A 42,975-nucleotide genomic window follows, 5' to 3' on the forward strand; every position below is an offset into this window, starting at 1 on the left:
ATAAAAAGTATCATACTCTTGCCTTTCAATTCTTAGATTTTAAAATTATTAACTTAAATGAAAAGTTTTACCTATATTTAAAAGATATAGATACAGAGAAAGTTTTACAGCTAGAAATCCCCTATCAAGAGAGAGAGGAACCTGAAAACATACCGAATCCCCCCAGAACTCTTATCAATATTCTTAGAAAATGCCCTGAAGATGAACAAAAAGGCTTTTTGCAGCTTAGGGAAAAGCTTCTTTGTTTTGATCGACGTGTAAAGGAAATTCCTGAATCTGGTTATATAAAATATGGAAGAGGAAAAACTAAGCCTATTGCTGAGGTACGATTTGACCCCCAGAGAAATAGCTTGGCTTTATTTATATGGTTACCTTTTGTAAGTGTACATGGTAATAAAAGATTTATTGCGAGGATGAGAGTTTGGACTAACTATGAAATTGTTACAGATGTTGGTTATGTCAAAGAGAGCTTAGGAAGAATTCTCACGGAAACTGAGTGGAAGTTAGGGACGGTAACTCCCTTAGCCAAGCTTCTACCTCCAAGTAATTCTTCTCGTAGAGACGCTTATTTAAAAGATGAAGCTTATAAAGAAATTTGGATAAGGATACATGGAGATGCAAAAAAATCGTATTGGTCAGGTTCATTAGCTATACCCATTGCAAAATATTATAAGATTACAGGTAGAGTAGAGGAATCCAATTCTTTATATACATTAGTCAATATAGCTTTAGAAAAGTGGGTTGAAAAACTTTAATGCCTTAAATCAGTTGCATAAAACAAATAATTAACGGGTAGTTACAATTTGACTCAGGCGCTTCAAAATACTGAGGACACTATACAAATCCTGCTTGTTACGGGTAGCGAATAACTTAGATGTAGCGTACTGAGGCGTTTCTTCTTTCACTAATTTAACAAAGATGAAACTTCCACCAGTTGTAATCATGCCATAGTTTGGTCGATCAGGATGAGGATTACCTAACAAATAAGCGAGAAGCTGTGCAAGTCCTTCCTCAATAGAGAATGAAGCTTGTTTTGACTCAATTGCCATTACCCAGAATTGGTTTCTTAAAACTAAGGTATCAATTCTTCCTTTGATAATTACTCCTTCATCTTCCTCAGCAATATCAATCGATTGTTCGGATTTGACATCAAAGGGAGAAAGATAAAAGTCACCGATGAAGAGAATGGGGTCTAGCACTGCCATTCTAACTATATCTTCTAGTAGGGGTGGGTAATTGAGAAGATTGAGATATCCTGCCCTTACTTTATCTAAAAGTTGTTTGTCTAACTCCGTAACTTCTGGTAAATCATCAACACACTCTCGGAAAAATTGCTCATCTTCTACAAGTTGAATACCGAAGTGGGTGATTAAGTACCGTAAATCTATCTGTTTAGCTTGAATTGTTTGTACCATAATTGTTTTGAAAAATGATTAGGTTATGAATTCAACCTGCTTTGATTATCGCTAACAAGTTAACTATAAGGCTTACGCACCGACGTGATATATGGTAAGGGCGCAAAGCCTTCATTGGTGTCAACTTAAGCCCTAGCGATTAGAAAGATACTGTTGGTCAAGTAGCGAGGGGTGTGACCCCTCCCCGAAGCGGAGAGGGGCTTCCGGACTCCCCCTTCCCTTGCGAGGGTTGCGGGGCTGGGGGGTTAGGTTTTCCGAATTCGCCAACAGCCTCTTGTAAATCGCGGCTATACCAACGATGTCCGCCTGCGCGGACTAACGGAAAATCAACAGTTTTGAAACCCGCGTAGGCGGGTTTTGTCTGTGTAGCTGCGGTTTCAACCGCCCAATCCTCTTAAGTTGACACCAATGAAGGCTTTGCGCCCCTACAGATGGCGATTCAAAGGTAGATAGCGTAAGTTCAGAACTAGTTAAATTTAGCTAAAGCGTCCCTCGAAGTTCTCTACTGCATATACGGCAACCGCGATCGCATTTTTAACAGCAACATCTTTTTGTTCTAAAATGACGTTTTCGCTCTTCATACGCTGGGCAACTACACCACAAATACAAGCTGCCGCAAACTTATACACTCCTGCCATTTTAAAGAGTGTGCCGCTTTCCATCTCGTAGTTGAGTACGTTCAAACGTCGGTATTCTTCTGTGATACCCTGAAGCGATCGCATTAAATAAGGATTAGCCGAATCAGTACGTGCTTGCCCTTCGTAGAATGTATCTACTGATGCTGTAATGCCAATGTAATGCTCAACGTCTAATTCTCGTGCTGCCTTAACCAAGGCGACTGTCAGAAAAGGGTCAGCGACAGCTGGATACTCAACAGGTGCAATATCATTCGCCGCACCCTGCCGACACAATGCCCCACTACTAATTACAATACTCCCAACTGGCACATGGTCTTGAATTGAACCGCAAGTCCCAATCCGAATAATCTGTCGAATTCCTACTTGTACCAACTCATTGACCACGATGCTAAGAGACGGCGCACCCATGCCACTCGTAGCTGATAAGATGGTGCGTCCATTGGGTAAGCGACCTAGATAGCTATTGAGTCCCCGACTCTGTGACAATAATTGCACATCCTGGAAATAATTCTGAGCAATTAGACGGGCGCGTTCTGGGTCACCGGATAATAAAGCAATTGTAGGAGGTTGCCAGCCTAGGTCATCTCGCCCAAAGCCAATGTGATACAAGCGTTTACTGGTCATACATTTGAGCTTATGCGATCGCATCCTTTCTCTATTGTGCGATCGCATCAGCCATCATCCTCCCAAATTATTTCGGGAATACTCAGCATACTTTAGAGACAATTGAACAGATGCGCTCCCTTGCCATCAATTTCCCTACGATTCAACTAGCGGCATGGTTTCATGATGCCATCTATGACTCTAAAGCTAAAGATAATGAGCAAAAGATGGCTGATTATGCCCTAGTGATTTTAACTAAACTGAATTATCCTGATTCTAAATAAGAGGCAGCGAATAATTTCTAAAAATCAATAACCTACCCTATCATTGCTGCTATACACCGAAATCCATGAGTCAAAAAACTTCCGGCGTTATTGCTGCTGGACATCCCAAAACTGCTGAAGCGGGTGTTGAAATATTGCGTAGTGGTGGAAATGCTTTTGATGCTGCTGTTGCCGCCCTTCTAGCTTCTTTCGTTGCTGAACCTGGATTGACTTCTGCGGCTGGAGGCGGTTTTCTACTAGCGCATACACAAGATAATCACAATATATTATTTGATTTTTTTACTCAAACACCTCGACGAAAAAGAAAACTGGATGAGCTTAACTTTTACTCAGTTGAAATGGATTTTGGTGGTGCAGTCCAAGAGTTTCATGTTGGGCTTGGATCTATGGCAGTTCCAGGAAATATTGCAGGGATATTTCATGTTCACAAAAGACTGGGCAGGCTACCGTTTGAAGTTGTTGCGGAGCCAGCGATACTTTATGCTAAAAATGGATTGCAACTTACTAAGTTTCAGTATTACTCTTTAGCCTCAGTTCTTAAGCCAATTGTTATTGATTACAAAGGAGGGAAGCAAATCTATAAACCGACTGGTGAGTTAATTGAGCCAGAAGGAATGTTAATTATGAAAGAATTTGCCGAGGCTTTAACTTACTTAGTTCAAGAAGGAGCCAGGGGATTTTATGAAGGAGAGATTGCTCATCGTTTAGTTAAAGATTGTGAGGATTTAGGTGGTCATTTAACCTTAGATGACCTAAAGGATTATCGTGTAGTTGAAAGAGAACCGTTACTGATAGATTACCGTGGTAATACTTTATTAACTAACCCCCCTCCTAGTTCTGGCGGTACATTAATCGCCTTTGCCTTAAAACTTTTATCAAACATAAACTTAGTTGATATTGGTTTTGGGACAGCACGTCATCTAGAAATCCTAGCTCAGGTAATGCAGTTGACAAATGAAGCGAGGAAAGATGGATATGACGATTATCTTTACCAAGAGAACGTAGCTGACAAGTTCTTGTCGGATGAACATCTAGCTAGTTACACGGCTAACTTAAAACAAAGTATCAACAAGTGGGGAAGTACCACGCATCTTAGTGTTGTAGATGGTGAAGGAAATGCTGCCAGTGTTACTACATCTAATGGAGAAGGCTCTGGTTATGTGATTCCCAAAACTAACATTATGGTTAATAATATGCTGGGAGAAGACGATTTAAATCCGCAAGGCTTCCATCAGTGGCAAGAAAATGTGCGAATTTCTTCGATGATGTCTCCAACAATAGTCCTCAAAAATAATCAACCCGAAATTGTTTTAGGTTCTGGTGGCTCTAAGCGGATTAGAACGGCTATATTACAGGTTATTTCTAATATTCTGGATTTTAAGATGCCCCTAAGTGAAGCGGTAGATAGTCCGAGAGTTCACTGGGAGAATGAGGTTTTTTATGTGGAACCTGGGTTTGTGGAGGAGGAAGTTAACAAGTTGGCAGCTTCCCCTCAGAGGCAGTTAGTGCGATGGCAAGAAAAAAATCTCTTTTTCGGCGGCGTTCATACTGTCCTAGAGACTTCAGAAGGATTGATTGAAGGTGCTAGTGATCAACGTCGGGACGGAGGAGTTGCAAGTTGTTGAAGCAGTATTGTCAGTTTCTTCGGCTCAGCTCAACCCAAATAATAAGCAATTTTTAGGGTTGACGTTTAGCGATCGCTTCACAGCGTCCCGTACTAGAATCCCAACTGCAAGAGATTTGGAACAACCTGGCTGTTGGGAGTTGCCCTGCCGAGGCTCAACGATTAGCCAACCCCATACCAAAGACTCCAAACTGTATCACCTAACTTCGGTCTAGACGCTGGGCAGTTCTCGCGCTATGATTAGAGGCTGTGAATTTTATTAAAAAACATGAAAGCTCAAGAGGTTATTCGCTCAATTGAAGCGGAACAACTTAAATCTGACTTGCCTGTTATCCATGTTGGTGACACGGTGAAGGTTGGTGTACGGATTCGAGAAGGTGGTAAAGAACGGGTACAGCCTTATGAAGGTACTGTAATAGCAATGCGGAACGGTAGCATCAATGAAACGATAACCGTGCGCCGTGTTTTCCAAGGGATTGGTGTTGAGCGGGTATTTTTAGTGCATTCTCCTCGGATTGAGAGCATTAAAATTATTCGTCGTGGTAAAGTGCGTCGAGCGAAGTTGTATTATCTACGCGATCGCGTTGGTAAAGCCACTCGCGTTAAACAACGCTTTGATCGTAGTCTGTAGATTGGTGTTGATGCACTGATTGCGCTAAACTTATTAGAGCGAGGAGTCGGGCTATTCCACTCCAGCCACCCTGTGCGCTCTTAGTTCAGTTGGTAGAACGCAGGTCTCCAAAACCTGATGTCGGGGGTTCAAGTCCTCCAGGGCGCGCTCAAAATTAATACAATAAAAAAGCCGAGGTGCAAGCGTCTGCCCGAAGAAATTGCCATTGCTGGCGCGACCTCATGAAAGTCAAAAATTTCGGGTAGACTTGTTGTGTGAGTGGCTGCCAAATGTCCCACCGGTAGACGCCTCACAGCTTCATAGAGGGGGGAGATAAAAATTTGTGGCAAAGAAGACTAAAGCAGAAGCAGAAGTTCAAGAAACAGAATCGGGCTTTAACCCGACAAAGTTCTTTCAGGAAACTAAAGATGAACTTAGCAAAGTAGTGTGGCCAAGTCGGCAGCAGCTAATTAGCGAATCAGCCGCTGTCTTACTAATGGTTATTCTCTCCGCCACCATGATTTACTTGGTGGATGGTTTCTTCTCTTGGGCATCCCAACAGGTATTTTGATGAGTTTTGCAACAGACGAACCTTACGATTCCGAACAACAGCCAGCCGATCCCCAAGCTGCCCATTGGTATGCGGTTCAGGTTGCGTCTGGCTGTGAAAAACGGGTCAAGACGAACCTAGAGCAGCGCATCCAAACTCTGGATGTAGCGGATCGAATATTAAGAGTGCAGATTCCGCAGACACCAACCGTGAAAATTCGGAAGGACGGTTCTCGACAGCACTCAGAAGAAAAAGTCTTCCCTGGCTATGTGTTAGTCCAAATGGTGATGGACGACGATGCTTGGCAGGTTGTCAAAAACACACCAAATGTGATTAACTTTGTCGGGGCAGAACAGAAACGCCGCTACGGACGCGGACGTGGACATGTCAAACCAATGCCACTAAGTCCTGGAGAAGTCGAACGAATCTTTAAACAAGCTCAGGAACAAGAGCCAGTTGTCAAAGTTGATATGGCAGCCGGAGATAAAATCCTCGTTCTATCGGGTCCGTTTAAAGATTTTGAAGGCGAAGTTATTGAAGTCAGCCCCGAAAGGAGCAAGCTCAAAGCACTACTCTCGATTTTTGGACGGGATACGCCAGTGGAATTGGAATTTAATCAGGTTGAAAAAACAGGCTAGAAATGGCAAAAAAAGTCGTTGCGATGATTAAGTTGGCTCTCCCGGCTGGGAAAGCCAACCCTGCACCGCCAGTAGGCCCGGCATTGGGTCAGCATGGGGTTAATATTATGGCGTTCTGCAAAGAGTACAACGCCAAGACCTCTGACCAAGCTGGTATGGTGGTGCCAGTAGAAATTTCTGTTTTTGAGGATCGTAGCTTTACCTTTATCCTCAAAACCCCACCTGCCTCCGTTTTAATTCGGAAGGCAGCAGGTGTTGAGAGAGGGTCGAGTCAACCGAATAAACAGAAAGTAGGTTCGATTACTCGTGCTCAATTGCAAGAAATTGCTCAGACAAAAATGCCTGACCTCAATGCCAATGATATTGAGGCAGCAATGAAGATTGTTGAAGGCACAGCTCGAAACATGGGTGTTGCGATCGCAGATTAGTAGAGAATTTCCCAAGAATGTCTTTACGGCTGGAAAATTCCTGATTTGCTCCACTAACCTAAAACACTGTAAACATAATTAGGGGGAGAAGCTATCGCTTCGTTAGACGACCCCAGGAGATACAAATGCCAAAAAAAAGATCGCGCCGACTACAAGAACTAGCTCTTAAAGTCGAAGAGCGACCCTACCAGCCCATAGAAGCCCTGACTCTCTTAAAAGAAACCGCTACAGCGAAGTTCCCGGAATCAGCAGAAGCCCATATCCGCTTGGGAATTGACCCAAAATATACTGACCAGCAGTTGCGGACAACAGTAGCGCTGCCAAAAGGAACGGGTCAGACCGTGCGGATTGCTGTGATTGCTAGGGGTGAAAAAGTTACGGAAGCGACCAACGCGGGTGCTGACGTAGTTGGTTCCGAAGATTTAATCGAAGAAATCCAAAAAGGAATGATGGATTTTGATCGGTTAATTGCAACGCCAGACATGATGCCACAGGTCGCAAAACTGGGGCGTCTTTTAGGCCCACGGGGTCTAATGCCCTCTCCCAAAGGTGGAACAGTTACCTTCGACTTAGTGCAAGCGATTGAAGAAGTCAAAGCGGGTCGATTAGAGTTTCGTGCTGACCGCACAGGTATCGTTCATATTTTGTTTGGCAAGGCATCCTTCTCAGCCGAAGACCTGCTAGTGAACCTCAAAGCCTTGCAGGAAACAATCGATCGTAACCGACCTGCAGGCGCAAAAGGTCGTTATTGGCGTAGTATGTTTGTATCGGCGACAATGGGACCATCAATTGAAGTCGAGATTAATGCCCTACGTGACCTAAAATTTGGTGACGCGGCATAAGAAGAACGTCTAGATTTTCAACCAATCCAAAATCCTCGCGTCAAAAAACTGAATCGGCTTGTGCCATAGACAGCAGGAGCGAATCGCTTAATAACCTGCCGAGGTCAATGCCCTGAGTATCCGCCGTGCCACCGGCATTTGTAAATGTGAGTGGCAGGGTCTAAAAGATACAAAGTGCAACCCCGGCATAGTGTCCGGGGTTTTGTTATTGGTTGTGCGTTGTTGGTCTAACCATCAACAAAAAACAAACCACAAAGGAGGTGAGATAAAGGATGGGTAGAACACTTGAAAATAAACAGGACGTTGTGGCTGATCTCAAGCAAACCTTGAGTGAGTCTCAACTTGCTGTAGTCATCGAATACCAAGGGCTGACTGTTGCTGAAATCACAGACTTACGCAATCGTCTACGTCCGTCAGGTACCGTATGCAAGGTGACCAAAAACACGCTAATGCGGCGTGCAATTGATGGTGATGACAATTGGCAACCGATGTCAGAATTTCTTTCTGGTTCATCTGCCGTCATGCTGGTCAAAGATGATGTGGGTGGGGCAATCAAGGCTTACCAAGACTTCCAGAAAGCCACCAAGAAGACAGAACTTCGTGGCGGTGTCATGGAAGGACGGGCATTAAATGAAGCCCAAGTCAAAGCCATTGGTGACTTGCCCTCGAAGGAACAACTTATTGCCCAAATTGCTGGTGCAATTAATGCCTTGGCAACCAAAATTGCTGTGGGTATTAATGAAGTTCCTGCTTCTCTGGGTCGAAGCATCCAAGCTATCTCTGAGAAGGAAGAAGGTGCTTCCGGAAGTGATGCGGCTTAAAAATCTTCATCCCTTAGGGATTGGGATTTTGCTTAATAATCAGTGGCAACAAATCTGCTGAGCAAAACAACTGACAACTAACAACTGACCGAATTATTAATCTCAAGGAGTTTATCCATGTCTGCTGCAACTGATGAAATTCTCGAAAAGCTAAAAACACTGTCTTTGCTGGAAGCTGCCGATCTCGTCAAGCAAATTGAAGAAGCCTTCGGCGTAAGTGCTGCTGCCCCGGCTGGTGGCATGATGATGATGGCTCCTGGTGCGGCTGCTGCCCCGGCGGAAGAAGCTGAAGAGCAAACTGAGTTTGATGTCGTTCTGGAAGACGTTCCGGCTGATAAGAAGATTGCCATCTTGAAGGTAGTCCGGACGCTAACTGGCTTAGGTCTGAAGGAAGCTAAAGACTTGGTGGAATCTGCTCCAAAGCCTGTTAAAGAAGCGATCGCAAAAGATGCCGCTGAGGATGCCAAGAAGCAGTTGGAAGAAGCTGGCGCAAAAGTAACTGTCAAGTAAGGGTAAGTGGTAAGTTATAGGGCGAGTTAGTTGCCTTAACTATCAAACCTAACTCTCACTTAGGAGTAGGCATCTTGCTTGCTCTTTTGGGAACTGCCAGAAAAATTCCATGAACCTTTTTAGGGGCGCAAAACCTTGCGCCCCTAAAGTTATTGTGAGAAAAATTTATTCTTGCCCCTATTCCTCTTCTATTCCTCTGAGCGATACGCTAAAAGTATAGTGTTCAAACTGTGCAAGCTAGCTAGTGCGATCGCATAACTAGACAGGATTTGTAAAAGCACCCATGTCAAACCCTCTCTCGAAGACAATGCAACTGGGTTTCATCACGGCTAGCTTGATTTTGGTGCTGGCAAATAGTACCGATGCAACAGAAGTTTTAGAAACCCAGACACACCTCCTTAGCCAAACACAAGTCTCCAAACACATGGAAAACCTACCCGGTTGGACAATTGAGAATCAGCAACTTTGCCGCACTTATCAATTTAAAGACTTTGTTGAAGCCATTAATTTTGTGAATCGCCTGGTTGAGCCAGCAGAAACCGCAGGACACCACCCAGACATTGCTATTTCCTACAATAAAGTTAGTATTAGCCTGACAACTCATGATGCGGGAGGATTGACACAGAAAGACTTCGATCTAGCCAAAATTATCTCCCAGTTATCCACCCAACCTTAGTAGACTTTCTTACCTCAACCTCTTTAATAAAATGTTTAAACCTTTAGGAGTGCTTGGAGTCATCTTCGCACTTGTGCTACTGACTCTTTTGCAAAGAAGTTTTACCCCAGTGTCAGCGTCATCTGCACTGGAATCACGCATTTCCAGACTAGAATCAGACAACTCTCAATTGCGATCGCAAGTTAGTCGTTTAGAGTCTGAAGTTTATAGACTAGCGGGAACACGGCCTCAACCTGAGCGAGTCAATCAGCCAGCACCAAGAATCACACCAAATCCTTCCCTATCTCCCCTTTCTACGTTGGGAGACGATCCAATGTTTAAGCGCCTAGCTACGTTGGTGGTTGAACTTAAGGAACGAATTGTTGCACTAGAAACTCAAGTTGCTGGGTCCAGACGATAAGGCTAGATGTAAAGCTTACATCACTTAACCTTGTAACACTTCTCAAAAGCTTTCTCCTCCGCCTCTTGGAGACTTTGTAAGTTTGCAGCAATACTTTTAGATGTGTTTTTATCTTTAGCTTGGGATAAAACTTGAATCGCCTCGTCAGATTGTTGCTGAGCATTCTGTACAGCTTTTTCTGCATCTCTACATGCCTGGAGACTGCTTCCTTGCCTAATCGGAACACGGCATCCACTCAGCAAAATCGTGAGAAGTAAAATTCCGACAATTAGCTTAGCCTTTTTGGTTGACCTGGCAACAATGGTAAATTCCATAAACAAAGATGTAGCTTGAGAGTAGGGCTATTACAAACTTCTTAAGGAGATATCGCTTTCAGGAAACTAATCAAAGTCTTTAAGGAGATGAGCAGAAATAAAGGGAACTATCAAAGCTCTCACTAGCAATACATTAAGGGCGCTCTTGGTGTGCGCCCCGACAAGAAAGGTGTACCTTGATGGAGTTAGTCATCTTTATCGGTCTACAAGCGTCTGGCAAAAGTACATTCTTTCGGACACACTTTGCGACAACACACGAACACGTCAGCAAAGACCTGATGCGTAACAATAAAAATCGGGCAAGAAGACAAGCACAGCTCATCGAAGCCGCACTACAAGCCGGACGTTCTGTTGTTGTTGACAACACCAATCCGACACTCGAAGATCGAGCATCACTGATTCATCTAGGTAATACCTATGGTGCCAAGATTATTGGTTATTACTTTGAATCACACGTAAGTTTGTGTCGTAAGCGCAACGAGCAACGTGTGGGGAAAGACCAAGTGCCAGATGTCGCCATCTACTCAACAATCAAGAAGTTAGTGCGACCAACTTACGCCGAAGGATTTCACCAACTATTTTACGTGCGTATTGCTCGCCAGTCGGCTTTTGAGGTTCGTCCCTGGCTGTAAGCCAATCGGCTTTTAGGCTACAGGGTGGAGAGCCAGGGGGAGAAAATTATGCGATGTTTTAGGCATCTCAGCTTAGGATGAATACAGAAAAGAGGAATACAATCCTCTACAAATAAAATAAATCGTCGTGAAACGGCATTAATTAAGGTGAATGAGGAGTTGCCGATGCAGGATGCTTAGGAACAATTTGTTCTTGACATCCTCAATGCAGCTTATCTGGAAGCGTAGGGTTTGGTAAAAATCCTTTCACGATGACTGAAGTCTGTGTAAATCTTGTGTGCATCTGCGGTTTCAATCTTTACAACCCGCTTGTCAGATCAGCTTAATTTTTTGCAAATCCCGAACGGCGTGCCGTTACAGGACAGATGCATACGTGTCTGTTAACACACGGAATGCTGTAAATGTTTTCCTCTATTTTTCAGGGTAGCAAGGGGAAAACTTCGTACTAAAGCTGTAGGTTATCTGTGAACTAACCTACCAATAACTTATTTGGCTTGTGCTACATCAGTGGCAGGGCAAACGTTGAACAATCGTGCAGGGGCGCATCACTACAGTATCAAACCTCAACACTACTACCTTGCCGTTGAATGCTAACTACTTTGAATAGTTTAAATATCAACTTGCTAGAGCAGCTAATCGATTTACTCCAAGCCTGTTTTTCTGTTGAAGAGGCGTACACAGCGATTAAACCGTTGGTTCAACGACTCTTTCCCAATGAAGTTGGTGCCATTTATGTTGTAAGTCCATCAAAAAATCAACTGGAAGCGATCGCAACTTGGGGTTCAGCACCTTTAACAAGTGATCCAATCTTTACTCCCTGTGACTGTTTAGCCTTACGACGGGGACAGGCTCACCTAGCTGAAGATACACACTATGGTTTAACTTGTCAACATATTCGACCAAATTCTCTCCCTGTTGAAACGTTTTGTGTACCCATGACTGTACACGGAGAACCCTTAGGAGTGTTGTACATTGGTTCATTACATCGAGGACGGATTACCGAAACGAAGCAACTGGCAGTGAGTGTCGCAAAACAGATTGGACTCGCTTTAGCTAACTTAAAACTTCGAGAAACCCTCAACAACCATAGTCTTCGTGACCCACTCACTAAGCTGTACAATCGGCATTACCTGGAAGAATCACTGGAGCGTGAGATCCGAAAAGCTGAGCGTCATCCCCAGAGTTTAGGAATTATCCTACTCAATGTCGATCACGTTGAGCGCATCAATGAGCAGTTCGGGTATGAAGCGGGTGATTTCCTACTCAGAGAAATCGGTAAGTTTTTGCCCAAGCAAATTCGTGCGTCAGATATTGCTTGCCGTTACCGGAGTAAACAGTTCCTGCTGCTGTTGTCGGAAGCATCTTTGAAGAATACCCAACAACGAGCTAAACAACTGCGGGAGAGTATTAAGCAGCTAAATCTTGCCTATAAAAATCAATCGCTTGGCACTCTTTCGATTTCTTGTGGAGTCGCAAGTTTTGCAGAGCATGGCGTAACAGGAAAAGCCATTATTCAGGCAGCAAGTGCGGCGTTAAACCGTGCAAAGAGGCAAGGACGCGATCGCGTTGTGATGGCATCTTTTACCCATTCTCTTTGAGATTGCCTTGAATTTTGGGTAGTTAGTCTATAAAACAAAACGTGTCTCACGAGCAACAACAACCAGCCAAGCGCCTGATATCACTCGATGTATTTCGAGGAATTGCGATCGCTGGGATGATTCTTGTGAATATGGCAGGGCTGGCAGAGCAAGTTTATCCACCCTTGCTTCATGCTGACTGGAACGGCTGCACCCCAGCCGATTTAGTTTTTCCCTTCTTTCTGTTTATTGTTGGTGTAGCGATCGCATTTTCTCTATCGAACACCAAGGAAAATCAGCCCATTCCAACGGTTTATTGGCGGATTGTCCGTCGCAGTTTGATTTTATTTGCCTTGGGGTTATTCCTCAATGGCTTCTGGAACTACGACTGGGAGACAATCCGCGTAATGGGTGTATTGCAGCGCATCAGTTTAGCTTACCTAGCCGCTGCCTTAATTGTTCTCAAGGTGCCGCGAAAGGGGCAGTGGGCGATTGCAATACTCTTACTAATTGGCTACTGGCTGGCGATGTCGTTTATTCCTGTTCCAAGTTATGGGATAGGTAACTTATCGCGGGAAGGGAATTTAGGTGCTTATATTGATCGCTTAGTTATCGGTACAGCACATTTGTACAAGGGGGATAACTTCAACTCACAAGGAGATCCAGAGGGATTATTTAGCACAATTCCTGCTGTCGTGAGCGTCTTGTTTGGCTACTTCACAGGAGACTGGTTACGCCAACAGCCAATTAAGTCGCGCACGAGTTTGAATTTGGTACTGTTGAGCCTTAGTTGTATGGGAATGGGGCAACTTTGGGGCTTTTGGTTTCCAATTAACAAGAAGCTGTGGACGAGTTCTTATGTTGTTTTTACAACAGGTTGGGCGTTACTTTTATTAGCAGCTTGTTATGAACTGATAGAGGTGCGTAAGCAACGCCGTTGGGGAAAGCCGTTCGAGATTATCGGGTTAAATGCGATTTTCCTCTTTGTCGCTTCCGTTTTGCTGATTAAAATCTTGGTCAAAACCCACATCGGAACTGGTCAAAACGCACCCACAACTTCCACCTGGATTTACGAGCATCTTTTTGTTCCTTGGGCAGGGGCGATGAACGGTTCGTTGTTATTTGCCCTGCTAACGTTGGCATTTTGGTGGGTGGTTGGGTACGGAATGTATCGACGCTGCTGGTTTGTTAAAGTGTAGGCGATCGCTTTTTCTCAAGAAGTAGAAACGCTGACTATCCGGAGCTTCGAGTTTTGAACAGAAAATAGAGTTAAGTAAGTAGGTGCAAAGATTTAGTGGTTAGCGATCGCCATCTTGCACTTACACTATTACCCATCAGGGCTGAACGAGGATGCTACTGCGAATTCTTAAGATCTAGCCTCCCAACTCCTCGTAGCTCAGAAAATCATCATTAAACCCGTTTCGGGGGAGTAAGTAGGAGCAAAATCTCAGTAATAGAAAATTTCATCCTCTAAGTACTATTGACTGATAGCTATTACTAATAGGTTTATTTCTGCTGACCTGCTAACGTTACAACCGATAGTTAAAACCTTTTGTATCTGACTTATGTCTAAAGAATTTACCGTTGGCGATCGCGTCCGGGTGATTGAATTACCTCGCTACGTTAAAACAGCCGAACCCATCCCGATGCTGCGACCTCCCAATGTCATTCAACTTGGAGAAGAGGGTATCGTTCTTGATCGGCGTCCAGGAGGATACTGGGGCATTCGCTTTTCTCAAGGGGCGTTTTTGCTGGATAGCCAATATATTGAGGCTGTTCCGGTTACCTCTCAAAGTCCTCCAGAAACTGAAAATTCACCAGAATCATCCTCTCCGACCTAAGGTAAACTTCAAGCGTGTACTTTTCTCGGATTCAATGCCTCCAATTCTTTTCCTGGAAAGCCACGAGGGGCAAAACATAAGACCACTTTGACGAGTTTATTCGTGTACTGTTGAGGCTAATGTTCATTATTGGCAGTCTGGGCGGGAATTGGGAGATGAATTTTTATGACTTCCTTGAGTCTCTCGGTATTGCCAACCCCACTGGTACTGGTTGGCTAGCGGTGATATTCACCTTTGGGTTTGCCTGCGGAGTGACTTGGCGTTTTATTCCAGAGGTACGCTCTTTTGCTTTACGAGTGGGTTGGGCTGACCAACCTAATGCACGGCGGCTTAATCGAGAACCTTTACCGAATGCAGGCGGTTTGGCAATTTATGCCGGGGTAGTCGCCGCACTGATACTGGCGACACTTTTAAGACCGATTGTCATTGAAGGCGTTTTAGCAGAAGTGCTGACGATTCTGCTCGGAAGTTCCATTTTAGTGCTAGTGGGCTTTATTGACGACCAATTTGGTCTGCCTCCTTATATTCGCTTGTTTACTCAGGTTCTCACAGCACTTTTGCTGATTGCTAGCGATATCCGCATCGAAACTCCATTTGGTTCCCCAATCGACTCACTTTTATCAATTTTGATTACAGTGTTATGGGTCGTGGGGGTTACAAATGCGATTAATCTGATGGATGGGATGGACGGATTGGCTGGTGGAATCAGCTTCATCACGGCGATGAGCCTTTTAGCCGTTTCCGCCCAGTTTCCAACTCGTGCAGCGGCGACATTGCTCTTAGCAGCTTTGGGTGGGGCAGCGCTGGGCTTTTTGCGGCATAATTTCCATCCGTCTCACATCATTATGGGTGATGCTGGAGCTTACTTTTTTGGCTACGTGCTGGCGGCGACCAGTATCATCGGCAATCTTAAAGTAACCACTGTGTTTGCCTTAGTACCTCCGGTATTCTTTTTACTTTTGCCTGTGCTAGATACTACGCAGGTTTTTGTCCGACGGTTGATGGCTGGAAAAAATCCACTGAGTACGCCAGGAAAAGACCACTTGCATCATCGCTTGCTAGCTTGGGGTTTCTCCCAGCGTCGTGCGGCGCTCACGCTTTGGGGAATTACCTTAGTGTCCAACTGGCTAGCGATGATGCTGCAAGGCATGACACCGATAGTGATTTATGCAACGGTTATTAGTATTGTTGTTCTTTTAGGGTTTACCGTTTGGCAAAGGATGCGGGCAATTGAAGTGAGAAGCGATCGCTAATTACTTCCGCTCATGTTTTTTAAGGAAGCGATCGCCATTACCAACTCATCCGACTCGACTGGCTTAGAAAGGTGCATTTGGAAACCCTCTTGCAGAGCGCGATCCCGGTCTAAATCACTGGCATACGCTGTCAACGCGATCGCAGGGATTTTACTTAAGGAGGCTTCGGGCATTGCCCTAACCTGGCGAATTAAGGTATAGCCGTCTAACCCTGGCATCCCAATATCGCTAACGAGTACATCCGGCACAAACCCTTTAAGCACTTCAATGGCTTCCCTAACCGAAGCGGCTTCCTTCACTTCGGCTTCATACTGCTCAAGGACGAACATTAGCAACTCTCGTGTATCGGGTTCATCGTCTACGAGAAGGATTCGTAACCCCTTGAATGAGACTGCACTTGACTCAACTGTTGCAGGTTCCACCTCAGCCGTTGTTAGTTGAGTCTGACGGCGTTGAGTCGGAAATTGTACGGTAAAGGTTGTACCTTGTGCGGAACCTGGACTTTCTACAGTGACAGTACCACCCTGAAGTTCAACTAAGTGTCGCACAACTGCCAACCCCAAACCTAAGCCTCCTTGAAGCCGAGTCGAGCTGCTATCTGCCTGACGGAAGCGGTCAAAGACAAAGGGCAGAAACTCAGGCTTAATCCCTTGTCCTGTATCGCTCACGACGATCAATACACTATCGTCCAGTTGCTTCAATCGAATTTCTACTTGTCCACCAGATGGCGTAAACTTGACCGCGTTTGACAAGAGATTCCATATCACCTGTTGCAAGCGAATCGCATCACCTAAGACGGGAGCGACTTCTCGATCACTGAGAAAAGAAATCGCGATCGCTTTTGCTTCAGCCGCCGGACGCACAACACTCAGAGCCACTTCGATGACAGAGGCAAGTTCAACAGGTTGCACATTCAGAGAAAGATTACCTGTAATGATGCGTGAAACATCGAGCAGGTCTTCAATCAAGCGTGTCAAAGACTTCGTGTTACGCTCAATACTCTCAACTGCTCGATCGTAGTCAGTTTCATTCAGTCTCTTGAGGCGTAACATCTGTGCCCAGCCCAACATACTATTGAGTGGTGTCCGTAGTTCGTGGGAAAGAGTCGCCAAAAATTCATCTTTCAGACGGTTAGCTGCCTCTGCCTCCTGACGTGCTGCCCGTTCTTTTTCCAGAAGTTGCGATCGCTCTTTCTCTAAACGAGCGGCTCGACTCCGAACTTCAGCTCGCTCCATTGCCAAGCGTAGAGCAACAGGCACCCGTTTGTAGCGGTTGGGAACCTTGATGATGTAATCATCCAGTCCCGATTTCATCGCTTCTACCGCAAGCTCTTCGTTCCCACTATTGGTGAACATAATCACGGGACAGTTGGGATAGCGAGATTTTACTTTCTTAAGAACAACAAGACCATCGCTCCAGCCAAGTTGATAGTCTGTAACGACAACATCGAAACTTCCTTCGGTAATTACTTCTTCCAAAGCTTTAGCATCTGTAATCTCTTTTACCTCAAGTGAGGTAAATTCTCGCTCCAATTCCCGAATCACAAGGAGGCGATCGGTAGGATTATCATCAATGACCAAGACATGTAGCATTAGTAAGATAACGAGTCTTTAGATACTGGTACATCAGGATGTACAAATAAAACTGTCTTCTAAAAATTCACCTAATCGCTCTTCAATTTGGCTGAACTTCCGGCTTGACATTAGTAACCAGCCAATACAAATTAACTGCTTTCATCATTTCTAATAAAGCCGTCAAACCAGACGATTTAGCTAAATAGGAATTAACACCTAAATCATAAGCTTGGTTAACATCTCTTGCTTCTCTAGAAGAGGTCAAAATAACTACAGGAATGCGTTTCAGTTCAGGTTGCTGTCGCAACCAAGCAAGGACTTCATGACCCGATCGCCGAGGTAGTCTCAGATCTAGCAAAATCAGCACAGGTAAGGGATAAAGTTCGCGATCCGAGTATTCCCCTTCCCCACTTAGGTAGAAAACGGCAGCATCTCCATCTCTAACGACTTGTAGTGTGATTTTAGATAAGTTTTCATGGCGGAATACACGTTGCATCAAAAGAATGTCAGTTGGGTCATCTTCTACCAGCAAAATAGTATGATTCATAGTGACTCTGATCTTACATATCTCCTTAATTTGATCCAAAATCGGCTGCCCTTTCCTAGCTCGGACTCAATGCCCACCTGACCACCCATGCGCTCTATCCCTTTTTGAACAATGGCTAAACCAATGCCCGTGCCAGCGTAGGTTTCAATTCCATGCAAACGTTCAAAAACGCGAAAGATGCGTTGCTGATGCTCTAGTGCAATGCCAATGCCATTATCGGCTATCCATAGCTGTACCCAGTCATCGTGTGTTTCAACCCAAATTTGCACTTGGGGTTGGGCATTCTCAACAAACTTGATCGCATTGGACAGCAGATTGGTAAGTACCTGAACTAAGGTACCGTAATGAGCCATTACTTTCGGGAGTACTGATCGAATAGTTACTACCGCCTGCTGTTGTTTCAAGTCAGCTTCAATCTGGCTCATCGCCCTCGACATAACCAAGTTCAAATCAACAATAGAAACTGTTAATTCACTGCGGCTGAGGCGGCTGTAAGCCAGTAAATCATTGATTAAATCATCCAAGCGTTGAGCGGAAGTAACAATGTGATGGGTATACTGCTGACCGAGTGCGTCTAAAGCATCTCCATAGTCTTCTAGTAAAGCTTCTGCTAGTCCTTGCATTCCTCTCAAAGGTGCCCTCAAATCGTGAGCAATCGAGTAAGCAAACGCCTCTAGTTCTTGGTTCGCTTCTTCCAGTTGAGCGGTACGTTCGATTACCCGTTGTTCCAGAGTTTCGTTGAGTTGGCGGATTTCGGCTTCAGTCTTCTTTCGCTCTGTAATATCAATGGCTGTACTAATAACCAAACGTCTCCCATCAGGTAACCTCCCCAAGGGAGCAGAATAGAACTCCCAGATTCGCACCTCACCGTTACGGGTAGTAATTTTATATTCTCCCTCCGAGATTCGTCCATTAAGGTTGTATAAGCGTTCAATATCTGCTTGAACTAATTCTTTTCGACGCCCATAGGCTTTTTCACTCCAATTCGCGATTGTCGGAATGTCTGAATGAGTGTAGCCTGTCAGTTGCGTCCAAGTTCGGTTAATTTGCACCACTTCGCCATCTTCCGCATGAAGCATCATGGGCAAGGGAGCATCAAGGATAGCGCGACGGAACCGTTCTTCAGACGATTGCAAGCGTTGCTCGGCGTGCTTGCGATCGCTAATGTCACGAGTTATAAGCACGACTTCCTGTACATTTTCAGCCTCGTCTTTGACTGAATAGAGATGAACTTCAATCCAACGAGAAGCCCCTTGATTATTGCTTAAAGCGGGCTCGTAATAGACAGGTGGGAGACTGACAACTTCCCCGGCAAAGGCTTTGCGGAAATCAGGCAGATGACCCATGACTTCTGCCTGTGGATCGTGCAGCAGATTGTACCCTACTACGCTATCTCGTGTTATCCCCCACATCTGTTCCCAAGTCTGGTTCGCTTGCTCCAGGAAGCCATCAGCGGTAAAGATCTGAATGGCAAATGGAGCCTGCTCAAACACACTACGGAAGCGGTGTTCTGAATCACGAAGTTTCTGCTCTGCCTGTTTGCGTTCAGTAATATCAGTAGAGATGCCACCCACTGCATATAGTGAATGAGTCCCATCATACAAGGGGAACTTAATCGAGAGGTAGGTGTGCGACCCGTCGTGCTGAGGAGCAACCTCCTCAATCGTCAGTACTTCTCCCGTATCAATTACTCTAGAGTCATTTACCTGGAAAGCATCAGCTAAATCTTTAGGAAAAACGTCATGGTCGGTTTTGCCGATCACTTGCTCACGGGTTACGTGAAACAAACTTTCAAACTGGCGATTGATGAGCATGAACCGCCCTTTTGAGTCTTTCAGGTAGATGACGGCTGTAGTGTTGTCAATAATCGCTTGCAGGTTCTGTTGGCTTTGTTGTAGTTCTTCATTGAGCCTTTGTAGTGCAGATAAAGTTTGCTGCCGCTCAGTGATATCCTCAGCGATACCTGCTAAGCGGTAAACTTGCCCAGAGCGGTTGTAGATTGGGAAGGCGCGATCGCGTATCCAGCGTACTTCTCCATCGGGTCGCACAATCCGATACTCTTGATTAAAGTCTCCCTCTCCCAAGATCTGTTTTTCAAAGGCAGTAATGACGCGATCTCGATCTTCTTGATGGATCGCCTCCGTCCAAGACATTGCTCCCTCATATACACTCTCGCAGCTTCTCCCCCAAACTTCTTCGTAAGCCGGACTGAGATAAATTACTTGGTCTATTTTCAGGGGTTTCAGCCAAAAGACTTCACGGATATTTTCCGTTAACTGGCGGAACTGCTCTTCACTTGCTCGTAGTGACGCTTCCGATTGCTGGAGCGCTCGTACACTACGACTGATAACGGCGTAAAGCATCCATCCCGTGACGATGACATAGAACCAACCTTTGATTGTTTGAAGGTATGTTAGGAGTTGCGAATTGTGGATTGAGGCAATCAGCAATTCGTCAGAAAAGAGAATCCATAGCCCACCAATGAGGACATAAAGAGCAGCGATATTGAAAGGAGTCAGTCGCCCTGTAAAGAGTTTTTGTACAACAGAAGTGCTAATCATGGCGACTCTCTCACTTATTACGCCTAGTATTTCTCTAGGAGAAGGAAAATTGTCATGATGACGCATTTTTCAATTCTCCCTAATGCTCTGTGGAGGCCCTGTCTCTAATTCCGATGAACTCATCTAGTACTGCTACGCCCAAGTCAAAAGTCAACAAGCTTTATTTCTAACGATTTGAGCAAGTTTTCAGATGGTAGGCTCATTTCGGCTGTGATGTACTAGGGTACATAGTCAAGAATCAGAGGGGAAATCTCTGTCATTGTCGTAGAAGTGCAGACGCCCAACACCGAGATACAATCCGTAGGGCTTCTCTCCCGCCGGAAAAGCTGTAACGCCAAAAAGGTATACTCCGCCAGTCCACGGGTTCCGCCTAGGACGAAGCCCAACGGTAATCGTTTTTCCGGGTGTTACAGGTGGGTCAAATGTTAATGAAATTGTTTGGGTTTCGTCATCCTTGGTTACTGCTGCCAGAGTTAACCGCTCACCTTTGTTCCGAGGTGTCCCTTCAAATGCACGACTATCATCGAGATCAAATCGAATATCATCAAATCCTTGACGTTGGTTAATTGTGACTTTCTGAAGGGGTTCGCCAGCATTTTCTGGTAATTCTATTGTGAAGTAGTAGGTCGCTCCCGATATATCAGCTTGGTTGTAGGTTGTTGTTGCCTTAACTAAGCGAGGAGGCTTCTCAAATGAAACTGTTCCATCGGCTAGTTGAATTGCCTGAATTGATGAAGTAGTAACGCCCAAAAGACTGGCGACTAATGTCATTACTCCGAATAAACTTGAAACGCGCATTGGTTTAGAGGGGCGAGGTGAATGACGAGAATCCCGACTTAGCCCTTACTTTAGTTTTAGAACACCACAGTACATCTGGCTGACCAGAGTGAGTGACATCAGATGTCTTTCTACGCGATCGCTTAACGTCTACTTCCTAAGCAAAAGTACTTATTAGTATTTATGGAGGTTAGAGGGTTTTCAAAGATTCTTAGCTAATGAAAAATTAGCTTGAATTTTGGAAATACTCTTTAGCTTTATTTCATATTTAATGAAAGATTACTTCATATTTTTTCTCAAAATAATTGGTTAAGCTAAAGATTAAGACACGATAGAGGAAATTCTATGAACGCTGATTTTGGCGTTAGTGTAAAGCGACCCACATGGCAGACGATCATAATGTTTGCCTTGGGCTTTTGGCTGAGTAGCAGTTTGATTTTGGACTTTGTGATCATGCCTGGTCTATCAGCGGCTGGTATGATGACCCAATCGAGTTTTGCAGCAGCAGGTTATTCAATTTTCTGGACTTTTAATCGTATCGAATTGCTGTGTGCGGCTCTTGTGTTAGCAAGTCTCTTAGCGCTGCGTGGTCCCTCCAATCTTTACCGTCAGGTAAGGCGCTGGTCAATCTTCTTAGCTGTCCTTCTGCTGGCAATTGCACTCATTTATACTTACATCATCACGCCGCAGATGAGCGCTCTGGCTCTCCAACTGAATCTTTTGGAGCCAACGACTGGGATGCCTGCGGGAATGCTTCAGATGCATGAGGGGTATTGGGTACTTGAAGCTATTAAGTTAGCAGCAGGTACTACTCTGCTTGGCTGGTGCTACGGCGATTTGCGTAAGCTTGCTTAGATAGAACATTATCCGGGTACAAGAAAGCTCCTCGCTGTTGTGAGGAGCTTTTTTCTTGAGCTAGTTCAATTGAAATCGCAAAACTTACTCTTGGGTGTCGTTTACTTCTGAGGGCCATAGCAGACGGATTGCCATCAGTGCAAAGCCAATAGCTGCGATCGCTTTTAGTATCCGATCGGGCAATAAGTGCGCGACTCCTTCCCCTGCCAGAACACCAATTAGGCTAGCCAAAAGCAGTGCAGCAACAGAGCCAAAAAACACAGCACGGGGAGACTTGAGGCTACCACCCAATGCGATCGCTGCCAGTTGGCTCTTGTCTCCAATTTCTGCTAGAAACACCGTTATGAAACTCAATCCGAGAAGTTGCCAGTCCATTGGTTGTTGGTTATTAGTTATTGGTTGTTGGTAGTTCGTTGTTAGACTTCTACGGGTGATTGCCTACACCGAAGGATGAAAATCCCTATCACCTATCACCTACCACCTAACACCTATTTTCAAAACAGTTGTTAGCCAGCGAATTGCACGACATCCCAGAGCAGCATGACGGAAATGAAGAGCAAAAGCGCTCCGGCTGACATTTCCAACGTTTTAGGAGAAAGCCGATTAGCTAGCCAACGACCAATAAGTACTCCAAGTAAGCTTGTTGCAATTAAGGCGATCGCAGCCCCCGCAAAAACAACCCACGGAGCATGAGATTCTGCACTCATTAGCAACGTCGCTAGCTGGGTTTTGTCTCCCATCTCTGCTAGAAAAATCGTTAAGAATGTGGAGCTAAAGATACGCCAAACACCTCGATTACGCTCCTGAGCCTGCTGTGGCTTGGCAAGAGCGGTTAGTGACAAATCTTTTGTTAGCTCAGCCTTAGACGGCGACTGAGAACGAAGTTTGTCATTTTTTGACGCTGGCTCAATCAAAGTTGGGGGTGCTGACAGGACAGGACTGGTCAAAGGCAGGGAAGAGAGTTTCACGGGAGCCTGTATCAATGTTAACTAGCTTTCATATTCTTTTCATCTTCTCAGAAATTTACATAAAATAGCAACCCTTAATGTTGCTTATCGGAACTATAAGCAGAGCATTTTCTAGCCTCTTTCCAATCAAATACCGACTTGCTGATCAAATCTGATCATCTCTAAAGAGCGATCGCCATAAACCCCCTCAATCTGCTGACGGCAGCAATCAATTGCAAAGTCATTTAACTCTGCTGGTTCCACACCAAACATCTCTTGAAAAGCATCTCCTTCTACACGACAGAAGCGAGGACGCTTGTCATAAATGCGGCATTCACGGGTTGAATGATCAAAATTCACACACCATCCCCCTTCACCCACCAGACTCAGATAAAGCGCTAACTCCTCTGGAGAAAGATACTCCTCTAAATCTGGACGCTCAGTTGGGTCAAGATGACAGCACGCACCACATTGCTTTACACAAAGCCAAGTTGCCATTACTTTAAACAGGAGCTACAAATTTAATGCCCTTCAAGCTTAGCGAGTTTTCACCTCTGGCAGATGCTGCATCGGATTTTGTTGCGTTTTATATAGTTTTGTAAACTTAATTAAAAGACTGAGAAAACTACCGGATAAGATCTAAACAAGAATTTTTTAGTTTCGCCATCAAATTCGTTGGGTCAATTGGGAGGATAAATGGATTTAAGCTTTTTAAACAACGTCAACTGGGAAGTCATTGCACAGTTGACCATGCTAGCGGCTGTCGTACTTTCGGGTCCAATCGTCATTTTTGCGTTGGCTGCTCTCAAAGGCGATCTTTAGAGAGAAGCATTGAGCTATCAGCTTTCAGCTTTTAAATTAAAGTCGTCAGCATCCGTTAACCTTGAGCGCATCTTTAGAAGGTGTTCGTCGTAGCAGTTAGCTAGTTTTTTTGCTGAAAGCTGATTGCTGATAGCTAAATTCCCAAATTATTCGCTCACTGCTAAAGCGTGAGTAGCGGCTTTAATCAACTGATAGTAGTGAGGTTTTGTAACATCAACCTCTTTCGCGTCTTCTCGCCTAGCGCCTAAAAGTCCGATTCGTTGTCCTTTCTGAATCGCTAGAACCTTCCCTTCAGCATTTCTAATTCTTAACTCACTTAAAGACTCATATAGGCTACAGGTGTAGTGACGCTCATTGTGATAGAACTCCGCTTTCTTGGGTGGCACAGTTGGGGTCAAGACAGAGGTGGGTAAGCGAATGCCAACTAACTCCAACTCAATGTTTGTGTTACCGTTCCAGGTATTTTCTTTGAGTTTGTAGGCAATATCCACTCGTGACGGGAGGGGGAAGTATTCGCCCCAGCGCCAAGCAACTGCTGTAATTTTTGTTGGTTGGTTGTCTTGGCTCAGGGTGAGCTTCAGGTGTCCTTTACCAACAATTTTTTGATCGACTACTTTAACATTAGGTGTCCAGAAAACTGGGTCAGGGTTACCAATACCGCAGGGGTGCAGCACGTCAATTTGTCGGTAGAGGTTGGAAGTAATTTGACTAAAGTCAGCCTGTACGTCAATCTCAACTAGCGGTTTGAGGTGTTCGGGTTGTAGGCACGTTCTAGCAAATTCACTAAGAGATTGCCGAAACACGTCCAAGTTATCGGTGGGTAAGGAGAAACCACCAGCAGCTTGGTGTCCGCCAAATTTTCCTAAGTATTCTTTGCAGAACTGTAGTGCTTCAAAGACATTAAATTCAGGAATTCCCCGTGCTGAACCCCGGATGTGATTGGCATCTTCCGCTTCGTAGGTGCCGATAAATACGGGGACACCGTAGCGTTCTACGAGTCGGGAGGCGACGATACCAATAACACCGTGATGCCAATTGGGTTGAACAATCACTAAGACACGCTGTTGTTGCAAATCTATCTGACTAGCTTCGATGAATGCGATCGCTTCTTGTTCAATTTGCTCACACAGTTGCTGGCGCTTTTGATTGATTTGCTCACACTGCATCGCACGTTCTAAAGCGATTCCTGGTTCAGTTGTCGTTAGCAGTTCAATGACAATCTGAGGGTCGGATAAACGACCGATCGCATTAATTCTTGGGCCTAGCTTAAAGCCGATGTCCTCTGGCTTCAAGGCTTTTTGGTCTTCACTCACCCCAGCCATCTGGATTAAGGCTTGAACACCTGCAAGTTTAGAGTGAGGTAGTAGCTTTAAGCCTCGCTTTAACCAACGTCGGTTAATCCCATTCAAGGGAGCTAAATCGGCAATCGTTCCTAGTGTAAAAAGTTCTAAGAGTTGACTCGTTAATCCCGGAAGCTTACCCAGTTCTTGCGCGAGAGACACTGCCAAAATATAAGCAACACCAACTCCGGCAAGACCTCGATAAGGCGAGAATTCGGGAATCAGTTTTGGGTTGAGAATAGCATCCGCTTCTGGAAGTTCCGGTGGTAGGTCGTGGTGGTCAGTTACAATCACCATCATTCCTAGTTCTAGCGCTCTTGCGATCGCGTCATGAGCAGAAATCCCGTTATCGACTGTCAGAATCAGCGCCACGCCTTCCGAGGCGAATTCCTCAACAATTCGGGTATTGATGCCGTAGCCATCTTTCATGCGGCTAGGAATCGCGTAGTCTACATCTGCACCTAACCAGCGTAGGGCACGAAGTAATAACGCGGTGCTAGTCATGCCATCCGCATCATAGTCACCACAAATCGCGATTTTTTCTTCAGAGGCGATCGCTTCTTTGAGCATTTCCACACTGATTGCCAAGTCAGGAAATTCATCCATCGGTGAAGGCATCGCCTGAGATTCTGGATACAAGTACACCTGTGCCTGTTCTGGTGTCTCAATTCCCCGATTAATCAGCACCTGACCCAGTAGCGGTAAAAGTCCTGTTGACGAAGCTAGTTGAGTTGCTTGTTCGGCTTTTGGAGACGCAATCTGCCACCGTTGATTAGGCAAACGTTGATGGCGTCTAGAGGGTTCAGAGTTACGTCTGTCTTGCACGCTTAGTTGAGGAGAGTGATGAGAGAGCTACGCAATAGTCTACAGCACTCTAGAGTAGCTTTCTTTTGCTTGCAATATTTTAGAAAACCGACATTGTCTGTAAATGCTCAGGTTCAAGTTACCGCAGAGTTTCGGTAAAAGCCTTAATAGTTTGTTGTCCGCGTTGTGCGTTTCCTGTCGTCAAAAAGTCCAAGATTGCGCCCTGAAATAAGTGAAATAGCGACAAAGCAGTAGTTTTGTCATTTGTGAGATTAAATAGAGAATCTACCCATTTTTGACTCTCTTGCTCTAAGAAACGTTGTGTTTCTGAGTCGCCTTGTATGGCACGTTGATTTAGTTCCATCGTCAGTTTCAGCAAGCCGTGCATCTCTGGTGAAGTCAAATGCCTCCACATTTCAAGCAGGGGTTGTGCTAGACAATCTGCCCCTTCAAGTGACACGCCTTGAAATGACCATAATCTTTCGCGCAAGCGAGTCTCCAAAAGACCGATGATTTGTCGCTCTAATTCCTGTTTAGAGCCAAAGTGGTAAACGAGCATTCGTCCACTAGTCCCTATTCTCTTAGCGATCGCGTTGATACTAGTGTCCAATGCTCCTACTTCGATGGCAACAGCTAGACATCGTTCTAAAAGCTCTTCCTTTTTCTGAGGCTCAGTGGGTCGGCTCATGGGTTGACAGTTAACGTAACGGCTATTACATTAATGATTAGCGTAACGGCTATTACGTTAACACCGTTCAATAGGGAAATCACCATGAACACAAAAGACAGAATTGGCTTCGTCTTACTCGGCTTCGTTATCTGGGCAGCAGGAACTTCCGTTTATCGCATGGCTGGTTCGTACTTCTTTGAAGGTTCTTCTGCTGCATACTGGCTCAACGTGATTGTCACAGGTATTTTGTATTCTGTTGTGTCTTTGGGGCTGATGAAGTGGCGGCGCATTGAGCAGAAAGATTGGTTGCAAGGTGCAATTTGTATGGCTTTGCCTGGGATGCTGGGTGAAATTCCGATTCTTGCTGGCTTTTCCGAGTTAATGAGCAATATGCAACCCGAAACAGCAGGGCGGTATGCAGCCTTTTTATTTGGGGGCTATTCGTCATTAATTGGCTTTGCTTGGTTGATGTCCACAAAAGCCAATTTGCGGCTTGCCTCTGACAAGCAGTTTATAGGCTAAAGAGCAATGAAGAGCGATCGCTAGTGACGCAACTTAACAAGTCCATGAAGCGGACGGTTGAGAGATTTATCTGTCGCCGCCGCTTATCTTGGTCGTAGGTTTTATGCCGACTCCTTAGACGGAATTGAAATGACTTTAATAAGATGGCTGCTTAAACGGAATTGAAATGACTTTAATAAGATGACTGTTTTCATTTTTTATTCATAGTTTGATGAGTTAAAGATAACAAAAACAACTAATCATCGTTGCGTTCAATGGTTCCTATAGATAGTTGCCAGTAGATTGTGGCTCAAAGCCTTGAGAACTAAGACACTAAAAGAATACTTATTGATACCATTTAATATTTTATTTAACTTTGACTAGTCCATAGGCGCAATTCAATCGTTAGGGATGGTAAGCTAATTTCAAGTTGCAAATCAATAAACAAAACGTCATCGCGAACGAAGCAAGCCAATCTTCAAGGTTGAGCGCTCCGCTCCTAATGGCGCATGAGAGGAACTCTGCACCAAAAACTAGGCTCCAATTAAATCCTGATTTAAGCAACTCTAATGTTAGCGAAATTGTCAAGAGGATAGCCGCTATTTTCTATAAACCTGAAGGTTGATTAATAATAGCGACCAACTTTAAGAGAGTTTAGTTAAGACTTTCAACTTCCAAGAACATAACCATTTGTTAGTAGCCCTACAGAACATAGGATTAGCTGCAAGGAGATTTTATGAGTAATTTTTCGCGACGGAGATTTTTATTAACGGCTGGTGCAACGGCGGCGAGTTCTGTATTCCTTAAAGGCTGTTTGGGAAACCCACCTTCTCCTGCGGCACTATCGCCGAAAGCAGAAGCCATTGAACTGAGTCCAGAACAGGTACCGGAAACGTCAACAGTCAAGCTTGGGTATATCCCCATTGTCGAGGCGGCAGCGCTGGTGATTGCTCAAGAAAAAGGCTTTTTTGCCAAGTACGGCATGACCGACGTTAAGTTGGCAAAGCAAGCAAGCTGGGCATCAGCACGGGACAATGTGACGATTGGTTCAGCAAATGGTGGTATTGATGGTGGTCAGTGGCAGATGCCGATGCCTCATCTAATTAGTGAAGGCATAATCACCAACGGGCGAAAAATTCCCATGTATGTTTTAGCTCAGTTGAATACGCAGGGGAATGGAATTGCGATCGCTCGTATGCACAAAGGCAAAGGACTGGGTTTAGACATTTCCGGTGCTGCCGACTACATCAAAGGGTTTCAACAAGCCAACGGTAGGAAATTTAAAGCCGCACACACCTTTCCCCAAGTGAACCAAGACCTCTGGATTCGCTATTGGTTCGCCGCAGGTGGTGTTGATCCAGATAATGATATCGACCTGTTGGCAGTGCCATCTGCTGAAACGGTGCAAGGGATGCGGAACGGTTCGATGGATGCCTTCAGTACAGGTGACCCCTGGCCCTATCGTATCGTTGCCGATGATATTGGTCACATGGCAGCAGTTTCTGGTCAAATCTGGAGATTCCACCCAGAGGAATATTTAAGCATCAGAGCTGACTGGGTAGACAAGAATCCCAAAGCAACCAAAGCCGTCTTAAAAGCATTAATGGAAGCGCAGCAGTGGTGCGATCAAGCCAAGAACCGAGAGGAGTTGGTTCAAATTGTCTCCCAGCGAAACTTTTTCAACGTGCCTATAAGGATTCTCCAACCCCCATATGCCGGGAAGTATGCGATGGGTGATGGCAAAGCAGACGTTGGTGACTTCAAGATGGGGCCGATGTATTGGAAAGACGATATCGGTAGCGTGTCCTACCCCTATAAGAGCCACGATTTATGGTTTTTAACCGAAAGTATGCGCTGGGGTTTCCACAAAGGAAAGATTAACGATATTGATCAAGCCAAGCAGATTATCGATCGCGTCAACCGCGAAGACTTATGGCGAGAAGCGGCGAAAGAGGCAGGTTTTAATTCTGAGATTCCCCAAAGTACATCACGAGGTGTTGAGAGATTTTTTGATGGAAAAGAATTTGACCCAGAAAATCCAGAGGCTTACCTCAATAGCCTTGCGATTAAGAGAGTTTAGGTAAAGTCACGCATTCACAGGTTCAAACGTCAAAACTAAAAGCAACATAGAGGAAAGGAAAATGACTGTCAACACAATCAACCGCAATTCAAGAGCTAGTTCAACCAACGCAATCCAGACTTTCTGGAAAAAGCAATCTAAGGATATTTTGCCTCCTGTATTGGGCGTTCTAGGGTTCTTAACTGTATGGCAAATATTTTCCTGGTCTGGATTGACAAGACTGCCAGGGCCACTCAGTGTTTGGACAGATCAACGGACAAGAGAACTACTTTTGTATCCCTTTTATGATAAAGGCGGTATTGACAAAGGTCTGTTTTGGCAGACTATGGCAAGCTTGGGTCGGGTTGCCCAAGGCTACTCATTAGCGGCAATTGTCGGGATTGCTACAGGCATTTTTGTGGGAACGAATCCACTGATTAATAAAGCTTTAGACCCAGTTTTTCAGTTCCTGCGAATGGTAGCGCCTTTAGCTTGGGTTCCGATTGCTCTGGTCGCCTTGCAACAAAACCAGCCCGCTGCTATTTTCGTAATTTTTATTACCTCAGTCTGGCCGATTTTAATCAACACGACTGAGGGCGTGAAGCAAATCCCCGACGATTACAACAACGTCGCCAAAGTTTTACAGCTTTCACGCAAGGAATACTACTTGAACATTCTATTTCCCTCTGCTCTTCCCTACATCTTTACAGGATTGAAAATCGCGATTGGATTGGCATGGTTGGCAATTATTGCAGCAGAAATCGTGATGTCAGGTATTGTCGGAATTGGTTTCTTCATCTGGGATGCCTATCAACAGAACTATGTCAGTGAAATTATCTTGGCTGTTGCCTATATCGGTGCAGTAGGCTTGCTTCTAGACCGAGCCATGGGGTACTTGCAGTCCAGGATTGTTCCACAGGAAAAGAAGTAGTGATTAGTTATGTGTTGTTAGTTATGTGTTGTTAGTTGTTTCTGATCACCAACAAATAACTAATAACTAATAACTAATAACTAATAACTAATAACTAATAACTAATAAAAACTAACCAATGACCAATGACTGATAAGGACTAAGGACTAATGAGTATTTTTGTTGCTGTTGACCAAGTTGATAAAGTTTTTTCGTTAGCTGGTGGTGGGGAATACGTTGCCTTAAAAGGGATTGACCTACACATTAAAAAAGGAGAGTTTATCTCGTTCATCGGTCACTCCGGCTGCGGTAAGTCAACCCTGTTGAACATGATTGCTGGTTTAGATTTGCCGAGTGATGGGATAGTTACCCTGGAAGGGCAAAAAGTTAAACAGCCAGGGCCAGACAAGATGGTGGTGTTCCAGAATTATTCTCTGTTGCCTTGGCGGACAGTACGGCAAAATATTGCCTTAGCTGTTGACTCGGTGATGAAGGATTTGCCTGCTGCTGAGCGCAAAGCAATTGTAGAGCGACACATTGATATGGTTGGGTTACGCCCTCATGCGGACAAACAGCCTACGATGCTATCGGGTGGACAAAAACAACGGGTTGCGATCGCACGCGCCCTTGCCATCCGTCCCAAATTGCTGCTCCTTGATGAACCCTTTGGCGCGTTGGATGCTCTCACACGAGGCAACCTCCAAGAGCAGTTAATGAAAATCTGCGAAGAAAACGAAGTCACGGCAATCATGGTTACCCATGATGTCGATGAAGCGGTGCTGCTGTCTGACCGAATTGTCATGCTTACCAACGGACCGGGTTCCAAAATTGGTCAGATTTTAGAGGTGGACATCCCCCGACCTCGCAAGCGGATGGAAGTGGTGGAACATCCTAGCTACTACAGCTTGCGGAGTGAGATGATTTACTTCCTCAACCAGCAGAAGCGGATTAAGAAAATTCGGGCGAGAAAAACAGCCGTGGTTGCGCGTCATGGTTTGGAAAAAGTCAACCTCGACATTGGTTTTGTCCCACTAACGGCTTGTGCTCCTCTAGCGGTTGCCAAAGAAAAAGGCTTCTTCCAGAAACACGGTTTAGATGAAGTCAACCTCGTGCGCGAAACGAGTTGGCGCGGCATTATGGATGGCATCAGTGGCGGGTATTTAGATGCGGCTCAAATGCCATCGGGGATGCCTCTGTGGATTACCCTAGGCGGAAATGACAACCGACCCTTGCCCGTTGTCAGTGCATTGACCATGACTCGCAACGGCAATGGCATCACCCTGGATAAACGCTTTTATGACCAAGGGGTACGCACCCTAGCAGATTTCAAGAAAATGCTGCTCGACTCCCCGGAACGCCAGCACCGGATGGGGTTAGTGCATCCTTCCTCAATGCACAATCTGCTGCTGCGTTACTGGTTAGCGAGTGGTGGCATCGACCCCGATTACGATTTGTCGCTTCAGAGCATCCCTCCAGCGCAAATGGTCGTCGATTTGCAAGGGGGAACCATTGATGGTTTCTGTGTTGGGGAACCCTGGAACACGCGGGCGGCAATGCAAGGGATTGGTTTTACTGTTGCCACAGACTTGGAGATTTGGCCCGGACATCCAGGAAAAGTGCTTGGTGTTCGCGAAGACTGGGCAAACGCTTATCCCAACACCCACATTGCCTTAGTCAAAGCGTTGCTAGAGGCATCTCAGTATTGTACTGACCGTGCTAACGAACTAGAGGTGCGTCAGATTGTTGCCCAGCGGGAGTACGTGAATACAGATATTGCTTACATCCACCTCGGCAACCCCGATGAAGCATTCTGTAGTCTCGATCAACCCATGCGAGAGTTTGCCCATCACCTGTTCTTTGGGGATGGCGTGAATCGTCCCAGTCGGACTGAACACCTTTGGCACATGACTCAGTTGGCACGTTGGGGCCACACGCCCTTCCCTCGAAACTGGGTGGAAATCATGGAACGGGTGTGCCGGGTAAGCGTGTTCAGCACCGCCGCACGAGAACTGGGTCTGTTGGATGTGAAATATACCAGTGGCGCGATCGCGATGTTTGATGGCACCACGTTCACTGCTGACGACCCGATTGGTTATCTCAACAATTTGAAGATTAAACGCGATTTCAGCATTGCGGAAGTCATCCTCGATTTACCACGTCCTACGGTCGCTGCTTAGTCATTAGTTTGTTGTTTGTTATAGCAGTAGCTACTTAGGTTAGGACATTAACGGGAGCTTGCGTTCCTTCGCTAGAGCCTAATTGACTGAAAGCTGACCGCTGAAAGCTGAGTGCTGATTGCTATATTTGCCCTTTACTAACAACCAACAACCAACAACCGATAATCAATAACCACCAACTAATAACCAACAACTAAACCAATGGTTAACCGTCTAGCCTTTACCAATAGCCAGACTTCCACTGCCCGACAGCCAATGACAACTACAGTTAAGCCCGAATCATTCCTAACAATCGAAAACGTTTCTAAGGTCTATCCAACGAAGAAGGGCCCGTACCCGGTACTCCAAGACGTTAACCTGACGGTAGAAGAAGGCGAGTTTATCTGCGTTATCGGTCACTCTGGCTGCGGCAAATCGACCCTGCTGAACATGGTGTCGGGTTTCGCCTTTCCTACCACCGGAGAAGTGCGCGTGCAAGGGAAGCCCATCACCAAGCCAGGGCCAGACCGCATGGTTGTGTTCCAAAACTACGCGCTACTGCCTTGGCGGACAGCGTTTGAAAATATCTACATAGCTGTTCACGCCGTTCACCCCAACAAGTCGCAGGCCCAAAAAAGAGCGATTGTGCGGGAACATCTCGCGATGGTGGGTTTGTCGGAGGCGGCTGATAAAAAGCCACCGCAAATGTCCGGTGGGATGAGACAGCGGGTTTCTATCGCCAGGGCTTTGGCGGTTCGTCCCCAAGTCTTGATTTTGGATGAACCTTTCGGTGCTTTGGATGCCATCACCAAGGAAGAGTTACAGGAAGAACTGCTGAAAATCTGGAACGACCACCGCTGCACGGTTCTAATGATTACCCACGATATTGATGAAGCACTATTTTTAGCCGATCGCTTGGTAATGATGACCAATGGTCCAGCAGCAAATATCGGTGAGATTATGGACATTCCTTTCCCGCGTCCCCGCGATCGCGCCCTCATTATGGAAGACCCAGAATACTACAGATTGCGTAATCACGCCCTAGACTACCTCTTCCACCGCTTCGCTCACGACGAGTAAATTAGGAATGGGTTTAGACCATCAAAACAGAAAATTTCTTTTGGTAGAGACGTTCCACCGGAACGTCTCTACATAGATGCAAGGTAATGATGACAAAGCATTCATTATTTGGCGATCGCGTGGGAGTACTCGCCACCATGCACCAAAAAGAGAGGGTAATTGCACCTCTCCTCGAACGGGAATTAGGAATTAAAGTAGTAGTCCCAGAAAACTTTGATACTGACACCTTCGGGACTTTCACGCGAGAAATCAAACGGACTGGCGACCAACTACAAGCCGCAAAACTCAAAGCACAAAAAGCTTTGGAACTCACAGGTGAAACCTTAGCCTTTGCCAGTGAAGGAACTTTTGCTCCTCATCCAGCTTTTCCTTATATTTCTCGCAATCGAGAAATTGTTGTTTTAATCGACACAATCAATGAAATAGAAATTGTTGGTCAAGAGTTTTCAACTGACACAAATTTTAGTCATAAAACCATACAAACCATTGAGGAAGTTTTTGAATTTGCCCAAAAGGTTGGCTTTCCCGAACATGGATTAGTCGTTATGGAGCCTTCAGATGAAGGCAAGCAGGAAATTATTAAAGGAATAATAACTGAAAAACAACTGATTGAAGCGGTTGAATTGATTTTAGCTCAATCACGCAATGGGAAAGTACAGATAGAAACTGATATGCGAGCGCTTTATAACCCTACTCGAATGAAAAATATTGAAAAAGCAACTCGCGATTTAATCCAAAAAATTAAGCAAATTTGTCCTAAATGTTCTTGTCCTGGTTTTGATGTAGTCCAGAGGAAAAAAGGCTTACCTTGTGAGTGGTGCAACTTGCCTAGCAGTATGACGCTGTTGGAAATTTATCAATGTAAAAAGTGTAGTTTTAACCAAGAAATCTTATTTCCAGACGGGATAGAGAAAGCCGACCCAGCTCAATGTATGTACTGTAATCCTTAGTTATAGCTGTCGTCATAAAGGTTAGGATCGTATGCTGACTGAACAAAACAAAGTGATCGTTCTCCAGTTCTACAAAGCCTTCGACGATCGCAAAATGGAGCAAGCCTTAGAACTTCTTGCTCCGAATTTTGTTGCTCATCTGGCAGGTATGCCTGAACCATTGGATGGAGAGGGATTCAAGCAGTTCGGGATGTCGTTTTATTTAGCCTTCAGCGAGGGTCAACACATTTTTGATGAGGTTGTGGTTGCAGGCGATAGAGTTGTGACGTGCGGAACGTTTACAGCCACGCACCTTGGAGAATTTCAAGGCTTGCCGCCAACGGGCAAGCGGATTAAATTGTCGATCATGCACATTGATCGAGTCGAGGACGGAAAAATCATAGAGCATTGGGGGCAAGGCGATGCACTCGGATTGATGCAGCAGATAGGGATTGTCTTCTTACCGGGTCTAAAACTATTGCCACACATTTTAAGAGGTGTTGCATCCAAACTGTTTAAGAAATCTACGGTAGAGTACTAGCTCCGCTTCATGCCAACTAATGCTGTTTCTGGCACGGAAATTTCTTTTTTGGCAATACAACTGTTGAGTACAGCCTTGACCACTTCTTGCTCTCGATTTTTCGGGTCAGTTTCTACCTGCAACGTTACTAAACTGGGTTGAATTGCTTCATCTCTGAGTGCAGATGGACTAGAGAGAGAAACATATACGCCCACCAACGCGATCGCAAACGCCACCAGATTCAACAAACCCAACTGTTCTGAAAACAATGCCCAAGCTCCAACTCCCGCCAATACTGGCTCTAAAAGCAGGAATAACGCCACGAATTCTGATGACAACTGGTTGAGAGAGTGTACGAGCATTCCCTGTCCCAGGATTTGACAAACACCAGCGAGAGAAATGACTATTAGCCATCCCTGCCAGGAGGTGGGAAACACTTGACCTCCATCAATCAGTACAATCGGCAACGATACCAATGTTGCGATCGCTGAACTCCAGAACACAATCTTTGTAGCCCCTAACTGATTTTGGAGCCGTTCCAGTACCGACAGATAGACGCTGAAACACACAGCAGCAATTAAAGCAGCAATATCTCCAAGAAATTTGCCACTAGCAAGTTGACAATCATTACATCCAATCACAAAAACGGCAGCGATCGCAATTGCCATGCCAAGCAGAAATTGCTGATCGAAGCGTCTCTGACAGAACAACCATCCACCTAAACAGGAGAATACGGGCGTGAGGTTTGCCAGTAACGTTGCGTTAGCTACGCTAGTTTGCGTCAGTGACCAAGCCCACAGAATCAAGTCAGCCGCTAAAAAGAACCCTACCAGAAATAACTGCCCGATGATCGCTCCTGTATAAGGGGATGATTTAGGGGTTTCGCTGTTCTCCTGTTTCCGGCGTACTGCGCTGACACCGCTCCACAAGCCCAAAATGACTGTGGTAATCCAAAAACGGTTGAATGCTGTAGCGTAGGGACTAATTTCCTGTTCACTGAATTTGATGAAAATTGCGGCAGAAGCGATCGAGAGCAGAGCAAGACATAGCGATGCGATAGTAGCGATCGTGGGTGTTTTGCCCAAGGAACGTTCTGGTACTTGGATGGGATGCGGCATTTTTGTATCATAAACTACTTTATTAAGTTTTCTCGGAATTTTTCAGCTCACCCTCATCCTTGGGAGAGGAAACTGCAATGAGTCCAATGGAGGATGTTTGATAACTTCCAACTCTCAGTGGCGACGCAATTCAACCCCAATCGTGGCAAGAAAACGTCGTTGATTTTAGTACATTAGTACGGCTAAAATGCCGTTGGACTGTGAGCTTTCAGCGAAAAAGTACTGAAGTGTTATCTCAAAACCGTTATAGAACCCATTTGACATCTTACGGAGCCTAAATTAAGGTACTCAAAGCCGTCTCACCCTGCTCCGATATGGTGACTTTGCCGAAAATGGAAGTTGAGTGGTTTTGGCAGACATGGGTAAAATCCTCGTCTTTTTTTCAACTCAAGCCGATCTTCAAGTTTGTCACGGAACCGGACACTCGCCTGTCGTTTGCCAAAGGCTGTGAGCTAGTACGGGGAAGGATTGAGCCATGAGTACCACTTTGCCCTTGTCGTTGATTACCCACCCTTGAGCTTCTACCAACGGCTTGCGAGTCGAGTTGGCAATTGCAATCACATCTTGAGAACTTGCGCGACTCAGAGTTGTCCTTGGCGTTGAACGCAAATCTGTCCAAATAGTATCAGTGCTAAGTGCGTCGCTGGGATTGTCCGGCAACCCACCCCGTCCGGTAATAATGAATTCATTTCGAGCAACTTGTGTTCTACCTGTTCGGCAATTTTGAGCAATCTGGTTAGAGGCATCAACTAAATCTGTAGGCAAGTTGGTTAACCCACTACTAGGATCAATCTCCGGTGTGTTGATTTTTACAATACCGTCTTGTCCAGTCACATTAGAACTAGCATTAATATCACTTTCTGTTGTCAGATCCTCGCGAAACTCTAGCCCATAGATGCCTGTAGCTGTAAGGTCAATCCGACCACCAAAGCCTTGATCGGCATTGGCAACGATATCACTATTTTCAGAAGGGACAGCAACAATGAAAGGGGCATTGAGCGTGATATTACCACCACTACCATTGTTAGCGGCGGTAGTGGCGATCGCACTGCCGTCACGCATCAGGATTAAATCTTGCACATCTAAGGTAATGTTACCGCCAAGACCTGATGCCGTTTCGCCGCGTAGCGAGCCTTGGTTTTCCAGAAGAATCGAATCTGCCCCAATAGTTAGTGAACCGGCATTTCCTAGCCCTTGACTACTCACTGTGACTTCAGCGCCATCCCGAATAATCAATTGCCCTGTCGTAATGTTCAGGCTTCCTCCCTTGCCCGTACCGACTATCGTCCCCACATCCTGCGAGTCGAGTGGACGCCCCGTGTCAGCAACGATTCGGCTAGGCGATTCACCATTTCTTGTCATTACGGTACCACTGACTTCCACAGACAAAAAGGTATTGATGATGATATCGCCTCCACCCCCGGTACCAAAGGTAGATGCTGAGACTTCTGCCCCATCCCGAACCATTAATTGTCCCGTGTTAAGGATTAAGCTTCCGGCTTGCCCAACCCCTCGCGTCTGAACCGTCAAGGAACTGGGACGCTGCCGTTGGCTTGAGGTGCCACTGACTTCCACAGACTCGGAGGCATTAATGATGAGACTTCCTCCCCCCGTCGTGTCTATCGTCGATGCGGATATCCGCCCCCCATTCCGAACAACCAATCGCCCTGTGTTAATAACTAAGTTCTCCGCTTTTCCAGCTCCTTGAGCATCACTTGCCAATCGGCTAGGTCTGTCATTGCCTCCCGTTCCACCACTTTGACCGATGATTCTCGTGCCAATCACTTCTACCAACTCGGAGGCATTCACCGTTATACCGCCACTGTCTCCCTGACTTTCTTCTATAGCAGAAGCGGATACCTGCGAACCATCTTGGATCGAGAACTGCGAGGCTTGGATCAAAATACCTTTGCCGTTTTGGTTCCCCTCAGTATCTGCAACAATTGCTGAGGCATCGGTAAGTGTAATGCGCTCTCCCTGTACTTGAACAAAACCGCCACCCTCACCACTAGCATCCACTCGCGCTTGATTGGTGAGCGATACATCGGCTCGCGCTACACCATCGGGAAAACTCAAGCTTAGTTTATTCCCATTCACATTCAGCCCTACGCTGCCTGAGTCTGCTAGCCCACCTAATTCTACTCGACCATTTCCGGCTTTTAATATCCCTTCATTGAGGATTACATTTCCACCTAATAGAAGTAAGCTCTGACCATTCGGAACCTGCAGATGTGCATGACTGGTAATGGGCTGAGTGGCAATTTGATTGAAGAAAAGAGCCGAAGGATTGACGGCCAGTAACTGTGGAATTTCAGGTGTTGAACCACTGAAAAATCCCTGATTCCCAAATTGAATTGTATTGGCTGTTGTGGCTAAAAACGAACCCTGAACATCCAGCAATCCCTTCTCCCCAAAAATGATGCCATTCGGATTGAGGAAAAACAGATTTGCCCTACCGTCTACCCCCAGTATGCCTAAAAGAGCTGAGGGTTCAGTACCTGTCACGCGAGTGAGAATGTTTTCAATTCCAACAGGATTGACAAAATAAACGCGCTGTCCTTCCCCGATATTAAATTGCTCAAAACTATGGAACAGATTAGCACCACGAGTAGCTCCCCCATCAATTCGGTCAGTGAGAGTGCCATTGATAGAAACATTAGGGGTGACAACAGAATTTTGTGTCCCTAATGTTTCGTCAGGAGTAACCTGAGCCAAGGCATCATTTTCCCAGGAAGCGATCGCCAAACATCCTGTCAAGGCTATGGCTGTCCATATCTGCCAAGACTTAACAACACTCAACCTCTGTTGGGGCATTTTTCACAACCACCAATTCAAGCGATTCGATTCGTCTAAATCATACACGCAGCGGTGTTCTCGATATAGAACCCATTTGACATCTTTTACGGTAATGAAGTAATGTTTAATGTGCCGCTGAATGATGCGCTGGCGAAGGTTGACCCAGCCAGCACTGATGGCGCAAGCTTATGGGTCAGCTACCTTACCAACTGGACGAATTGGAACCATGTTCGGACAGCAACGGCACTTGCGGCAGCAGCCTCGTTCACCATTGCGATCGCGAATTGAGCAGTGGCTAATGTTTTACCAAAAAATTGGGTCTAAAGCCCTGTCATTCTAGGACGGCTTAGAGCTTTTGATGAGGGAGAGGAACTACCTTATTTCTTCTCACTCTTTCAATAGCGGGTAGTACAGTTCTCCCGCTCCACCAATGATGCCAGCGCGATCGCCTGCTTGTGGGCCAGTTCCCATAAAGATATCGACGCGGCCTGGTCCCCGAATTGCACTACCTGTGTCCTGATCCAGTACATAGCGACTCACCATTCGGGATTCTAGCTGACCCGTCGCATTGGGGTAGGGAATGGTCGCTCGAATCAGGGCTAATGCCCCCGGAGGCATCAGGGATTTATCCGTCGCAATGGAACGCTCAGCAGTAACTGGTACGCCAATGCTTCCGGTAGCGGGTGCGCCGTTGGTTTCCTTGAAAAAAACAAAGCTTTGATTGCGTGGTAGATATTGATTCATTTCCGTTGGAAAGCGGCGAAAGTAATCAATGAGAACGGGTAAGGTCAACCCATCTAGCTGCAACTTCCCATCCTTAACCAGTTCTCGCCCCACGCTGCTATAAGGGTAATTTGTCTTACCTGCGTAGCCAACCGTCATCAGGCTACCATCTGACATCCGGAGTCGGGCGGAACCTTGGACGTGAACGAGAAAAGCCTCTAGGCGATCGCGTAACCAGACTAATTCTCGCCCACGCAGTCGGCTGTTCTTCCCTAAACCATCTTCCCCTTCCAGTTGAGCGCGGGTTGGGTGAGGGGTTGCCCAGCTATTGAAATCAGCGGGTAGTCGATAGAGGGGATAGCGATACTCCGCATTTGGTGTCCGACTAGCGGCATAAATTGGCTCAAAGTAGCCTGTAAAAACAACAGTTCCCTGACCATCATTGCCAACAGACTTGTAAAAGACAAACTCGCGATTGATAGCTGCTTGGAGTTCGGCAGGCGAAGGAGAAGAGACAAGGAGTTGGCGAAAACGGACAAGCGAACGACGAACGCGATCGCGTGTTATCCCTGGCACTGGATACCGCTGGTAAGCTTGAGCCGCTGTGGGGGTTTGCAGATAACGCAGGCTGTAATCGATTGACTTTAACATTGCCCGCCAGTCTCCTGGCTGACCAGGATTCCCCCACAACTGCTCATCAAAACCCAATGAGTCCAGTGCTGTCTGACTAGCCTCCGGGTTAATCGGTTGCAATGGCACATCAGCGGCGATTATCCCGTTAGCCGTCAAAAGCGTTATCCCTAAACTTAGGGAAAGCCAAGTTAATGTCTTTCTCATACTCACCAAGAACAAAAGAGCGATCGCACGTTGCAAGGCTATAGAACTCCCTAACTAAGGAAAAGGGAATGGCTATCAGGTAGGTTCAATAGCAAACTTTCTTACTCCTCATGTTTTGTAAGTTATTGATCTTTAGCCTTGCTGGGCTAAAAACGTTCGACGCTTCCTGCAAAAACAGGTTCCACCCGAATCGCTGAAACGCTAGAAGGACGAAGCACCATGTACTCGCCCTGGACATTTTTGATCGGTACGCTAATGAAGTCATTAGAGGTTGCTTTTGGCATCAATTCACCGCTGTACCACTTCTGAAACTCCTGAATTGTTGCAAAGCGAACTTCTTCCCGGTGACCACTTGACAAGAGGATATGTACAGCGTATTCATCTGGGGTTCTGGGCATGGAAAATTATCCTGACTGAATCCGTATCCAAATTATTATCAGTGACCAAGCGGCGGAAAATCACGCTTCTCGGAGGCTGTTTGAAAAGTCAGACAGTTAATGCGATCGCCTGAGAGTTTGTCCCTAGCCACTCTCCCGCCGTCGAATTAATTTCCACGGTTCATCGCTCAAGTCCATTGCAATGGGCTGAAACTCTCTTTCTCCCAATCCCCAATCCCTAATCTCTTTTATGAAGTGGTAGGCTTGTCTGACTGTCGGAAAGAAACTGATACAGAATCAGGGTATGGAGCAGATCAAAAATTTCTTAAAGATTTCTGAACACATTGGCACGGCAGGACAGCCCACAGAAGAGCAATTTCCGGCACTTAAGGAAGCTGGATACGAGGTTGTCGTCAATTTGGCTATGCCTACTTCCACCAATGCGATACCCAATGAGGGTGAACTAGTCACCTCTCAAGACATGATTTACGTTCATCTGCCTGTGAAGTGGGAAGCCCCAACCAGCAAGGATCTAGATAATTTTTTCCACATCATGGAGGCAAATGCAGGTAACAAAGTTTTTGTGCATTGCGCTCTCAATATGAGGGTTTCTGCGTTTATGTATCTCTACCAAGTGATTCGCCAGGGTGTGAGTATTAGCGATGCTCAAAAGCAACTCCATCACATTTGGGAACCAGATGGTGTTTGGCGAGACTTTATCGAGAATGAACTAGCCAATCACGGTATAACTGCCGAATCAGGTCAATAAATTAAACCGTTGTAGCAATGCCTCCATCACCGAGGGTAAAGTTTGGCTCAACTCAGCGGGTTCATCGTAAACCAACTGCTGATAGTTGGGTACATCAAAAGGAAACTGCCCTGGTAAATCTGGGCGTTCCATCTTTGTGAGCAAAATCTGTTCTGTACGCTTGGCTGTTAAGGCATAACCTATTTCTATACAGACATTCGGGCTAGGAATTAGTAGGGGTGTTTTTTCTCCTTCAATACGTGCTATCGGTGTCCCATCCGCAATAAAGAGTAGACTTTTACGAATTTTACGCATCTGAGTGCTATTCAGTCGCATCGGTTCACCCGCAGGGCGTCGAGATTCTTCTAGAGTTAGGGGTAAACGCGATCGCTTGTTGAAGCCTTCCAGTGTCTTCGAGAGGGCGTTACGCAAAGCATCATTAGCAGCATTGTATTCAGTCTGGTAGCTCAAGAATATAATTGGCTCCAGTTGCCCCATTACTTCTTGCTTGCTGAAGTAAATCTCGTGAGAGATCAAGTCAATGTTGGAAATGGCATAACCGCCGCTGCCTTCAATGTAAAATTCAACAGTTTCCCCTTCCAGGTAACGCCCAAACCATTCCGAGTTCTTGACATCCTGGCTATCATCCAAAAAGTCAGCCCGCAAACCAGACTTGAGCAAACTATTTTTGCTCAGACGTAAGTCGTGAGGACGTTTCTCCAGTTCTTTAATCGGTTCATATTGCTGGAGATACCAAGCTTTCAGGGCAATGATGGCCATGATGTCTTTAAGGATGCACGGTTTCCCGACGCCCAAGGCTAAAATTCTTGAACTGGAATTTTACACCAACTAGTGGTCAGTCATCAGCCATCAGCGGTCAGCTTTGAGGTGAGAGTTGATAGCTTTTAGCCAGGTACGCTGTTTAAAAACAACTTGGTATTAGCTGTGAGTGGCGATTTCTTCACCCACTGTATTATTTTTTGCGATCGCGATTAGCCTAAAAGAAAAGACTCATTGGATCTGCCGATGGACGCTACAACAATACACGCTTTTAAAGAATGGGCTGTTGCCGTTGAGGCTCTAGAACAGGGCAAAACGATTATGCTGCTACGCAAAGGGGGCATCAAGGAAGAGGGGAACCGTTTTAAAGTTGCTCACAACGAAGTTTTGCTTTACCCCACCTATGAGCATCAACAGCCCAACTTGCTAAAAGCTGAGTATGCTCCTCTGGTAAACCCTGTAACCTCAGGTTGGCATCCGGAAACCGTGGGGATTGGTAGCTGGGCGGAGATTACTGATATTTTGCTAGTGAGTGATGAGTCCGTGGTTGTAGAGTTGTTACCCTATCACATCTGGAACGAGCAATTTGTAAGCGATCGCCTAAAATGGAAACCTCGTCAGCCTCTATATATTCTCTTGTTACGGACGTACCGACTACCTCAAGCACAAACTATTCCCTACCGTACTGAGTATAGTGGCTGTCGCTCATGGATTGATGTGGTTGAACCACTTTCTCTTGAAGGTATGGTGCCTGTATTCACTGACACTGAATATATGGAGCAAGCCGCTCAAATTCGTCAGATTGTTGGAGAACATGCATTTAATGGGCGTATGCCATCATTGGTGTCAACTTAAGCGAAAAAGGAGCAGGGAAGATAGAGTGAAAGT

At 45.6% G+C, this 42,975-nt stretch carries 47 protein-coding genes, 1 tRNA gene and 1 other annotated feature (1 of these 49 running past the window's edge); of the genes, 31 read left to right on the forward strand and 17 right to left on the reverse strand.

From position 1 onward, the window contains the following. A protein-coding gene (locus AC5JL3_RS27290; RefSeq protein ID WP_496077446.1) for an endonuclease NucS domain-containing protein crosses the window boundary here: on the forward strand, positions 1–755 show its 3' portion. The gene continues 349 nt to the left of window position 1, outside the view; only the last 755 of its 1,104 coding nucleotides appear in the window; the start codon falls outside the window, past its left edge; the stop codon is at positions 753–755. A 30-nt stretch (positions 756–785) separates the two neighbouring features. Here the strand turns inward: AC5JL3_RS27290 and AC5JL3_RS27295 are convergent, their stop codons facing one another. Both AC5JL3_RS27295 and AC5JL3_RS27300 read right to left on the reverse strand, forming a co-directional pair. Next, the gene (locus AC5JL3_RS27295) at positions 786–1,415 is read right to left on the reverse strand and encodes a restriction endonuclease subunit R (protein ID WP_496077447.1); all 630 of its coding nucleotides are present in this window, start codon (positions 1,413–1,415) and stop codon (positions 786–788) included. Positions 1,416–1,891: 476 nt separating this feature from the next. Then, on the reverse strand, positions 1,892–2,725 hold the full coding sequence (locus AC5JL3_RS27300) for a nucleoside phosphorylase (protein ID WP_496077448.1): 834 nt from the start codon (positions 2,723–2,725) through the stop codon (positions 1,892–1,894). Between the two features lie 62 nt (positions 2,726–2,787). Between AC5JL3_RS27300 and AC5JL3_RS27305 the strand changes: the two genes are divergently transcribed. The 13 genes from AC5JL3_RS27305 (at position 2,788) to AC5JL3_RS27365 (ending at position 10,039) form a co-directional block, all read left to right on the forward strand. Next, positions 2,788–2,940: a hypothetical protein gene (locus tag AC5JL3_RS27305; RefSeq protein ID WP_496077449.1), complete on the forward strand. Its 153-nt coding sequence runs from the start codon at positions 2,788–2,790 to the stop codon at positions 2,938–2,940. Positions 2,941–3,005: 65 nt separating this feature from the next. Further along, positions 3,006–4,565: a gamma-glutamyltransferase gene (gene ggt, locus AC5JL3_RS27310; protein ID WP_496077450.1), complete on the forward strand. Its 1,560-nt coding sequence runs from the start codon at positions 3,006–3,008 to the stop codon at positions 4,563–4,565. Next, a complete protein-coding gene (locus AC5JL3_RS27315) occupies positions 4,552–4,779 on the forward strand; it encodes a hypothetical protein (protein ID WP_496077451.1) in 228 nt (75 codons plus the stop codon). The genes ggt and AC5JL3_RS27315 overlap by 14 nt, the downstream gene beginning before the upstream one ends. Before the next feature lie 53 nt (positions 4,780–4,832). After that, on the forward strand, positions 4,833–5,195 hold the full coding sequence (gene rplS / locus AC5JL3_RS27320; protein ID WP_192222715.1) for a 50S ribosomal protein L19: 363 nt from the start codon (positions 4,833–4,835) through the stop codon (positions 5,193–5,195). A 74-nt stretch (positions 5,196–5,269) separates the two neighbouring features. Continuing rightward, positions 5,270–5,342 (forward strand) — tRNA-Trp (locus AC5JL3_RS27325). Positions 5,343–5,517: 175 nt separating this feature from the next. Beyond that, positions 5,518–5,745: a preprotein translocase subunit SecE gene (gene secE, locus AC5JL3_RS27330; RefSeq protein ID WP_496077452.1), complete on the forward strand. Its 228-nt coding sequence runs from the start codon at positions 5,518–5,520 to the stop codon at positions 5,743–5,745. Continuing rightward, complete coding sequence (gene nusG, locus AC5JL3_RS27335) at positions 5,745–6,362, forward strand: transcription termination/antitermination protein NusG (protein WP_496077453.1); 618 nt, start codon at positions 5,745–5,747, stop codon at positions 6,360–6,362. Before secE ends, nusG begins: the two co-directional genes overlap by 1 nt. Positions 6,363–6,364: 2 nt before the next feature. Further along, positions 6,365–6,790: a 50S ribosomal protein L11 gene (gene rplK, locus AC5JL3_RS27340; RefSeq protein WP_496077454.1), complete on the forward strand. Its 426-nt coding sequence runs from the start codon at positions 6,365–6,367 to the stop codon at positions 6,788–6,790. Between the two features lie 125 nt (positions 6,791–6,915). After that, positions 6,916–7,632 (forward strand): 50S ribosomal protein L1, encoded by a 717-nt coding sequence (rplA, locus tag AC5JL3_RS27345; protein WP_496077455.1) that lies wholly within the window; start codon positions 6,916–6,918, stop codon positions 7,630–7,632. A gap of 45 nt (positions 7,633–7,677) precedes the next feature. Further along, positions 7,678–7,847 (forward strand) — a sequence feature (ribosomal protein L10 leader region). A gap of 57 nt (positions 7,848–7,904) precedes the next feature. Beyond that, the gene (rplJ, locus tag AC5JL3_RS27350; protein WP_192222720.1) at positions 7,905–8,453 is read left to right on the forward strand and encodes a 50S ribosomal protein L10; all 549 of its coding nucleotides are present in this window, start codon (positions 7,905–7,907) and stop codon (positions 8,451–8,453) included. Positions 8,454–8,570: 117 nt separating this feature from the next. Beyond that, complete coding sequence (gene rplL, locus AC5JL3_RS27355) at positions 8,571–8,963, forward strand: 50S ribosomal protein L7/L12 (protein ID WP_496077456.1); 393 nt, start codon at positions 8,571–8,573, stop codon at positions 8,961–8,963. 340 nt (positions 8,964–9,303) lie between these two features. Beyond that, complete coding sequence (locus tag AC5JL3_RS27360) at positions 9,304–9,639, forward strand: 4a-hydroxytetrahydrobiopterin dehydratase (RefSeq protein ID WP_496077495.1); 336 nt, start codon at positions 9,304–9,306, stop codon at positions 9,637–9,639. Positions 9,640–9,670: 31 nt separating this feature from the next. After that, complete coding sequence (locus AC5JL3_RS27365; RefSeq protein ID WP_496077457.1) at positions 9,671–10,039, forward strand: hypothetical protein; 369 nt, start codon at positions 9,671–9,673, stop codon at positions 10,037–10,039. Between the two features lie 20 nt (positions 10,040–10,059). On the opposite strand, the gene AC5JL3_RS27370 is transcribed toward AC5JL3_RS27365, so the two are convergent. Beyond that, a complete protein-coding gene (locus tag AC5JL3_RS27370; RefSeq protein WP_496077458.1) occupies positions 10,060–10,353 on the reverse strand; it encodes a hypothetical protein in 294 nt (97 codons plus the stop codon). A 179-nt stretch (positions 10,354–10,532) separates the two neighbouring features. On the opposite strand from AC5JL3_RS27370, the gene AC5JL3_RS27375 reads away from it, so the two are divergent. The 5 genes from AC5JL3_RS27375 (at position 10,533) to AC5JL3_RS27395 (ending at position 15,656) form a co-directional block, all read left to right on the forward strand. Then, complete coding sequence (locus tag AC5JL3_RS27375; RefSeq protein ID WP_496077459.1) at positions 10,533–10,985, forward strand: AAA family ATPase; 453 nt, start codon at positions 10,533–10,535, stop codon at positions 10,983–10,985. A 599-nt stretch (positions 10,986–11,584) separates the two neighbouring features. Continuing rightward, positions 11,585–12,583: a GGDEF domain-containing protein gene (locus AC5JL3_RS27380; RefSeq protein WP_496077460.1), complete on the forward strand. Its 999-nt coding sequence runs from the start codon at positions 11,585–11,587 to the stop codon at positions 12,581–12,583. A 41-nt stretch (positions 12,584–12,624) separates the two neighbouring features. Next, the gene (locus AC5JL3_RS27385) at positions 12,625–13,761 is read left to right on the forward strand and encodes an acyltransferase family protein (RefSeq protein ID WP_496077461.1); all 1,137 of its coding nucleotides are present in this window, start codon (positions 12,625–12,627) and stop codon (positions 13,759–13,761) included. Between the two features lie 366 nt (positions 13,762–14,127). Then, positions 14,128–14,403 (forward strand): regulatory protein SipA, encoded by a 276-nt coding sequence (gene sipA, locus AC5JL3_RS27390; RefSeq protein ID WP_496077462.1) that lies wholly within the window; start codon positions 14,128–14,130, stop codon positions 14,401–14,403. Positions 14,404–14,522: 119 nt separating this feature from the next. Beyond that, positions 14,523–15,656, forward strand: coding sequence for an MraY family glycosyltransferase (locus tag AC5JL3_RS27395; protein WP_496077463.1), 1,134 nt, complete (start codon positions 14,523–14,525; stop codon positions 15,654–15,656). Here AC5JL3_RS27395 and AC5JL3_RS27400 read toward each other — a convergent pair. The 4 genes from AC5JL3_RS27400 to AC5JL3_RS27415 all read right to left on the reverse strand — a co-directional run bounded on the left by AC5JL3_RS27400 (position 15,653) and on the right by AC5JL3_RS27415 (position 21,136). Beyond that, a complete protein-coding gene (locus tag AC5JL3_RS27400) occupies positions 15,653–17,248 on the reverse strand; it encodes a response regulator (RefSeq protein WP_496077464.1) in 1,596 nt (531 codons plus the stop codon). The two genes, AC5JL3_RS27395 and AC5JL3_RS27400, sit on opposite strands and share 4 nt — an antisense overlap. 82 nt (positions 17,249–17,330) lie before the next feature. After that, complete coding sequence (locus tag AC5JL3_RS27405) at positions 17,331–17,777, reverse strand: response regulator (protein ID WP_496077465.1); 447 nt, start codon at positions 17,775–17,777, stop codon at positions 17,331–17,333. After that, positions 17,774–20,404: a PAS domain-containing sensor histidine kinase gene (locus AC5JL3_RS27410; RefSeq protein WP_496077466.1), complete on the reverse strand. Its 2,631-nt coding sequence runs from the start codon at positions 20,402–20,404 to the stop codon at positions 17,774–17,776. The genes AC5JL3_RS27405 and AC5JL3_RS27410 overlap by 4 nt, the downstream gene beginning before the upstream one ends. A 165-nt stretch (positions 20,405–20,569) precedes the next feature. Beyond that, positions 20,570–21,136 (reverse strand): DUF2808 domain-containing protein, encoded by a 567-nt coding sequence (locus AC5JL3_RS27415; protein ID WP_496077467.1) that lies wholly within the window; start codon positions 21,134–21,136, stop codon positions 20,570–20,572. 324 nt (positions 21,137–21,460) lie between these two features. Between AC5JL3_RS27415 and AC5JL3_RS27420 the strand changes: the two genes are divergently transcribed. Further along, positions 21,461–21,970: a DUF4149 domain-containing protein gene (locus AC5JL3_RS27420; RefSeq protein ID WP_496077468.1), complete on the forward strand. Its 510-nt coding sequence runs from the start codon at positions 21,461–21,463 to the stop codon at positions 21,968–21,970. 84 nt (positions 21,971–22,054) lie between these two features. Here the strand turns inward: AC5JL3_RS27420 and AC5JL3_RS27425 are convergent, their stop codons facing one another. From AC5JL3_RS27425 to AC5JL3_RS27435, 3 genes are all read right to left on the reverse strand, one after another. Beyond that, positions 22,055–22,345, reverse strand: coding sequence for a TMEM165/GDT1 family protein (locus AC5JL3_RS27425; RefSeq protein ID WP_496077469.1), 291 nt, complete (start codon positions 22,343–22,345; stop codon positions 22,055–22,057). Between the two features lie 131 nt (positions 22,346–22,476). Continuing rightward, complete coding sequence (locus AC5JL3_RS27430) at positions 22,477–22,938, reverse strand: TMEM165/GDT1 family protein (RefSeq protein ID WP_496077470.1); 462 nt, start codon at positions 22,936–22,938, stop codon at positions 22,477–22,479. 126 nt (positions 22,939–23,064) lie between these two features. After that, positions 23,065–23,415 carry a YkgJ family cysteine cluster protein gene (locus tag AC5JL3_RS27435; RefSeq protein WP_192222736.1) on the reverse strand — a complete coding sequence of 117 codons (351 nt, stop codon included), beginning with the start codon at positions 23,413–23,415 and terminating at the stop codon, positions 23,065–23,067. Positions 23,416–23,667: 252 nt separating this feature from the next. Here AC5JL3_RS27435 and psb30 point away from each other — a divergent pair, with 252 nt between their 5' ends. After that, positions 23,668–23,739 carry a photosystem II reaction center protein Ycf12/Psb30 gene (gene psb30 / locus AC5JL3_RS27440; protein WP_313929978.1) on the forward strand — a complete coding sequence of 24 codons (72 nt, stop codon included), beginning with the start codon at positions 23,668–23,670 and terminating at the stop codon, positions 23,737–23,739. A gap of 146 nt (positions 23,740–23,885) precedes the next feature. Here the strand turns inward: psb30 and recJ are convergent, their stop codons facing one another. Both recJ and AC5JL3_RS27450 read right to left on the reverse strand, forming a co-directional pair. After that, positions 23,886–25,904 carry a single-stranded-DNA-specific exonuclease RecJ gene (gene recJ / locus AC5JL3_RS27445; protein ID WP_496077471.1) on the reverse strand — a complete coding sequence of 673 codons (2,019 nt, stop codon included), beginning with the start codon at positions 25,902–25,904 and terminating at the stop codon, positions 23,886–23,888. Between the two features lie 118 nt (positions 25,905–26,022). Then, on the reverse strand, positions 26,023–26,571 hold the full coding sequence (locus AC5JL3_RS27450) for a TetR/AcrR family transcriptional regulator (protein ID WP_496077472.1): 549 nt from the start codon (positions 26,569–26,571) through the stop codon (positions 26,023–26,025). An 84-nt stretch (positions 26,572–26,655) separates the two neighbouring features. Between AC5JL3_RS27450 and AC5JL3_RS27455 the strand changes: the two genes are divergently transcribed. From AC5JL3_RS27455 to AC5JL3_RS27485, 7 genes are all read left to right on the forward strand, one after another. Continuing rightward, complete coding sequence (locus AC5JL3_RS27455; protein ID WP_496077473.1) at positions 26,656–27,075, forward strand: DUF5367 domain-containing protein; 420 nt, start codon at positions 26,656–26,658, stop codon at positions 27,073–27,075. 715 nt (positions 27,076–27,790) lie between these two features. Beyond that, on the forward strand, positions 27,791–29,134 hold the full coding sequence (locus AC5JL3_RS27460) for a CmpA/NrtA family ABC transporter substrate-binding protein (protein WP_496077474.1): 1,344 nt from the start codon (positions 27,791–27,793) through the stop codon (positions 29,132–29,134). 61 nt (positions 29,135–29,195) lie between these two features. Next, positions 29,196–30,044 carry a nitrate ABC transporter permease gene (gene ntrB, locus AC5JL3_RS27465; RefSeq protein WP_496077475.1) on the forward strand — a complete coding sequence of 283 codons (849 nt, stop codon included), beginning with the start codon at positions 29,196–29,198 and terminating at the stop codon, positions 30,042–30,044. A gap of 149 nt (positions 30,045–30,193) precedes the next feature. Beyond that, on the forward strand, positions 30,194–32,200 hold the full coding sequence (locus AC5JL3_RS27470) for an ABC transporter ATP-binding/substrate-binding protein (RefSeq protein WP_496077476.1): 2,007 nt from the start codon (positions 30,194–30,196) through the stop codon (positions 32,198–32,200). Between the two features lie 201 nt (positions 32,201–32,401). Next, the gene (locus AC5JL3_RS27475; RefSeq protein ID WP_496077477.1) at positions 32,402–33,259 is read left to right on the forward strand and encodes an ABC transporter ATP-binding protein; all 858 of its coding nucleotides are present in this window, start codon (positions 32,402–32,404) and stop codon (positions 33,257–33,259) included. An 86-nt stretch (positions 33,260–33,345) separates the two neighbouring features. Continuing rightward, entirely contained in the window at positions 33,346–34,209 is an 864-nt protein-coding gene (locus AC5JL3_RS27480) for a DUF6671 family protein (RefSeq protein WP_496077478.1), read from the forward strand. A gap of 31 nt (positions 34,210–34,240) precedes the next feature. Continuing rightward, positions 34,241–34,729, forward strand: coding sequence for an ester cyclase (locus AC5JL3_RS27485; RefSeq protein ID WP_348259226.1), 489 nt, complete (start codon positions 34,241–34,243; stop codon positions 34,727–34,729). Here the strand turns inward: AC5JL3_RS27485 and AC5JL3_RS27490 are convergent. Together AC5JL3_RS27490 and AC5JL3_RS27495 are read right to left on the reverse strand one after the other, a co-directional pair. After that, positions 34,726–35,826, reverse strand: a complete 1,101-nt coding sequence (locus tag AC5JL3_RS27490; RefSeq protein ID WP_496077479.1) for a DMT family transporter — start codon at positions 35,824–35,826, stop codon at positions 34,726–34,728. The two genes, AC5JL3_RS27485 and AC5JL3_RS27490, sit on opposite strands and share 4 nt — an antisense overlap. A 408-nt stretch (positions 35,827–36,234) precedes the next feature. Further along, positions 36,235–38,640 (reverse strand): two-partner secretion domain-containing protein, encoded by a 2,406-nt coding sequence (locus AC5JL3_RS27495; protein ID WP_496077480.1) that lies wholly within the window; start codon positions 38,638–38,640, stop codon positions 36,235–36,237. 102 nt (positions 38,641–38,742) lie between these two features. On the opposite strand from AC5JL3_RS27495, the gene AC5JL3_RS27500 reads away from it, so the two are divergent. Continuing rightward, the gene (locus AC5JL3_RS27500) at positions 38,743–38,910 is read left to right on the forward strand and encodes an anthrone oxygenase family protein (RefSeq protein WP_496077481.1); all 168 of its coding nucleotides are present in this window, start codon (positions 38,743–38,745) and stop codon (positions 38,908–38,910) included. Positions 38,911–39,009: 99 nt separating this feature from the next. Here AC5JL3_RS27500 and mltA read toward each other — a convergent pair whose 3' ends face one another. Both mltA and AC5JL3_RS27510 read right to left on the reverse strand, forming a co-directional pair. Continuing rightward, positions 39,010–40,182 carry a murein transglycosylase A gene (gene mltA, locus AC5JL3_RS27505; protein WP_496077482.1) on the reverse strand — a complete coding sequence of 391 codons (1,173 nt, stop codon included), beginning with the start codon at positions 40,180–40,182 and terminating at the stop codon, positions 39,010–39,012. 146 nt (positions 40,183–40,328) lie between these two features. Then, positions 40,329–40,580: a hypothetical protein gene (locus AC5JL3_RS27510; RefSeq protein ID WP_192222249.1), complete on the reverse strand. Its 252-nt coding sequence runs from the start codon at positions 40,578–40,580 to the stop codon at positions 40,329–40,331. 283 nt (positions 40,581–40,863) lie between these two features. Between AC5JL3_RS27510 and AC5JL3_RS27515 the strand changes: the two genes are divergently transcribed. Further along, positions 40,864–41,328: a protein tyrosine phosphatase family protein gene (locus AC5JL3_RS27515; protein ID WP_496077483.1), complete on the forward strand. Its 465-nt coding sequence runs from the start codon at positions 40,864–40,866 to the stop codon at positions 41,326–41,328. Here AC5JL3_RS27515 and AC5JL3_RS27520 read toward each other — a convergent pair. After that, positions 41,317–42,087 (reverse strand): hypothetical protein, encoded by a 771-nt coding sequence (locus AC5JL3_RS27520; protein ID WP_496077484.1) that lies wholly within the window; start codon positions 42,085–42,087, stop codon positions 41,317–41,319. The two genes, AC5JL3_RS27515 and AC5JL3_RS27520, sit on opposite strands and share 12 nt — an antisense overlap. A gap of 246 nt (positions 42,088–42,333) precedes the next feature. Here AC5JL3_RS27520 and AC5JL3_RS27525 point away from each other — a divergent pair, with 246 nt between their 5' ends. Beyond that, positions 42,334–42,942, forward strand: coding sequence for a DUF1802 family protein (locus AC5JL3_RS27525; RefSeq protein WP_496077485.1), 609 nt, complete (start codon positions 42,334–42,336; stop codon positions 42,940–42,942). Positions 42,943–42,975 lie beyond the last annotated feature (33 nt).

This window comes from Symplocastrum torsivum, from assembly GCF_059505465.1.

Coding starts and splice junctions, on each gene's coding strand:
- AC5JL3_RS27300 (WP_496077448.1), bottom strand. CDS start 2,725: ATGCGATCGCACAATAGAGAAAGGATGCGATCGCATAAGCTCAAATGT.
- AC5JL3_RS27485 (WP_348259226.1), top strand. CDS start 34,241: ATGCTGACTGAACAAAACAAAGTGATCGTTCTCCAGTTCTACAAAGCC.
- mltA (WP_496077482.1), bottom strand. CDS start 40,182: ATGAGAAAGACATTAACTTGGCTTTCCCTAAGTTTAGGGATAACGCTT.
- rplA (WP_496077455.1), top strand. CDS start 6,916: ATGCCAAAAAAAAGATCGCGCCGACTACAAGAACTAGCTCTTAAAGTC.
- nusG (WP_496077453.1), top strand. CDS start 5,745: ATGAGTTTTGCAACAGACGAACCTTACGATTCCGAACAACAGCCAGCC.
- AC5JL3_RS27410 (WP_496077466.1), bottom strand. CDS start 20,404: ATGCGTCATCATGACAATTTTCCTTCTCCTAGAGAAATACTAGGCGTA.
- rplS (WP_192222715.1), top strand. CDS start 4,833: ATGAAAGCTCAAGAGGTTATTCGCTCAATTGAAGCGGAACAACTTAAA.
- AC5JL3_RS27500 (WP_496077481.1), top strand. CDS start 38,743: ATGTTTAATGTGCCGCTGAATGATGCGCTGGCGAAGGTTGACCCAGCC.
- AC5JL3_RS27480 (WP_496077478.1), top strand. CDS start 33,346: ATGATGACAAAGCATTCATTATTTGGCGATCGCGTGGGAGTACTCGCC.
- AC5JL3_RS27525 (WP_496077485.1), top strand. CDS start 42,334: ATGGACGCTACAACAATACACGCTTTTAAAGAATGGGCTGTTGCCGTT.
- AC5JL3_RS27490 (WP_496077479.1), bottom strand. CDS start 35,826: ATGCCGCATCCCATCCAAGTACCAGAACGTTCCTTGGGCAAAACACCC.
- rplL (WP_496077456.1), top strand. CDS start 8,571: ATGTCTGCTGCAACTGATGAAATTCTCGAAAAGCTAAAAACACTGTCT.
- AC5JL3_RS27405 (WP_496077465.1), bottom strand. CDS start 17,777: ATGAATCATACTATTTTGCTGGTAGAAGATGACCCAACTGACATTCTT.
- AC5JL3_RS27475 (WP_496077477.1), top strand. CDS start 32,402: ATGGTTAACCGTCTAGCCTTTACCAATAGCCAGACTTCCACTGCCCGA.
- AC5JL3_RS27365 (WP_496077457.1), top strand. CDS start 9,671: ATGTTTAAACCTTTAGGAGTGCTTGGAGTCATCTTCGCACTTGTGCTA.
- AC5JL3_RS27435 (WP_192222736.1), bottom strand. CDS start 23,415: ATGGCAACTTGGCTTTGTGTAAAGCAATGTGGTGCGTGCTGTCATCTT.
- AC5JL3_RS27495 (WP_496077480.1), bottom strand. CDS start 38,640: ATGCCCCAACAGAGGTTGAGTGTTGTTAAGTCTTGGCAGATATGGACA.
- AC5JL3_RS27450 (WP_496077472.1), bottom strand. CDS start 26,571: ATGAGCCGACCCACTGAGCCTCAGAAAAAGGAAGAGCTTTTAGAACGA.
- AC5JL3_RS27510 (WP_192222249.1), bottom strand. CDS start 40,580: ATGCCCAGAACCCCAGATGAATACGCTGTACATATCCTCTTGTCAAGT.
- AC5JL3_RS27470 (WP_496077476.1), top strand. CDS start 30,194: ATGAGTATTTTTGTTGCTGTTGACCAAGTTGATAAAGTTTTTTCGTTA.
- AC5JL3_RS27460 (WP_496077474.1), top strand. CDS start 27,791: ATGAGTAATTTTTCGCGACGGAGATTTTTATTAACGGCTGGTGCAACG.
- ntrB (WP_496077475.1), top strand. CDS start 29,196: ATGACTGTCAACACAATCAACCGCAATTCAAGAGCTAGTTCAACCAAC.
- AC5JL3_RS27305 (WP_496077449.1), top strand. CDS start 2,788: ATGCGCTCCCTTGCCATCAATTTCCCTACGATTCAACTAGCGGCATGG.
- ggt (WP_496077450.1), top strand. CDS start 3,006: ATGAGTCAAAAAACTTCCGGCGTTATTGCTGCTGGACATCCCAAAACT.
- AC5JL3_RS27375 (WP_496077459.1), top strand. CDS start 10,533: ATGGAGTTAGTCATCTTTATCGGTCTACAAGCGTCTGGCAAAAGTACA.
- AC5JL3_RS27370 (WP_496077458.1), bottom strand. CDS start 10,353: ATGGAATTTACCATTGTTGCCAGGTCAACCAAAAAGGCTAAGCTAATT.
- AC5JL3_RS27295 (WP_496077447.1), bottom strand. CDS start 1,415: ATGGTACAAACAATTCAAGCTAAACAGATAGATTTACGGTACTTAATC.
- AC5JL3_RS27395 (WP_496077463.1), top strand. CDS start 14,523: ATGTTCATTATTGGCAGTCTGGGCGGGAATTGGGAGATGAATTTTTAT.
- rplK (WP_496077454.1), top strand. CDS start 6,365: ATGGCAAAAAAAGTCGTTGCGATGATTAAGTTGGCTCTCCCGGCTGGG.
- AC5JL3_RS27515 (WP_496077483.1), top strand. CDS start 40,864: ATGGAGCAGATCAAAAATTTCTTAAAGATTTCTGAACACATTGGCACG.
- AC5JL3_RS27400 (WP_496077464.1), bottom strand. CDS start 17,248: ATGCTACATGTCTTGGTCATTGATGATAATCCTACCGATCGCCTCCTT.
- AC5JL3_RS27415 (WP_496077467.1), bottom strand. CDS start 21,136: ATGCGCGTTTCAAGTTTATTCGGAGTAATGACATTAGTCGCCAGTCTT.
- AC5JL3_RS27520 (WP_496077484.1), bottom strand. CDS start 42,087: ATGGCCATCATTGCCCTGAAAGCTTGGTATCTCCAGCAATATGAACCG.
- sipA (WP_496077462.1), top strand. CDS start 14,128: ATGTCTAAAGAATTTACCGTTGGCGATCGCGTCCGGGTGATTGAATTA.
- AC5JL3_RS27455 (WP_496077473.1), top strand. CDS start 26,656: ATGAACACAAAAGACAGAATTGGCTTCGTCTTACTCGGCTTCGTTATC.
- rplJ (WP_192222720.1), top strand. CDS start 7,905: ATGGGTAGAACACTTGAAAATAAACAGGACGTTGTGGCTGATCTCAAG.
- AC5JL3_RS27420 (WP_496077468.1), top strand. CDS start 21,461: ATGAACGCTGATTTTGGCGTTAGTGTAAAGCGACCCACATGGCAGACG.
- AC5JL3_RS27425 (WP_496077469.1), bottom strand. CDS start 22,345: ATGGACTGGCAACTTCTCGGATTGAGTTTCATAACGGTGTTTCTAGCA.